Consider the following 57,671-nt stretch of genomic DNA (forward strand, 5'->3'; position numbering starts at 1 on the left):
TTAGCGTAGCATTTAGCCCCGATGGCAAGACCATCGCTTCTGCTAGTTTGGACAATACCGTCAAACTCTGGGATGCGGCTACAGGTAAATCAATCTCCACCCTCAAGGGGCATAGCGATAGGGTCTCTAGCGTAGCATTTAGCCCCGATGGCAAGACCATCGCTTCTGCGAGTTATGACAAAACCGTCAAACTCTGGAAGGTGTACCCAAATAATCTAAATGATTTAATTGTCTACAGTTGCAACAGGCTACGTATTTATTTACAGTCAAATCCCAATGTGAGCGACAAGCACCTCTGCGATGGCATTGGTACTAAGAGCAATTAGAATGTTCCCTGAGCGAAGTCGAAGGGAACGTTTTGTTTAGGGAAATCAATTACTGCTACTGCGATCGCACTTTCGGTATTTCGGGGCGATCGCTTCTAAAACTCAAACAATGCACTGATTAAAATAGGCGATCGCTTCACTGGTATTTGCGGCTGCTCCCTTCGACTTACTTCGACTACGCTCAGTACAAGTCGCTCAGGGAGCGTTCTTGTGGCTCAGGGAGCGTTCTTTATAACGAGAAAGCGATCGCATAAATTAGCTTATGGCTTATATCTACATTACTTGTATTTGCTGACCTAAGATTGGCTACTGTTCAAGTTTTACAAGAAATATAAAAATTCAGCAGGGGAGTGTTCCCTGACTTGTGCCGAGCGGAGCCGAGGTAGCAAAGTGTTCCCTTCGACTTCGCTCAGGGAACACTAAAGCGATCGCGCAAATCAACTTATGGCTTATATCTACATTCTTGAATGTGCTGATGGTAGTTACTACACAGGTAGTACAACGGATCTTGAGCGGCTGCTGTGGCAACATCAACAAGGTGAGGGCGCAAACCACACGGCAAAACGGTTGCCTGTGAAGCTAGTTTTTTGCGAGTATTATGAGTCTGTGGTGGATGCTTTTGAACGTGAGAAACAAGTGCAAGGTTGGAGTCGAAAAAAGAAGCAAGCTCTAATTTCAGGAAATACAAATTTGTTGCATAAGTTAGCCGAATGCCAAAATGAAACTCATTACAGTAGGTTGGCTAGCTTTGACACTTAGACAATTTGACAAGTTCCCTTCAATAAAGGCGTTCCCTGAGCGAAGTCAAAGGCGTTCCCTGAGCGACTTGTACTGAGCGTAGTCGAAGTAAGTCGAAGGCGTTCCCTGAGCGACTTGTACTGAGCGTAGTCGAAGTAAGTCGAAGGCGTTCCCTGAGCGAAGTCGAAGGGAACTTGTCGAAGGACGGTGCAGTGCATTGCTTCGCTCAACCATCACAAGAACCCTCCCTGACACAAAAACGCTCCCTTTGACTTCCTTCAGATCCCTTCGGCTTCTCTACGAGACGCTACGCGAACGCTCAGGACAAGCCGCTCAGGGAGCAGATCGGGTATAAAAGATTTAAATACACAAAAACTCTCACTAAGATAAAACTATTGCTCCCTTCGACTTACTTCGACTACGCTCAGTACAAGTCGCTCAGGGAACAATAGTTTTATGTTGTAGCAGCTTCCGCTTTGCTTGCAGCAACTTCTGCTTTAACGTTTCCGCGTTTCGCGCAAGCTGTAGCAACTTCTGCTTTAACGTTTCCGTGTTTCGCGCAAGCTGTAGCAACTTCTGCTTTAACGTTTCCGCGTTTTGCGCAAGCTGTAGCAACTTCTGCTTTAACGTTTCCGTGTTTTGCGCAAGCTGTAGCAGCTTCCGCTTTGATGTTATACGAATTCGCAATTGGTAATTCAGAATTCGTAATTACAAATTGGTATAAAGCAAACAAATTTTAGGCTTTTTCAGAAAAATCAACAATTCCACGTATGACAACCTCTTCAACAATTGTCCACTATAGAGTTATGAGAAATTGAGAAAATGAGTATTAATTATGGGAAGGCGAAAACGCAATTCACGTACTCTTGGCAAAGCTGAACTACGTCTAGCAAGCGTTAAATCTATTAGTCAAACTCTCGATGTCGGAGAGGGGTTAACAGTCAAAGATTATAATGAGAAAATCGAAAGGGTGCGGCAATCTCTAGAAGCATACAATACCACTCTCTCTACTATCGATGTCTTACTAACCCAGCTCGTCGAAAATGAACAAGAATTAGCAGACTATTCTGAGAAAATTTTGCGTGGTATTGCTTATAAATATGGTAATAATAGCCACGAATATCAGATGGCTGGAGGTACTCGGAAAAGCGAGCGCAAGCGTGCTGTGCGTCAAAGCGTGGTTTTGCCGACGTAAGTAGGCACGATTAAACGCGATCGCATACATCATCAACCAAAATTACTGATTTGGCTTTGTCTGAGGTGCGATCGCCATTGGATTATTTTTGGATCTTTTCTGGGCTAAAAGTTCTTCTCGACTAAACTTTTTGAATACTCGACAATTGTTTCTATCAATTCAAAATTCAATAAGCCTCCCACATAAAAGGTCTTGCGTTGACCTTGCATCGCTTCTAAGCGATCGTAAAATCCCGCTTGCATGGCCTCTGAAGTAACGTGAGGAAAGTAAGGCCACTTATCGTAGGTGTAGTAATCATCATCTACCTGCACTCCCAAATTCTCTAATGTCTTTTGAATCCCTTGGAGAACATCTGTTTTAGTGATTTTTCCCTCACGATCTAAGCGAGTGTAAAAGGCAATCAGGTCATTGTCAGCAAACTGTTGAGCGATAAACCAGGGATTCCCCACTGCATTTAAGGGAATGACATTAGTTACTGGGGTTGGCATTTTCAGTTCGGGAATTAGATAAGTAATCAAACTGTAAGGATTGAGAATTATCTGCTCAAATAGGTCTTTCTCTGCTGGCGACAAATCGAGAAAGGTGTTGAGGACATTCAACGTCAACGGACAAGCTAAAACCAGATAGTCAAATTCTAAAACTTCTTCATGGGTAACAATCTTGTCAAGAATCTGCTCTTGCTCGGTGAACCGCACCCGTGTAATTGCCCCACGCTTGATTTCCTTGATGTCAATATTCAAGCGCACATTTATTCCCCAAGCAACACGCTCCCAAAAGCGTTGGAAACCATCAATAAACCGTTTAGGCCAACCGCAGCGCATATCTGCACCGTAAGTAACTAAAGTCCCAAAGGTTTCTAGGGTCATGTATTTTAAAGCATAGACGGTGGGGATTTCGTTTAAATAGCCATAGCCCATCGCGGTAATCGGAATTTCAAACAAAGTTGCTAGACATGACAAATCTTTCTGTGCTAACCACTGGGAAAAAGGTTGAGTCAGTTCGGGATGTTGACTGATACCGGCAAACCCAGGAACGGAAATAATTGGCTCTAAGCAAAGACGCTCCCAGCAAAAGCGCCCAACGGCTGCTAAAAACGTTACTCGATCGGTTCCCTCGGTAACGGCATTCATAATTGAGGTGTAGGCAGGTTGTCCCGGTTGAGATTTGAAAGGGTTGTAGACTTGCCCTGGGCCTTCACTGTAAAGTTGAGCGCCGACTTCTTCAGCGATTTTTAGGACTTCTTTGTAGGCAGGGGTGAGATAATTTGCTCCCAAATCAAAGGAACGGGAATTGTAGGTAATAGAATAACACAATCCCCCTACCCGTCCAGCTTTTTCTAAGACAAGTACGTTGCGGTAGCCTTGCTTTTTCAAAAAGTAAGCCGTAGATAATCCGGCTGCTCCCGCCCCAACAATACAAATTCGTGCATCTTTAGAAATTTTAGCCATACACTGTTGATTTTTTAGTAGTAATGTGCACTGATGAGAAAACATTGCGATCGCAATGTCTTCTACTGAAAATGCGGATAAACTGCTTCTGTGAATAATTGCCGAATGGCTGGCTGCTTAAGTAACGATTCATAATCCTGTCGCACGGGGATATCGTAACTAGCAGTGCGAGGTGCGATCGCAGATAACCAAGTAGTATGCATTGTGAAGCCAAAATCCAGTTGGGGATGGCTCAATTTGCATATAGGGCCAGCCCCTAATCGATCGGCTTGGAAGATCCAAATTTCGTTGTTATTTCCCCCAAATACCGTACAGACAATATAGCCATCTGTAGAACTGCCATTGCTGTTCAATCTCGGTACAAACTGGGGCGAACTGATGAAATAACCGGGGGGCGCATCATAAAAATCTGCTACCTCCATTTTGATTGTATCTACCCGAAACAAAGAAGAAGGGCGATTGTGGAATGCTTCTTGTCGTTCCAGTAATTCTTTTAGTGGTACAGCCCGGTAGGGATAGTCTTCGTACAAGTTGTAAATAAACTCAGTCAGCAGTTCTGGCCAAAAACCGAGAGATTGCCAATAAATATTATCAATTCGTTGAGGAGGCAATCCAGAGGCCAGCTTTTCTTGACAAGCGTAGAACCCTATACCCCAATGACGGCGGGTATCGTAAATTACTTTGGCATCTCGAATCTGACCTGTCTCGCCATCTATTTGATAACGACCCAAACGACCGACATCCATTTGCCCATTAGATAACATTCCTCCCAACCACAGAGGCGCAGATTTGGGAGCATCGAATTTTGAAATATCATACTTGCGAACCCATTCGGCAATATCTGTAGCGCAGAGATGGGCTGTATGCATTGTGATTTGACCGTCAGGGTTTTCGTAATCGGTCAAAAAATGCACTGTTTCTAAAGGAATTACAGCTGGGCGGACTACTACAGTAGTCACATCTGCTTTCAAGTCAGCCCGACGCACGATGTAAATGGGAGAATTGGGCTGCTGCGATCGCGTCAGTAATCGTCGCAGTAGGCGCTCAGTTTCCAAACTATCGGGAACTGGGTTATTGAGGATTTGTTCTGGGCCAATCTTCAAGGAGGTGTCCATTACCACCACGTAATCTTTGGTAACTGCCAACTGATGGATGCTTTGTTCAATTCGCACCGGGGAACCATCCGGCAGTATCAACTCCCACTGCTGGAGTTTACCGACACCATCCCATCGCATCAAACGAACAAAATCTGGCATAGCAGTTCCCAACAATTTCTCAATCCAGCCAATCAATAGTTGCGAGAAACTTTGAGAAAACTTCGAGAACATTCCCAAGGGAATCTGCAAAGGATTGTTCTCTAAAAGTTTAGCGATCGCACTTAGCAATTGCTGTAGTTCTTGGGGCAGTTGTTCGAGGTCATAAATGAAACGCGCACTTTCAAGAAAATTACTCAGCGATCGCCCATAATTAACTAAGAAAACTTCGTTAGTATAACCATCAAAAGCTGGGTGAGACGTACTCAACACAGGCGGGAAAGGATAAGGCAAAGGTAGAAACGATTTCCACTCAGTGTTGCCTCCCACTGGGGTAACAACTTCTAAGCTATTGGTATCAATTTCGTAGGGACGACCAGCGTCATAAGTAATCATTAATCGCTCTTGGCTGTCTTTAGCCGTATTAAAGGCGAGAAAGGCAATATCCACCTCATCTCGCAAGCCCAAGGAAGGGGAGAAGCGCAACAACCCGCGATCGCGAAATTGATGAGAGCGATAGGCAAGATTGTTAAAAGTTGCCCGATCTGCATAGTAGCAAGGTGTACGTGCCAGTTTCGTTTTGACAGTCACCTGTCCGCCTTGCCAGTCAAAGCGGTAAATCATCCCATCACCGTTAAAAATGTGGGTTGCATTTGGATTGGGTAAGCCCCCAGAGGCAACACTACCTACAGGCGCAATAATAAACGTATGTCCTGATAAATCTGCCGGTACATCTCCATAGATGACATTCATCGGTAAATTCGATATTTCCTGACGGCTGGCAGTCATTGCTGCCTCTGGAAATCGGGGTTCGGGAATTTTAGGACTCATTAATTGATACCCTGGTATTGCACTCTAATTTGGTGTTTTGCCTCAGGTATAACACTAGGTTTTAATTTAAAAGTTGAGTTTTTGCTCTCAAATGTCCAAACATCAGCTTTTTCAGGATTTTTGAATCCAACTATGAAGAGTGCTGAGTTGAAAGACCGCTTACAACGGGCTACCGTGTATACACAAGTTTGAAATAGCTTATAAATCACGGTTTTACCCCACCCTAACCCTCCCCTTGCAAAGGGGAGGGAACTAGATTTCCGGTTTCCCCCCAATGCATCGGGGGGATTAAGGGGGGTAATTCTTAATTTAATCAGCACTCAGTATAGTAAATACCTTAAAATTTAACTGCGTCAGTAAAAATTGATGCTATTTCTTTTCCCGGCTGACAGCGCTCAAGATACATCTGCGCGACTTGATCCCACGGGTTTTGCTGCAAACAATCTTGAAAATACCCGGCTGCTGCGGCAAATTCTTGTTGTTCATAACACGCTAATGCTGACGCAAATAACTCTAAAGTAGCCGTTTTACCTGCACTAACTTTTGCGGGATCGGCTGCAAACACTTCATGAACAGTCACAGCATTCGTTTTACCCTTCACCTTTACCTGACCAACTACACGAATACCATAGCGATCGCGATTTTGTAAGCGCTCAAAAGTTTGGTCGGTAATTAAAAGTGGAGCGTTGAATGTTTTGGTCAATCCTTCGATTCGCGCTGCGAGATTAACCGCATCGCTAATCACTGTGCTATCCATGCGATTTAACCCGCCGACTGTCCCTAAAATGAGCGAACCAGTATTAATCCCAATGCCAATTTGAATTGGTGAGTAGCCCTTGGTTTGGCGTTTTTCGTTGTAGGTTGTTAATGTCTGCAACATGGCAATTCCCGCCTGTACGGCATCATCGGCATCTCCGGCAAACAAGGCCATAATGGCATCACCAATATATTTGTCGATAAAGCCATTGTTTTCGAGAATGATCGGCTCCATGCGGCTGAGATAGGAGTTGATAAATCGGAAATTTTCGGCGGGAGTCATGCTTTCGGAAAGGGTGGTGAAGGCGCGAATGTCGGTAAATAAAACTGACATTTCTCGCTGCACCTGATCGCCTAATTGCACATCTATAATGCTTTGCTTGTTGAGAAATTGCAAAAATTGACGCGGGACAAAGCGCTCATAAGCTTTGTTGAGTGCGGCTAAATCGGTATACAAACGGGCATTTTCAATGGAAATAGCTGCTTGTGCTGAAAGCAGATTCAGCAATTCCAAGCGATCTGGGGTAAATGCTCCGGTTGTCAAGTTATTTTCTAAATAGACAATTCCTGCTAACTTTCCTTGGTTAATTAAAGCAGTACACAGAATCGATCGCGGTTGGTATTGGCGAATGTAGGGGTCTTTAATAAATTCCCCAATTCCCACTGCTTCGTTGATGGCATCGTTTAGGACTACATTAATTTTAGTGCGAATGACATAGTTAACGATCGCAGTCGAAAGAATTTGGTTATCTTCAATACTGAGTGATTCCAACACCTGAATCGTATTCTCACCAACGGTTCCCTGAGCTTCAATTAAAAACTTACCTTTGGTTGACAACAGCAAAAATCCCCGTTGCGCCCCGGCATTTTCTATTAAAATCCGCATTAAGTTAGATAAAAGTTTATCTAGCTGAATTTCTTCGGATAGGGTTTGAGAAGCTTTGATGACTGTCACCAAATCCAATGATTCGGAGCGGCTGGTACTTGTGAAACCTGTCGGGCTAGAAGTAGTGGTTGATAAAGTTGAGTTAACAGCTTTTTCGAGAATGCGCGTTAAGATTTGGGGATACTTGGCTTCTAAATCTTTTACCTTGGCGATCGCTCCCCACTGCAAATAAAGATAGCGGGCTTCTTGCAGATATACTTGGGCGATCTTGGATTTGTTCTGGGCTAGGTAGAATTTGGCAGTTAATTCATTGGCGAGAGCCGCTTCATTCAAATATTGGTTTGATTGGGCTAAGGCAATGGCGCGATCGTAACAAGCGATCGCCTGACTAGATTCTCCATGCACCCGATGCCATTCTGCTTCTACCAGCGCTAATTTATGGCTATAGTTGACAGGAGAAAACTTTGCCCAAACTTGCAATTTTTTCCGGTTTGCAGCTACTCGCTGAAGTAACTTTTGACGTTCTGCTGCACTGACAACAGAAGCTAAAGCTAGTCGCCCTAAAGAGTCATAAAAGTGGAACCATCCTACAATATATAAAGCCACAACTGCATCTAAATAAGGAATTGCTAAATCAGCATTCTTGACGGCTGTAGCATAATCTTCAAACCAATAATTCAGCGTTAATTGATTAGTATAAATATAAAAAATAGCTGTGCGATAGTTACTCTCGATATGCTGGGTTAACATCGCCGTTGCATCATAAAATTCCCCCATCAACTGACAGGGATTAGCATTTTTGCCCTGTAAATTAGCAACTACTTGGCGATAAAGTTGAATGAGAACAAATATCGGTTTTTTCTTAAACAGTTGAATTGCATCTGCGTAGATAGCTAAACATTCATCTAATTCAGCCAGATTTTGACCAGTAAAATAGCAATGCATAGAGGATGTATTGGCACAAAAGGCAGCGTATTCGGTATCACCCGTATCGCGCCCAATTTGAAATCCTGCTTGCAGTGAAGGAATAGTATTTTGGAGTGGTTCTTGCCAGTGGCGAACAAAGGAATTAACTACAAATAAAGTTCTCGCTTGCAGGTGCTTGGCATTGAAGCGGTCTAGTACTTGCAAGGCTAATTCACCAAATTTATATCCCCCTTGCAAATCCCCAACAACGCCACAAAGAATCAAGCCATAAGTAGCGTAGGCAAAAGCTGATTCCGCCGCATTGCCGTATTTGGCGGATATTTCCACCTGTTTAAAGACGGTCAAGGGAAAAACATTCGGGGCTGCTAAATAAGTCGCCGAGGCAATACTTGCCAGGATGCGAATTGCCGCTAATTTCGTGGGATGGGTGAGTTTTGGTAAGTCAACTAAGGTGTGTACCTGCTTACCTGCCAAAGCAAGTTTAGTTTTTAACAATCCCAGCATAATTTGCGGTTGACCGGGGTTGCTAGCTAAGGGAATGCCCAACAGTTGCAGAACTTGCAGACCGAGTTGAGAAGCTGCTAAGAGTCGATCGCGGGCGATCGCAGCTTGAATTTTGATGGCATAAACCTGCACCTGATCGACTGTACTGCGGGTCTTTTCTAGTACTTCATCTGTGAGTGCATCCATGCACTCAAAGTTCCCACCCAGATAAGCAGCTTCGGCGGCGGCGGTGTGCAATGCCAAAGCTAGCTGATACTGCTGCCGCCAACAACTAGCTGCTAGGCTGTTAATCCCCATTGTCAGATAATCTAAGGCTGGCTGATAGGCGGCTGAGGCTTTGGCTTTGTTACCTGCTGTTAAGTTCAACTGAGCTAGTTTTTGTCGCTGTTGAGGGTCTGTAATCAGGTCGATGCCGAAATTCAGTTGGTTAACAATGTCAAAAATTCTTTCTTCTTGCTTTTGGGGAGTAATGCCTTGTAATAACAGTTGCCCAATCTGCAAGTGTACTGCCTGTTTTTGGTCAGTAGAAATCAGTGAATAGGCAGCTTGCTGGACGCGATCGTGCAGGAATTTGTAGACTACATCCAAATTTGTCAACGCTGTTACTTCTAGATCGGCAACTTGCAAGAGTTGGTAGTCATTGCCTTGTGGTAAAATTAGTCCGGTTTGCACGGCTTCCCAGAGTTGGGCGGCGACATCTGCAAGGGATTTGGAGCTAGCGATCGCCAAAGTATGCAAATCAAAAGAATTACCAATACAAGCTGCTAATTTTAAAGCTTCTTGGGTGGCAACTGGCAGCTTTTGAATTTTCAGCGCCATCAACTCAACGACGTTATCGGTAATCTGCGCCGCCTGGATTTTTGCCAATTGCCACTGCCATTGTCGCTGGGTGAAATTAAACTGGAGTAATTCTTCTGCATACAGCGACTTCAAAAATTCATTCATGAAGAAGGGATTGCCATTAGTCTTCTGCTGAAGCAGTTCTGCTAAAGGAGTAATTTCTGCTAAATCGGCATTGTTAAGAGTATCGCTCAGGAGTTGTTCAATTTCAGGCAATGCTAAAGGCGTTAAGGTGAGTTCCTGAATAGCCACTCCTGCTTGTTCTAAGGATGCGATCGTTGTCCGCAGGGGATGGCTTTTATTGACTTCATTATCGCGATAAGCACCAATCAGCAACAGATATCGACTGTCTGCTTGACTAATTAACAACTGAATCAACTGGAGTGATGCACTATCCGCCCATTGCAGGTCATCCAAGAACATCACTAAAGGATGTTCCTTTTGGGTAAAGACCTTAATGAAGTTTTGCAAGACTAAATTAAACCGAGTTTGCGCTTCCTTGGGCGATAGTTCTATAACGGGTGGCTGCTGACCAATAATCAGTTCCACCTCTGCAATCACTTCGATAATTACTTGACCATTGACACCAAGAGCATTTAATAATTTTTTGCGCCAAATAGTAATTTCGGCTTCACTTGTAGTTAATAGTTGACGAATTAAAGCTTGAAAGGCTTGAATTAAAGAACTGTAGGGAATGTTACGTTTAAACTGGTCAAACTTCCCAGAGATAAAATATCCCCGTTGTTGGGTAATCGGTTTATAAATTTCTTGAACCAGCGCTGATTTGCCAATTCCAGAATAACCTGCAATCAGCATCACTTCGCTTTCACCGTGACTAGCTCGCTCAAAAGCTGCCAGCAAATTTGCCACTTCCGCCTCGCGTCCGTAGAGTTTTTGAGGAATTTGAAATCTACCGGAGCAATCTTGCTGTCCTAGTTCAAATAAGGAAATTTGCCCTGTAGCGTGCAACATCTCCAGGCATTGCTCTAAATCTGCCTGCAATCCAAAAGCACTTTGATAACGCGCTTCGGCAGTTTTTTCCAGCAACTTCATCACAATTTGCGAAAGCGCTGGCGGAATTTGGGGATTGACGCGATCGGGCGGAATCGGTTGTTTAGCAATGTGGCTGTGAACTAGTTCCACAGGATCGTCGCTAATAAAAGGTAAATGCTGTGTTAACAGTTCGTAGAAAGTAACTCCCAAAGAGTAAAAATCGGTGCGATAATCAATCGAGCGATTCATTCGTCCTGTTTGTTCGGGAGAAATATAAGCGAGAGTCCCTTCTAAAACATTGAGATTTCGCAACGTGGGATTTTCTCGCGACAGCAAAGTAGCAATGCCAAAGTCAATTATTTTCGTTTGTTGAGTCGTGGGATTGAGAAGAATATTGGCAGGATTAATGTCTTTATGAATAATTTGTTGCTGATGAATTTCTTCTAAAGCTGCCGCTACTTGCATAGCCAATTGCAAAAAATTCTCTAGCGGTAGAGGTGATTGATTGAGTAACTCACGCAGAGGTTGTCCCCCAAAATCCTCTAAAACTAAGACTAAGGTGTTTTGATACTTTTTCAAGTCATAAGCTTGGATAATTCCCGGCGCTTGAGCGCGGCGCGTGAGATCGTATTCAAGTTTAAACCGAGCGATCGCTTCTGGGGATGGGTATTCTTGCCACAGAACTTTCAGTACTACTGGTTGTCGATCTAACTCTCGATATCCCTGATAAACCTGAGAATTAGGGCTTGCGTGCAGTTCTGTCAGGACTTTATACCCTTCCAGTGCGATCATAGATTACTTAAGCGTTTGCTGTATTGTTAGAGCCTATTCAGTATAAATTACTCACCTTGCAAGTGAACAGAGATTAGCCGAATGCTACAGTTTATAGACTGTGAGTGGATTGGAGGAAAGCGATCGCACACATCACCAATCAAAATTACTTATTTGATTTGAGATGGGATGGTAATTCGTCCAACTAGTGCTACTGCAATTAAATTACCCTCCGATGCATTGGCTAAGGTGTACACATAAGTCAAATTACCCCCCTTAGTCCCCCCTTGCAAAGGGGGGAAAAAAGAAATCTAGTTCCCTCCCCTTTGCAAGGGGAGGGTTAGGGTGGGGTATTTTTCCGCAATTGACAAACCGTTTGTGCAATCATTGCGATCGCACCTTCCAACTCTTGATAAACCTGTTGATTTGTAAACCTCAAAAAACAAGTGCCTTTAGATTCAAGAAAACATTGTCGTTCATAATCATAAACCTGCGCTCCTTCTTGAAAATGGCTATCACCATCAATTTCTATAGCAAGTTTTAATTCAGGACACTAAAAATCTACAACAAATACATCAATACTGTACTGTCTACGAAATTTGCAACCATCAATTTGCCGATTTTTCAACCTTTCCCACACAATCTTTTCAGCAGATGGCATATTATTACAGAGCGATCGTCTTTTTTCTTTCTCCGAGGTTTTGTTATAAAGCTCTGTCATAACATCTTGATTTTTGGTAATTCCAAATTACCTCCCTTAATCTCTCATTGCAAAGGGGAGAAACTAAGAATACAATTCCCTCCTCATAGCAAAGTTACGGTGTAGACACAAGTGAAATTACCCCCCTCAATCCCCCCTTGCAAAGGGGGGAAGCCGAAAATTTAGTTCCCTCCCCTTTGCAAGGGGAGGGCTAGGGTGGGGTATTTTTAATACTCTGTTAAATAACCACATATTACCGAGCAAAGATAAAAATATTCTTCCCTGTAGCGACTACCGCCTTCCCTGTAGTGACTACCGCCTTCCCTGTAGCGACTACCGTCTTCCCTGTAGCGACTACCGTCTTCCCTGTAGCGACTACCGTCTTCCCTGTAGCGACTTCCGCCTTCCCTGTAGTGACTTCCGCCTTCCCTGTAGCGACTTCCGTCTTCCCTGTAGCGACTTCCGCCTTCCCTGTAGTGACTACCGTCTTCCCTGTAGCGACTTCCGGCTCGATCGCCTATGCAATATCTTGAGGTGTAGCGTCTGTTACTAACATCGTTATTTTTTGATCGGGTTGGGGAACTCTATAAATACGTTTCAGTAATTGCCCAACGCTAAATGTGGGCTGCTCTGAACCGTATTGTAACGATATCTGGAGTTTTGAGGATCGGCTGATGGATAAATCAATTATTCAGTTGGTTGACGAGTTACCGACTGACAATATTACTGTCAAAGTTTTAAAGGCTCTTGATTATGTAGCTCCAGGTGAATGGAGCAATTTGACGGGGTTTGACAATAATATCCGCGCTATTACTGGAGAAACCGATGCTAAGGTAATTCAAAAAATCCGCGATCGCGCTGCTAGTTTATACATAGATCCTCAACAAGGCTACCAGTTTGCCATCAAACTTTATCAAACAATTGATAAGGCAGACACAGCGATGGCAGCAGCAGCTTTAGCGAATAAAGTTAGTGAAAAAATCGGCTTTCTCTCTTTTTTAGGCAAAGTTACTCCCAAAGCCGATGTCACTCAATCCATTGATTTGGTATTGAAAATCGCCGTCGAAATCATTGCCTTTTGCAAACTAAACGGCATTCCTCAACCAAATCCCCAAGAGTTTGCTAATTCCCTAACTAACAACTATCAAAATGCATCCCTAATGCGGATGGTAGCTTTAGTTTGTCTAGATGGAATTCTGCCCTTGGGCCCTGACTTTCTCAGCAAAATTCACGGAGTTATTAGTGGTACTGATGCTGGTGCAATAACTCAAAATCCGGTTTTCTTAGCCGTTAATAACTTTCTTCCAGGTAATAATCCTTCTGATAAAGTTGGTTTTATCAGTCAGGGTTTTAACTCTGTACAAGGTTGGATGAATAATTTAGTATCCAAGACGGGCATAACCCCGCAATCAATTTCTAGTAATTTGGGTAATTTTATTCAGATTGCTGATGATAATTTAGATTTAGTTGCAGCATTCCTAGATCAAACTACCAATTACTACGAGCATACAGGAATTCAAACGGTCGCTCGCAGTTTGATTTTGCAAGCATACACTCTAGTAAAAGAGGAAATCAAACAAGAAGAACAAAAGCCGATTCAAGATGTTTCATCTGCCGTTAAATCAGATAAATCAGATCGGAATCAGTATGAAGTCAGCAAAACTGTAGAAGTCTGGGATGATGATGAGGAAGATTGGTATCAGGGAACAATTGAGAAAATCCAAGATGACCAGTTCTTTATTCATTACCTTGGTTACGGTTCATCTTATGACGAGTGGGTAGGCGAAGATGACATTCGGACTCGCGATCTTCGCTCCACTGATGAAAATGGATATGCAGTAGGTCAAAAGGTAAAATGTTGGGATGATGACCAAGAGGCTTGGTATTCCGCAACGATTCAGCAAATCCAAGGCCAGCAATACTATCTTCACTACGTTGGTTATGACTCATCTTATGATGAGTGGGTTGATAGCGATGAGATTTCCTAACTCCCCGATGCATTGGGGGGAAAAAGAAATCTTGTTCCCTCCCCAATATTATATCGGCTACCGTGTATACACAAGTCAAATTACCCCCCTTAATCCCCCCTTATAAAGGGGGGAAATAAGAAAAATCCGGTTCCCTCCCCTTTGCAAGGGGAGGGTTAGGGTGGGGTAAAACCCTGGTTAACCAGCCGAGCTATTCAGACTTGTGTGTACACCGTCGTCTTGTTCCCAGCCTAGAGGCTGGGAATGTATTTAAAGTGGGCTTCTGCCTCTTGTCAACAAGATCGGAGGCGAAGCCTCCCAGAATGGGTTCCCAGCCTCCAGGCTGGGAACCAGTCACGAATTACGAATTACGAATTACAAATTATCTTGATACTTGCGCTACGATATCCCCTATTGCTTTCGTGCAATGTACGTGAGGAGTAGTAGAGATGAAACAGATGATAGAACAATTCAATACACAGGATACCCGAAATCTAGAGGCGATCGCTAACCAATTCGCCCAACTGGGGAAGGTTACAGGCGTTAAAGCATTTGGCAGTGGTAATATAAATGACACCTTTTTAGCAACTCTCGATTCCTCAAAGGAACAACATTTTGTCCTGCAACGCATTAACACACAGGTGTTTCGTCAGCCACAACTGATTATGCAGAATATGCGTACCTTAACTGAACACGTTCAAAAAAGGTTGCAGGATACACCCCTGAATCGTCGCTGGGAAGTGCCACGCGTACTGTTGACCAAAAACGCTCAAGACCACTGGAGGGATGCAGATGGCTCATTTTGGCGGGCAATCAGCTTTATTCCAGGCTCCCAGTCCTTTGATAGTATGGGCGATCGCTCCCACGCCAAAGAAATCGGTTATGCCTTGGGGATGTTCCACAATCTAATCAGCGATTTGCCAGCAGAAAAACTTGCTGACACCCTCGAAGGGTTTCATATTACACCGTTTTATCTCCAGCATTACGAGGAAGTTTTGCCGAAAACTAGTGCGCCTAAATCTTCGGAAGTTAATTATTGCTTACAGTTTGTTAGCGATCGCCAAACCTTTGCACATATTCTAGAAAATGCTAAAGCTGAAGGCAAGCTACCCCTGCGTCTGATGCACGGCGATCCCAAAATTAATAACGTGATGTTTGACGTTGTTACCCAGCAAGCCGTTAGCGTCATCGACCTAGACACCGTGAAACCCGGTTTAGTACATTACGATATTGGCGATTGCCTGCGATCGGGTTGCAATCCGGCTGGCGAAGAAACCGAGAATTGGGAAAGTATTTATTTCGATACCGATTTGTGTCAAGAAATCCTCCAAGGTTATCTCGCTGTGGCTAAGGCATTTCTGACCGAGAATGATTATGCATACATCTATGATGCCATTCGTCTAATTACTTTTGAACTAGGACTGAGATTTTTTGCTGATTATTTAGCCGGGAATGTCTACTTCAAAGTTAAGCACCCAGAACATAACTTAGCAAGAGCGATCGTTCAGTTTAAGCTTACCGAAAGTATTGAATCTCAAGAAACGCAGATTCACAAAATTATCAAAGATATGAAATGAACGAGCAGACATTTTCCTTGCAATCCTTCCCTTGTACCGAGTCTTTTCCTCATTTGAAAATTACAGGCAATATCTCCCGAAATGTTAATCAACTTACCATCAGCTACAACCTTGGAGGTGACTTAAAAGAAATTGCAATTGCTCCAACATCAAATGCACCATCACGCAAGCATAAACTTTGGGAAGATACCTGCTTCGAGTTTTTTCTTGGCATCAAAGATTCTGCACGGTATTGGGAATTCAACCTCTCCCCCGCCGGACACTGGAATGTCTATCGCTTTGATGGATATCGTCAAGGAATGCAAGAGGAAACTGCTTTTGAAAAGCTACCGTTTAGCGTTCAGAATCAAGTTGACAGTTTAGCACTTGCGTTAGATATCGATTTGGATAAAATCGTCTCGGCAAACCAAGCCATCGAAATTAGCATTACTACAGTTATCAAACACAGAGATGGTGAGGTGACTTACTGGGCGTTAACTCATAGAGGTGCAGAGGCAGACTTTCATCTGCGGGATAGTTTTATTGTTAAGTTGTGAGATACATTTTCATATAGCTTGCAAACTTGGGAATATTAGCTATAGAAACTTAACTTAATAACTAGAGAACGTAAATATGAATGCGACTGAATTTATATTACAATTACCTCATCTCAGTATAAAAAATAGAGAGTTACTTCCTGGAAATTCAGGGATATACTATGTACTAGATGAACAACTTATAGTTTGGTATGTAGGGCAGGCAAAAAATTTACGTAGTCGTTGGGCAGGTGATAGCCATCACAGATTGTATCAGTTACAAAAACAGCGAAAGAAGCAGTTTGTCATCTACTACGAATTGGTAGCTGAATCACATCTCAATGCTATGGAACGACAGCGCATTGAAGAGTACAACCCGCAACTGAATGGAACTAAAATTAGAACAAAGAAACTACATCCAACAGAAACACTATTACGGGAAACATTAACTATACTTGCACCATACAGTTTTGTACTAGGTGTAGAACCTCCACGAAAACAAGATCCTAAGCTGATTAATGATTCTATACATTGGCGAGATGATTGGAGAGTTCAGAAAGCTGTATTGCCCCTGAATGTAATACACATTTGTATAAATTTAAAAGAGTTAGAAGAATTTGCAAAGGATTGGCGGTCTGTTAATCGATTTTTAAAACAGGTGTTCAAGCAGCGCACTAACTATTCAGATAACTGGGCGTGTAAAGGTCAAATAAAAGATGAAAAATATGGTTTATTCTTCTTAAAGAGACTATTAGTTAATGGTTTTGCTATCGAAATTTACAGAGCTGCGAAAGAAGCTTTAGAACATATTCAAGGTTATGAATTGACTCAATTGGCTGGAGTTGATATAAGGGTTGTCAATGAAGACTCTCTAATTGCGCTCAAAAATAAATGCCTGTTAAGTGTTACTGGAATTTATATGTCTTCTGAGAAGCAATATCATGCATATGAGCAAAATCGTCAGAAGGCAATAGAACGATTATCTCCATATAAGAAGGATTTGATTAAATTACTATTTAACGAATACATAGACACTAGCAAACTTAAAGTTTTCCTGAGAGAACACAAGACGGAAGAAGAAAGCAATACCAACTCTCCCAATAGACTAACAAACCTTATTGCCAAAAAAGAGTATTTTAAGAAATTATTAATAGAACGTGGTATTGACTTGGAACAGTATCAGGTTAATAAGTATTTGGAGTCTATACCAATAAATGATGACTACGTAGACAGCATGAAAGATAAAAGGATGACTATCTTCGTCAAAACATTTTTGGGTAATCTTGAAGAACCAATAAGCTACATCGTTATTAAGCTAGAAAACGGTAAAACAACGACAGTTGGTAGAGGTAATTTCATACATGGAGCAAAAGGTAGTACATTACAAGGTTCTCTTTACAAAGAAGTTTATTTAGCATCGACAGTAGATCGAGTTTTTTGGTTGGTGTTAGAACCATACTTATCAGATTTTGCCCAAGTAAAGCTTAACGAAGAAGAAGGGTACATAAGCAAAGCATATATATCCCCTAGAAAATTCCTAGTACCTGCTATGGTTTCTGTCAGTTTAAACGGAAAATGGAGAGCAGATATACCATTTGGCCCTAAAGATGATATGTCATACAGCGAAGTTGTAGACATTATCAAAAATCGCTTACAGGAAAGTGGAATACCTAAACTTAGATTTTCATTCAAATCTGAGTCTTCACGCACTTAGCTACTAGCATCTTACCTGAAAATTTTTGACGAGCAAATGGATCGTATTTGCTCCTCTGTAATTTAGCGTTTTGAAATTAGGTTGCGTTCGCATTTATTTAGAGTATGAACTAGTTGCTACAATTAGATTCAATATGGAAGGTACGTTGGATTCAATTTTAGTCACCTTAAAACCAGAACTAGATCGCAAAGACTTAATCGTTCTGTCGGCTTTAGAGAAGGTCAAATACGGAAAAATCTACACCGAAATTTATGCGATCGTGACTGGAGAAACTATCCAGGAAATGCAGCATATCGAGCAGAAATTACAGAACAAGGGATTACAATGGCTCCCTTAAACAGATTTAATCAGATAAAGTTGCAGCATTGCCACACACTGTAGCATTGATTTGGGTGCAACCCATCGCCCAGAAACTCAAGGAAGCGGGAGGTTTAATTAACTCTGCTTTCGCATCTGTCTTGAGGAGTAAAGTAGACTAAAAAACTATTTGTGAAAAAAGTAAATAGCATCAAGAGATTGTGTCATTTGAAAGTTGAGTCTGAGAGGTTGTTTTAAAAGTGTTTGGCTGTGTTTAATCGCATTTTCACCCCCCTTAATCCCCCCGATGCATTGGCTACGGTGTACACACAAGTCACATTACCCCCCTTAATCCCCCCGATGTATTGGGGGGAAACCGGAAAATCTAGTTCCCTCCCCAATACATACGGGGAGGGTTAGGGTGGGGTAAACAAATATTCGATACACTACTACAGACTTTTCAAACATCCTCTGAAGTAAGTAAAAGGCGACAGCTGAGATTTGGTGAGATTTGTTGACCAAGTTCTTGATGTTTATTAGTCGAAAGTCTTAAAAGTCTATAAAATGCTTACATCTACTACCTGCGGCGCTTTCAGATTCCCCAATAGACAGAGAAATGCAACCGTAATAATAATTAACATATATATGTACTATAAGAGTTATTAAGAAATATTTTTAATAACAACTGATACTAACAAAGCGACTGAATTACCTATTGAAGCTAAAGTCTTTAACATTCTCGAAGCCAATTCCCAATCCCTAATTTATTTTAAAACGTAACACTCATGCAATTAAAGCCAATCAATCAGCAAGTCGTTTCTGTCGTCGGAGCCTCCAGCGGGATCGGACGTATCACAGCTCTTGAGTTTGCTAGAGGCGGCGCAAAAGTCGTAGTCTCGGCTCGGAGTGAGTCGAAGCTAAAGTCTTTAGTGGAGGAGATTCGCGGCTTTGGCGGTGAGGCAACTTTTTACGTAGCTGATGTGGAAGTATTTGACCAAGTTAAAGCGATCGCAGATAAAGCTGTAGAAGTGTACGGGCGACTCGATACATGGGTACATGTCTCTGCGATCGGCATCTTTGCCACTTTCGACAACATAACACCAGAAGAGTTTAAGCATGTCATTGATGTCGATCTCATGGGACAAGTGTATGGTGCAATGGCAGCCCTACCCCATTTGAAGCGTGAGGGACGGGGGGCACTAATTCATGTCTCTTCAATGGAAGGTAAGCGATCGCTCCCCTACCAAAGTGCTTACTCAGCAGCCAAGCACGGAGTCGAGGGCTTTATCGAAGCCATGCGCCTTGAGTTGCAACATGAAAAATGGCCCATCAGCGTCACGAGTGTCAAACCTGCGGTGATCGACACTCCCTTTTGGAATAATGGTCTGACGAAATTAGGCGTAAAGCCTTCGGGGATACCACCTTACTACAACCCTAAACTTGTAGCTGATGCTATCCTCTACGTAGCCGAACATCCAACTCGTGACTACTTAGTTGGGGATGTAGCTAAAATATTAGATGTGGTACAGCGCATCTCACCATCATTAGTAGATTCACTGTTACTGCTCGTCGGCTTCGATTTACTACGTTCTTCTGAGCCAAAATCTGAAGATGCACCAAATAATTTTTACCAACCTGTTGCTGAAGACGACAGAGTTAACGGAGATTATGGTCACTTAGTTATACCTAGCATTTCCGACTGGCTAGAAAAAAATCCGCTTCTTCAGTGGGGTGCGATCGCTGGTACAGCAGCATTAGCGTTCCTAGCAGCTCAAGTATTCAAAGATTAAGGATAAATAAACTTTTCGGAAAATTTGCAATCCAGTTTTTACAAGGGTTTGAGAGAAATCATTGCAAACTTTTTAGCAACATAGTGATGAGATTTCGAGATAATTACTAATAATGCTATTTAGTAGTTATAAAAATCTTTTTAACTATTCATACTTTGCACAACCATAAGTTTCTTGTAATTAGAGTAAATCTCAGCAGTCAAATTTTCCGATCCAGGAGCATTCCAGCCAATGACAGACTATCAACGCACCTTACCGCCTCTGTGGATAGGTTCGGCGATCGCTTTCTATGCCTTTATTGCCATTGGCATTGCTGAAGCAGGATTAGGAGTTCTTCTGCCCTCGATTCTGTCTACTTATAACCTGACTCCCGCAACCGTCACCCTGCTGTTTCTCAGTCAAATTAGCGGCTACATTCTGGCAGCATTCACCAGCAGTCTGGTGAGTAGTCGGCTGGGGTTAGCGCGAATGCTGTTGATTGCTGCGGGTGCGCTGACAATGGCACTGATAATTTATGCCATCTCACCCTCCTGGTTTCTCATGGTTGGCGCGGGATCGGCGTTGGGATTGGGCATTGGGTTGATTGATGCAGGCATTAACACCTACATTGTGCAAGATTCCCGCAGTGCTAGTTTGATTGGTTTGCTCCATGCTTTCTATGGTATTGGCGCTCTTTCAGGCCCCGCGATCGCTACTACTTTGTTAGCAGTTGGCATGAACTGGCGACAGGTTTATGGGGTATTAGCCGGGATTGTCAGCCTATTAATTGTGAGCGTGCTGGGCGTTATCATCTTCAACTACACACCAATGACAGTACGGATATTGCCATCAAAGACAACTGCTTTAGAAAATCTAGGCAGAGCGCTGCAAACTCCGATAGTACTACTAACTGGGCTGCTTTTGCTGGTTTATGTTGGCACTGAAGCCTGCATTGGTAACTGGGCATACACTGTGCAGTCTGTCGCTCGTCACACTCCCACGCTGATTGCTGGTTACAGCGTTAGTGCTTACTGGGTGGGATTAACACTGGGACGTTTCATCTTAGGTTATTTCTTGCGATCGCTTGGGGCGGTGCGCACAATCAGTATGTCGCTCAGTCTTGTAATCATTGGATTGCTTGCTTGGTGGCAACTGCCAGATCAATGGATTAGCTTACCGTTGATTGGCTTTGGGTTGGCAGCCATCTTTCCTGCAACCATTTGGTTAATCCCTCAACGATTACCAGACCCCCATGTTCCTGCGGCTGTTAGCATTGCCACTAGTGCTGCCAGTTTGGGGGCAGCGATCGTACCCACTGGAGCAGGCTGGGTTGCAAGTTGGACAACTTTAGAAATCATCCCAATGTTGATGCTGCCATTGGCGCTGTTAATGGTGGGCTTACATTGCTGGCTGGTACAACATTCGGTAACTGACTTTTCTCGTTAAGTCTCAAAAAGCTTACCCATATTTGTTACCCAAAGTATCTAATACCCCCCCTAACCCCCCCTTGGAAAGCTACGGTGTACACACAAGTTGTAGTGGCAAGGGTTTCAGGCTTTATGAACCCTTTAAATGGTCATTACGAGCGCAGCGAAGTAATCGCATTATCCAGTAGTTTTTGTGATTGCGTCGTCGTTCCTCCTCGCTGCGGACAAGGTTTGGGAGCGATCGTACAACAAGATAGCTAGGCGACGAAACCAAGTGTTAGGTAGGATTTCAAGACTTGTGTGTACACCGTAGCCTTGGAAAGGGGGGGAAATAGTCTCTTAAAGCCTCTCTTTATAAGGGGGAAATAGTCTCTTAAAGCCCCCCTTTATAAGGGGGGTTGGGGGGGTAATGTCAAAATTTAATATGCTATACGATACTTTTCAAACATCCTCTAAGCAATAACTAATGCCTTTAACTCCTCAGTTTTTAATCTTGGCCCATAGGATGTAACAATCTTAGAAGCTGCGGCCGATGCTAATTTTCCGGCTTCTTCATAGCTCATACCTTGGGTAATTCCATAGAGGAAAGCTCCTGCATACATATCTCCTGCTCCTACTGTATCTACAGCTTTTACTTGAGGTGCAGCGATTTCGATTAATTTCTGACCGTCAAATACTACTGAACCTTTGGAACCGCGAGTAATGGCAAATTTCTTACTCAGGGTTTTTAGTTTGTCTACAGCTACTTGAAAATCTTCTGTATCTGCTAGTTCTAATGCTTCACTTTCATTAGCAAAAATCAAGTCTAAACCAGGCCCAACGATTTCTAATAAACCATCTTTAAAAAATTTCACCATGTTGTAATCAGATAGGGACATGGTAGTTTTTACTCCCGCTTTTTCAGCTATTTCTCTAGCTTTTATAGCTGCTTCTTTTCCTGTGGGAGAAGCCACTAAATATCCTTCTATATATAGATATTCTGAATCAGCGATCGCTGATGATACTAATTCTTGTGTAGAAAATTCTCCAGTAATTCCCAAAAATGTATTCATGGTGCGATCTGCATCGGGAGTTACTAACACCAAACATTTACCTGTAATTCCTGATTGGCGATCGCCATTTTTTAAGTTGGTATCTACCTGAGAGTTGACTAAATCTTCGATGTAAAAGTCTCCAAATTCATCATTAGCTACTTTGCAGGAATAAAAAGTTTTTCCTCCTAGTTGACTAATTGCCACTATTGTGTTTGCTGCTGACCCTCCACAACTCTTATGGCAATGAAGATTTTTGAGATTTTCCAAAATATGATTTTGACTGTCTTCATCTAGAAGTGTCATTACACCTTTATCAATTTTTAGCTTTTGTAGTAACTCTGGAGATACTTCGTATTCTATATCTACTAAAGCATTACCTACACCATAAACATCATATTTCTTGCCCATTGTTTATCTCCGAGAATAATTTCTATCTGACTTGAACAGAACTGATAATAACAGATAGGCAACTCCTGGTATAGTTGCTTTATACTGGAGTTTAAACTAAAAGCAGGCGATCGCTACATCTAAAACGTGACGATTTTACACAAAGTTATACTTAGTGAGACAATTCAGCTTTCAGATGGTCAGCCAATCGAATTGCCAAGGCAACAATAGTGAGCGTCGGATTAGCATAGCCTCCTGTAGGGAAAACAGAGCTACCTGCCATAAATAAATTAGAGATGCCGTGTACTTGACAATTTGCATCGACTACTCCTTGTTTTGGGTCGTGATGCATACGCGTTGTTCCCATATTATGATGGGTACTAAGAGAAGCAACTGGACGAGCTCCATCTAATTCAATCTGCAACTCACCCAGTCCGGCGCTAGCAAACTCTTGTGCAAATACTAACTGCGATCGCTTCACACTGCAAATATCTATTTCGCTCCAATAATTAATTAATTTTGCTTGCGGACAACCCAGTTTGTCTAGTTGATTACTGAGTGTTACCCGATTATTTGGATTTGGGGTTTGTTCAGTTTGGCTGAGAACTTCAAATTTTGTATATTTCTGTTCATTACCTTCATAGTCAGACCATCCTCCATGACTTAAATCAGGAAATAAATATTCTTTTTTTAAATTATATTTATACCAATCACTTACTAAATCATTAATATTCGTTATGACATTTTGCAAATGCTGAAAAATATTTTTAGGTAACTGTCTTTGTCGAACTGAAGAGAACAAAATTTTTGCAGAAGCCTTTGCCGCCGATCTATACCTTTCATCTCTGGGATATAACAACGCGGTCATATTTAGTAATTTATCGCGGCGCATTACTTGTTCCGTTAGAGCAAACTTTCCCATGACTGTGACATGATTCACGCGGCGTAAATCATACAAAGCCATCGAATTAAAGATTTTGCGATTTTGGGGAACAAGCAGACCACAACGGATAAAAGGATGATCCATGAAGAATCTACCCACTAAATCATGTTGATTGCCTAATCCATTCTTTTGAATTTTGTTTGATAGTAATAACAAACGCGCGTTTTCAATCCCACCTGCGGCTAAAATAAATACTTTTGCAACAACCCAAAATTTCTTACCCGATAAACAAGCAACTTGCACGCGTTTCACTGTTTGGGCTGTGTCATCTGCCTCAATTTCTACCACATTGGCGTTGAGGAATGTAGTTATATTAGGAGATTGATTGATTTGATGGCGATATTCATTGGTGAAAATATCGCGCGGGCCAAACTGAAACATACTGGTAGTAACTCGGTCGCTTGTGAAATGTATCCGAGGAGATTGAGCATTTTCCCAAGCTTCAGCTTCATAAGCAAAAGAACCGAGTTTACAAACTGCTTGAGCGCGCTGATAAAATGGATTGAGGTGAGATTTACTAAAAGGCCAGCCACTGTATGGAACCCAATCTCGTTTTTCAAAATCTATTGCGTCTAACGGCACGTGCCTCAGACCAAGTTGATTTTTATTAATTTCAATATTCCAGACATTAGCCATTCCACCAAATTGACGATGACGCATATCTTGTAAGGGTGGAAAAGGATCTCCAACCGTTTCACCTTCACCAAGAGATGCAGTTTCTTGATTAAATTCCAAATCACCACTTTCTAGTAAGCACACTCGAAAGTCTTGCCCAATTAATTCTCGTGCGAGTGTAATTCCTGCTGGGCCAGCACCAACTATACAAACTTCCGTATTGATAATTTCATCTATTGGTAATTTACGACTATCAATCAACATTTATTTAATTCCTTTTGCATAAATCTTTTTTATATTGTGCAGATGTATAGAGGGTATTAATTATGAGGCGTAAATGTGTTTGTAGTAAGCACTTTAGTCCTGAATTTTTAAGCACTAAAATGCTTACTAAGCTAATCAGCATTCAAGTTGCATAATCAGGGCGGGCAAGATGCCCACCCCACAAGATATTGAGAAAATTTTCATCCGCAAATTAGATGTGTTTTAGCTTACAAACCTATCAAAATTATTGTGATAAAGGGCTAGGCATTACAGAACGAATTGCATTAATAAAATTTTGGGCATAATTCTGTGTTGAGAAATCGAGGGCGCGTTGTCTAGCAGCAACTCCCGCACTTTGGGCAAATTCTTGCTCGTCAAGATAGCGGAGAATTGCGATCGCTAATTTATCCGCATCGCCGTAAGGTGTTAATAGTCCATTCATGCCATCGGTAATAATCTCTGTCGGCCCACCTGCACTACCAGCAATTACAGGTTTACCCAGCGCCATTGCCTCAATAATCACAATTCCAAAGGGTTCTTTATCCGATGCATGAACAAATACATCCATTGCCTGCACCCATTCCGGGATATTGCGCTGTAGTCCAGCCATAATTACTTGGTCTTTCAAGCCCAAAGCGGTGATTTCGGCTTTTAAGAAGTCCTCATAATCTGGTTCTAAATCGTGCTTACCGCCAACCACTAAACAATGGGCATCGGGATACTTCTGTAAAATTTTGGGCATTGCTTGCACCAATACGTGCATTCCCTTCCATCGTTGCAATCGTCCCACAATTCCAATCAAAGGCCCGTGTAAGGGTAAGCCTAATTTTCGCCGTGCTTCTTCTGGAGTTGGTAAAGCATTAGGCTCAAATCGGTCTAATGCGACACCAGGATAAACCAAAGGTGTTGGTCTGTGGGGCCAAATCTCTGCCTGTGCTTGCTTGCCATCTTGCGAAAGAGTGATAATTGCCCGCGCTGGGATTAAAGTAGCGATTCGTACCAACCAAGTTTTATCGCTAGGTACTTCTAGTTGATACCACACAGCAGGCAAGCCCGCCAACATTGCCGCCAAACCTCCCGATATATGCACGATCCACATCCAATTGACAATTATATCTGCACGTTCGCGGCGGGCGATCGCAGCTATCCGCAAAACAGCGCCAATAAAACGGTGGATTTGGCGTAAACGTCCACTTTCCACAACTCGCGCATCAATACCAAGAGACTTTACTTGTTCCACCATCGGGCCGTTTTCTAAAAATATCACCAGCCACTCAACACCAGCATTACGTCCCTGTTGCACCAAATCCCAAAGCATCATTTCACCACCGCCTCGTTGCTCGGCCAGTGGCATAACAATAATTACTTTCATAATCTATAAAAGTCCTATTTAAGTGATAAGATTTATGAGATTCTCGATTTCTTAGAGAAGTTAGGAATATTGGAGAACATCTGAGGATTGCTATAGTACTTATGTCCTGCCATAGCCATAGCTAAAAATCCCCAAAGAATCATCCCTGATACGCTCAACATCCCGCTACCGATAACTAACTGTGAAGCAGAACTGATCCCAATGGCGCGGGCAGCACTGACAAAACTATCAAAACGACCTTCACCATAACTGCTAACAGTAATAATCAAAAAGATTAATCCACCCATATAAAATATGCCTCCAAACCAACCAAGGGTGAAAAACATATCTAAAATGCCACTATCAATTACTACTACTTCAATTTGACCAGTTTTTTCGTTGACTTTCCAAATATTTCCTAAGCCGTTACCTAGACCATTAGAAAGGGCTAAACCAAGATTTCTGTCGTAAGTTCCCGATCTATCTTTAAAGCTGCCATCTTCTTGAATATTAGAAAAAGTTTCAAAACGTGCTGCTACTACTCCAGCAATTGGTTCGATAGTTGTCAATGGCACAACACAAATAGCCATGACCACAATTATGGTAATTAAGCGCATTTGAATTTTGGCTTTGACTGAACCCATAATCATAATTATTCCAAATAACCAGCCTCCCCAATTAGTACGTGCTTGTGTTAATAGAAAAGATAAATAACCAACAGCCGAAGCCGGAAAAATTAAGCTTCCTGAACCGGTGAATAATAACAGTAACCCAGCCTGCATAACAGAACCAAAGGGGCCGACTGAGTGTAATGTACTCCAGACGCGCATCCCGAAAGGTACAGGGTTTCCAGAACTCATGAATAATTTTGATTGGATGAGCCAGTACCTATCCCACTCAGGAGCTACCACAAATTGATATACGCCATAAGTTCCTAAAATCAACACAGACCAGAGAAATGTTCGTTGAATGTTCTGACGATAGCTGGGATAATCTCGCCAGTTAATAAATAAGTGAAAAGCGAAAATAACCGGACTGAGCCAATCCATCAATCCGCGTGCTACAGGAATAGGTGGGTTGTAAATTAGACCGATGAGAAAGCCATAGAAAACTCCGATAAAAGCCAAAACAAACGGCAAACCCCCTTGGCGAGAAGCGCGGGGAAAGTGTCGCAAAAATGTTGCTATAGTAATAAACACCACTAAGTAGGGTGCTATGAGCATTTGACGGCTAGCATCCCATCCTACCCGATAGTCAACTAAGCGAGTCGCTAAGGGTGTGAGAAACCAAATCCACCAGGTAAAGCCAATGTAGAGAATGGGATGCCGCAAGTATAAAAATAAGGCTACTACTAAAGCTGTCGCTGGAAAAATTAGGCGCAATCCGGCAGTAACACCACCAAAATAGCAAACTACAGTTAGTAATATAAAGCCTGCGATCGCCATCCAACCCTGTAGCGATCGCTCTTCAGGAGAATAGTTTTTTTGTAAAAAACTATTGAAAAGTATCTGCTTAGAATTCATTCAATTTTAGATTTTGGATTTTAGATTTACGCATAAGTAAACCCAATGGCTTCAAAAGAATTCAAAATGAAATAATCAATCTACAATGACAAATGACAAATGACAAATTACGAATTACGAATTACGAATTACGAATTGTTTATATCCCTGCCAACGTCCACGCCAAGATGCTAATAACTTTTTCCCTGCCAACTGCCCTTGGGTAGGTAAAAATCTCAGCCATTGTACTAAGCCCAAACTATCGCACGTACCCACAAATACTGCCCAGAACAAAAATGCAATCCGGCGGAAAAATGACAAATGCTCTAGTAAAACTAAGGTTTCATTATGGACTAAATTAATAAAGGCAATTTCATTAAAATTATTTCGCTGATCTTCATCAAAACGTTGTGCCGGAAAATGATCTACAGCAACGCGAGGATCGTAAATGATCTTCCAACCAGCCCGTTTTAATGCCAGGGTGAATGCCATTTCAAAGTGTACCTGCGCTCCAGTACCGCGCATCCGCTCGTCAAAGCGTAGTTGTCCGATCGCTTGGGTACGAAAACTCATGTTCACGCCCTTGAGAATATCGACTTCGCGGGGTTCTCCCACTCCCAGATGATGGTTGCCAATGACTCGCCCAAACCATTGCAACTGTCCCACTACTGGGCGGGATTCGTCTTCTAATTTGCTGCCGTGGTATATCCAATCACGCCCTCCCAGTCCGCCGAGGCGACTATCAGAGGTAAAGTAAGCCGCAATCCGCTCTAACCAATCGGGGTGAGGTGCGGCATCATCATCAGTAATGGAAACAATATCGCCCTCCACTGCTGCTAATCCGGCGTTGAGAGCTGCTACTACCCCCGGTTGTGTCACTTTCACGGTATGCAGCGGTAAGTTGTGCGCTGTGTATTGCGCCAGAAATTGCCAAGTTTCTGCATCCGTATCGCGGACAACCACGATCGCTTGATCGACTGGTTTAGTTTGCTCCTGTAGCGCCAAAAGGCAGCGTGAGAGGTCTTGTGGACGGCGATAAGTCGGTATCAGAACGGTGTTCCGCATTCTTGCTTAACTCCTCGAATAAATCCACATAAGTTTGTGCCATAGTAGTCCAGCTGTGTTGTTCTGCCACAGAACGAGCAGCTTGACTCATTTGCTGCATATCTACATTTACTAAGGACATCATCGCCACAGCCAAAGCATCAATATCATTTGAATCGGTTAAAACGATGCCACATTCTGGTGTCACCAACTCTGCACCCCCGGTAGCTGTGGCAGTAATTACTGGTAGTCCTGAAGAAAGTGCTTCTAACAATACGAGGCTACAAGCTTCATATCGGGAAGGAAAAATAAATAAATCTACTGATCGCATAATTTCGGGGATATCACGGCGAAATCCGACAAAATGCACGCGATCGCTTAACCCCAAAGATGCCGCTAGTTGTGGGAAGGGACTACCTTCGATATGACCTACCACCGCCAGATGTAAATCGGGTACTTTTACCAAGGCGTGTAGTACTGTATCTAAATTTTTTCTGGGTGTGCGAATGTCTCCAGCAAACAAGGCTAAGGTGACATTCTCCGGTAAACCTAATTTTTGGCGATTGCTTTGGCCAGGGGTAAACTCTTCTAAGTCAACGCCATTAACAATTACCCGAATTCGAGAACGCGGTACACCAATATTGACTAATTCTTGGGCTACCTTTTCAGATACAGCCACCACAACCTGCGCTTTTTGGAAAGCTTGTTTTTCCCAACGGGCATTAAAAGCCGTAAATAGCCATTGGTAGAAACCATATAAATCGCGGCGGTTGCGAGAAATATGAACAGGCGATCGCAACCATGAACTATGGACAAAATGTACAGCATTCACATCAGCCGCAGCCAGATTAATTGCTCCATTAACTTTAACTAAATCAATGTCAGAGCGATGTTTATGTAACCAATCTGCACTTTTTTGGGCAAAGATGAAATTACGTAAAAATTCTGTAGGATAGCCTTTGACTGGAATTTTAATCCAATTGACTTGGCTATTTTCTTCTAGTTCTGGTGCAACTTCACTAGCTAATAATGTCAATTGATGACCGCGACGAATTGCTTCCTTAGCAACCTCATAGTTTACTCGTCCCTGACCATCACCTTTTTTGATTTTATGAGTAACAATACAAAGTTTCATACGCTATTTCCTTAAGGATAAAATCCTTGAATTACCCCTCCCCAACCCTCCCCGTATGTATTGGGGAGGGGGCAAGATTTCAAGTTTCCCCCCTTTATAAGGGGGGATTAAGGGGGGTCTATTCGACTTATGCAAGAGGTCTTTTTAACAAATAAATTCCTCAACTCAGAGATATTGAGATATTATTTCGATACCCCGATTAACTTACTTGTTAAAAATCGCGGCGTAAAACTAAGACTAAGTGCTGCCATAGTTCGCACATTAAATTTTTGTTGATTCAGCGCTTGCCAAAAATAAGGGCGTGCTGCGGCTATCTGTTCGCTTCGTAGCAAACCTATTCCCAAAGTAGTATTAGCTTCTAACCATTTCTGCTGAAAATGAGTTCTAAATTCCTGTAAACGAGGGTCTTCCATAAATACTTGATAGCAAAACATTTCGCTTTTTGCTTTGCGAATTTTTGCTTGTACATCTCGGCTACCACTGAGCATAGTATCAGTTTGCTCATGGGCGCGATATCGCGTCAATTTTTCAGGACAATAGTAAGCACCATAACCAGATATACAAAATAGATAGGTTAAATATAAATCCCACATTCCACCAACTTCTGAAGGAATATTATACCAATCCACCAAATTATTGCGAATTACACAAGATGCAGCAGTAGGTATACTTTTATCTACCAATCCAATTTTGAAAAAAGGTTTATAAATTCCTTTTGCTAGTTTATCTCGCTTGTAAGCGCGTGTGTTTTCTTCAGTACCAGTATGATTAATTATACCATTAGCATCTATAATGTATTGGTCAGAAAAAGCGAGAATCAAATCAGAATTGGCTTCTAGTGGTGGTACAAGCTTTGCTAAAAAGTCTTCATGCCAAATATCATCGTCATGTAGACTAGCAACATATTTACCTTGCGCCATTTTAAAGCCATACTGCTGATTAGCTAACATTCCCATATTTTGCGGATGCTGCCAAAATTTGATACGTGAATCACCAAAAGATGCGACAATTGCTTGGGGATTTTCGGAACTACAATTATCAGAAATAATAATTTCAATATTTTGATAAGTTTGTTTTATTGCACTTGCGATCGCTTGCTTGAGATAGTCTGGTCGATTATAGGTGGGGATAACAACGCTGACTAAAGGTTGTTGACATTCTTGATGTAATGACATATTTTTCTCCCTTGATATTTTCTAAGTAAAAGATGCACTATTTGATATTTTTAACAAATTCAGCTTCTTGAACTGAAGAGATACTATATAGTTTGTTCGCTTGGGAAGGAAATTCAGCTATTGTTTTTGCATAAATTGTTTGGAGATTATTTACATGAGCAGCCATTGTAAATTCCTTCATCAATAAAATATGACCTTGCTCACCCATATATCGGCTTTTTTGATAATCTCTAGACAATTCATTAATAGCATCAGCCAGTTTTTGGATATTATTGCTTGGAACAAGAATACCCGTTTCTCCATCTTGTAAATGTTCTGGAATTCCTCCGACTGCACTACCAATTACAGGACGACAACGAGAGTATGCTTCTAGAGTTACAAGACCAGCAGGTTCAGGCCAAACACTAGGAAAGATGACTGCAAAACACTGTTGATAAAGTTTATCTAATTTATCTGAATCGCACCAACCATGCCAAGTGATTCGTTGATTCAATCCGAGTGTGCTTGCTAACTTTTCTAACCGTGGTCGTTCCCAACCTTCACCTGCAATATCAAGTTGAATTTTTGGATCTGTATGTATTAAGGTTTTGAGTAACCATTCCAGACCTTTATCAGAAACAATTCGTCCAGCAAACAAAATTCGATGATTTTGATGTACTTCCAAGCTTAGGGGTGAACTTGCTGTTTCTGGTATAGAGATTCCACAATGTAGTGTTATAACTTGTTCGGGAGATACACCGTTTTTAATTAACTCTTGGCGCACATATTCGCTATTCGCAATGAAAGTAATTTTTAGCCTTTTCAAGACATCTAAAAACTGATGAGTAGTTTGAAGTTCTCTAAGAGTTCTTAAAGGTCTACGGCTACCACATTTATCTGCTAATTTACCCCAGGTACATCCTAAGTAAGAGAAGTTGCGATCGCAGATTGTCCGTTGTTCTGCTAAATACTTTGTGCCGCTAGGGCAGTAAAATGAGTGATTATGAACGCTGAAGATAGCAGGACATTCGCCTGTAAGCTGTAATAGCAAATCTGCACTGTGGATGTGTAGCAGTTTGAACTGACTTTGATCGATATTTTTAAGCGATTTTAACACGCGATCGCTAACATCAGGTGGCCGATGTTCAAACAGAGAAGCTAAATAAGTTTCAACACCTCCACTCCCACCGACACCGAAACTTGAGCATTGATAGATTAGGTCTTGATCAAAGATTTCCTGGGACATATTTTCTATGATTTTTAAGTATATAGGACTAACTTTAATAACTTATCTATAAAAATAATAAGTGTTTGAAATCTTATTATTTGACTATTAGTTTGGCAAAATTATTGATACATATTAGTGATTTACGGCTGTAAAAATATACAGCCGATGAATATGTTGTAATGACTTTGGTAATTAGATGTTGTTTCTAATCTGGCTGCCTTAGTTCATATTGCATTTGATGATATTTCCAAAGCTTACCTTTTAGTTCCAATAGTTCTTGATACTTACCTTGCTCTACTATCCGTCCCTGTTCTAAAACTACAACTTTATCTGCTTTAGAAATAGTAGAAAGACGGTGAGCGATCGCAATTACTGTTTTACCAACAGATAGCTTTTCTAATGAATCTTGAATTAAGCGCTCAGATAGCGAATCTAAGGCGCTAGTTGCTTCATCCAAAATTAAAATTTCTGGGTTCCGTAGTAAAGCTCGTGCAATCGCAATTCTCTGTCTTTGTCCTCCAGATAACCTAACACCCCGATCTCCTAATTGGGTATCAAAACCTTCAGGCATTTCCAAAATAAATTCTAATGCATTTGCTAGTTTAGCTGCTTCTTGAATTTCCTCATTTGTCGCCTCTGGAGTCCCGTAAGCAATATTTTGCCAAACATTAGTATTGAAGATAAAAGTATCTTGACTGACAACAGCTATTTTGCGACGCAGAGAGTTAATTTCAAACTGCCGTATATCCATTTCATCAATGTAAATATACCCATCTGTAGCATTATAAAAGCGGGGAATTAAATCAGCAAGAGTTGTTTTACCAGCACCAGATGCTCCGACTAACGCTGTCATTTTTCCCTTTTCAATCGTCAGGGTAATATTATGCAGCACTAAATTTTCATCATCATAGCCAAAATCCACAGATACTAAATCTATTGACCTCTTTAATCCCTGAAACTTAACTCTGCCATTTTGAAAGTAATATTTTTCATCACTTGTCAACAGATTTTTAATATTGTCTGCTGAACCATGTAAAGTGCTAAGATATGCTCTTGTGCCATTAATATCTTGAACAAATGGGATAAAGCGAAAGAGTACAAAGAAAAAGGTTAGCAAAGAAGCAACTTGTAGCGTTCCATTAGTGACAAGACTAGTGAATGCCAAAATAATCATGCCGATCAATACTGTAGTAGCTACTCCTTCGGCAATTGGCTTCACAAGTGTCCAGGTAAATACAACCTTTGTTGTACTACTTATTACCTTATCGCTAGCTTTGTAGTAACGCTGACGCTCAAATTCTTGAGTACCACAGGAATGAACAGTGCGAATGCCATTAATAAATTCTATAGCTGTTGATGTAAAATTAGCATTAGCAGTTGTCATGCCAAAACTTGATTCTCTGACTCTAGCATTTAGATTTGACAACCCTACACCTAAAAGGGTAAATAACAATGCTGATATTATCGTCAATTGCCATGAAATCAAAAACATTGATATTAAGTAAACAAAGGTTGTGAGTCCTCTAGTTACTAAAAAAGCTCCGCCACTAAAACCTTGTCTGATCCTTTCAATCTCTGTAGTAATTGTGTTAATTAGTTCGCCAGAACGAGTTTTACTAAAGTAACTTAGCGATAATGATTGTAACTGTTCAAAAATTTGCTTGCGTAAGCGATCGGCAAGATGTAGTTGAGATAATTCAGTATAAACTTGAGAAAAATAATTGAAGGTGGCACGTAACCAAGTACTCAATAAAATCAGCAAAGATACGCGATACAAACGATTAATTGCTGATGTCTTGGCTCCCAAAATCCAAAGATCGAACCATTCTATTCCTGTTTGAACAGGTTGAGCGTTGGGACTAGTTAAACTTTGCAAAAATGAAAGTAAAAAACCAATACTTACACCTTCAAAAGTTGCCGCCAAAATTGAGAATATCAGAGCTAAAATTGCAATTTTGCGAAAGTGTTTAAATTCTCGCAATATCAAATAGTTGTCCTGCCAAAAGCTGCTAGCTTTGAGCAGATTACTGAGTGGTTGAGGAAGCTGTAAATTCATGACTTTTCTCATAATAGTTTGGCAAGTTAGATAGATATCTATAAATCGATACAGAGTTCAGAATGAGTAACAAAACCCTGATGTAGAGATGCAATTTATCGCGTTTGGAAAACTAATTATCTAGAATTGGATGCTACATAAATAATTTTTTTTGAGCCTCAGTGCGATAAATGAAATCATCAATTACCGCACTGATAAATTACAGAGTTTGGCTATCCAGATGTAACAGATGAGACTGTGCCTCTACTTCCCAGGAAGTTGTAATTTCTGGTAATTTATTTAGCTGTACTGCATCTTCCAAAGTCCAACAACGAGATCCGGTTAAACTCATGTCACCCCGTAGCACGTTAAATAACTGTGGCAGATTGTCGAGATTGTATTTACCTATCCAACGTCCTAGCGGTGTGGTATTGTGGGTGCAAAAGCCGATCGTTTGAAAGAATTTACCTCGTTCCCCAACACGCCATTCACGACAAAAAATTGACCCTGGCGAGTAAACCTGCATTAATACAATCAATCCCAACATGACTGGACTTACTAATAGCAGCAATACGAAAGCAGCAATCCAATCAATTATTCGCTGCAATTGTCTCAAAGGTTGGTTAGGAAGTTTTTTGTCAGCGGGTATGCTTAGGAATATTGGTTTTTGAGCTGCTTCACATGCATCTGCCCAAAATTTGAGTAAAGTCTCACCCAATTTTGGATCTATGCTGACCAAACTTACTGGAGAATGTTGTAAGCATTCTACTAGCGATCGCTTATTATCTAATGAAGCCAGGTATGGTTGTTTCACTCCTCCAAGCGGCTTCACCAACAGCTTACCCCGCCGCCACAGGAGTGTGCAGTACCCACGATTATCTTGGTGTGACTGGGTTACATCATATAAATTCTCTAAAGTTGGAATTATTGAAGTTGTCATAATGTCTTTGGGTTTATACAAAAGTGAATTACTGAGGCGTTATCAAAGGCTATCAATGCCAAAGACCCAAATCCGAATCTTGTTGTAAGTCCAAAAAGTTGGAGAGAATTGACGGCAAAAATATGCTATAGTATTTGCCATTCAGCCAAGCACATATTGCGTAGAATTCTGCTGGTGTAGAGATTTACAAATTAGACAGATACTAATTACATAGGTAGCAATCCTAAATGAAATTGTGAAAATTTTTGTTATGGTCGTCCTTGGTCATTTGTCCTACCCTGCGGGAAGCCGCTGGCGCGTCTACGTAATTGCAAATAAGAAAGGACAAAGGACTAATGACTAATGACTAATGACTAATGACTAATGACAGCCAACTCCAAAAATATTTCACAAATGATTTAGGACTGCTACTATTAACATTCATGGGCAAATCTTGATTTTCCGGAAACTACTGACAGTAGAGAAGTGTAGAGGGAAATTACCCATGAATCTATATCTACGTTTAATTACGCTGAGGTGTTCATTGTCTCGATAGATTTAAAAACCAGTCTGCTCTTGTCTTCTAGCCTTTATGAAGGTGCTTTAATCTCTAGAATATAAGACTCTGTAGAAATAGCGATCGTTCAAATAACTTCTTTATTTATTCTTTAAAGAGTCAGTGATTTCTCTGAAAATTCATAAAGATAGCATAAATATACTGAATTCTTCCCGATAGCGACAAAATTCAATTTGGTTCATCAAAACGTAGAGGCAATTCACGAATCATTGCTATCAATTTAAGGTAAAAGCCAGTCTAAAACCAGCTTTTAGCAGATTGTCTCGTTCCCAGTCTCAGACTGGGAATACTCATCCTTGAGGCTCCGCCTCTTTTCCTCGCGGCAGCAGCCCAATGAACAGCATTTCTAACCAGAGGCTAAAAACGAGAAAAAATCCAAAACGCAAAATCCCCGACTTCTCTAAGAAGTCGGGGATTTATCATCTAGCAGTACTAGCTACTTTTCTACAGCTTGACGCAGAGCCAATTGCTGTTGTTTGATATTGGGTACGTAATTACTACTATTTGATACCCCGTTAGCTACAACCCCAATTAGATTTAACTTACTCAGCATAGCTGTCGCTTGATTAAGCTGACTTCGCGTCACAATACCAATGCTTGCCACCATAATCACGCTACGACAAGATGATGCGGTAAGCATGGCATCCACCAAACCGAGAACTGGGGGAGCATCTATCAGAACCAAATCATAGTTTTCCTCAAATGCTGTCATTAATTGGATCATCCGAGGGGAACTCAACAGATTAGCTGGGTCGTTAGGTTTGGGGCCAGCAGTCAAAATATCGATGTAGGCGGAACCTGAGTATTGAAGACTAATTTGGTTGGGTAGAGTTGTATCACTCGCCAATAAAGTTGAAAGTCCCTGCTCATTAGGAAGATTCAGTTGATGGTGCAAACTGGGATCGCGTAAGTTGGCATCAATCAGCAGTACCCTTTTGTGTAAACGAGCAGCACTCATTGCCAAACCCAACGCCAAAGCTGATTTACCCTCATCGGCTAAAGCCGAGGTAATCATCAAAGATTTTAAATTAGTAACAGTATTTAAAAGTTCAATGTTTTTGTAAATCAGATCCAGCGATTCCCAACGCGGTGGAGATTGCAATACCTGAATCGTCCAGGGGGCGAGAACTTCTGGCTTGCCAAAAGGCAACTTGATCATTGATTCTCTGGGTTTGGCCGGCGGTAACTTGGGAGTTGTTCCCAACAACGGCATGGCCATTTGCTTCTCTAATTCAGCAGTGGTGTGAACTGCATCATCAGCCGATTCGCGAAGAAAGGCAGCAATGCCTCCTAACATTAAGCCAACCACAGCACCTAACAGCAAATTCTGTTGGAGATTGGGGCCTAATTGTGCGCCTTTTTGGGGATCTTCCACCACTTCCCAATTAAACCCACCCTTGGAAAGTTCTTGTCGCAATTGTTGTTCTGCTCTTAAAAGCTGCTCTAACCTTTCACGGCTAAATTGCAGCTGCGGTAGCATCCGATTGTAATAAGCCAACAGAGGCGGGAAGCGTTTGATTTCCAAACGTAGCTCGTTTTCTTTCTGAGCCAAAGTTTGGTCGCGAGCAGTTAAAGCAACTATAGTTGTCTGCGTTTCTACTAACTGACCAGCAAGGCTGAGATCGATTTGGCCCAGCTGTCCTTTTTCGAGAAGAGAGTCTCCAGAAGTGAATGCACCAGCAGATTTTCCGCCTAAAGTTCTTCCTACCTCTTGTTGCAATAATTCCTTCTGGCCCTGAAGCTGTTCTTTGAGTTTTTGCACGCTCGGAGTTTGATCTGTAAAGCGTAAGCGTTCTTGTGCTAGTGCCAATTCGCTTTTTTGGATTTCGTTTAGTAAGCCTTGATAACGAGTAGACTGACTCAAACGAGAAGCAACTAAAGCATTTTGGGGAGAACGATTAAGTTGTTCTTCTAAAGATTTTTGGCGTGCTAAAGCTTCTCCATACTGAGCGCGAGTTGTCTGTCTTTCTTGGGAAAGATTATTCAAAGCTGTTTCAATTGCTTTGGCCTGTGACTCTGGATCGATTAAGTTCTGATTTCTACGAAATCTTTGTAAATTTGTCTCAGATGCGTTTACTTCTTCACTAGCTTTACTTAACTGTTCCCTGATGATTTGTAGACCTTTTTGTAAACGCGAAGTCTGTTGTTGTTTGTTATATTCCAGATAAACTTGTCGAATTGCATCCAAAACTTTTTGGGTTTTTTCAGGATCTCCAGCAGTATATTCAACTTGAAAGATTTTAGTAGCGACATTATCTTCTTTGCTCCTGATTTGAGTTAAGACCAAAGAAGCTTTAATTTCCGCTGAAGTTATATCTGGATAATTAGACTGAAGTTTATCAACTGCTTTCTGGATGAGTCCTGAACCTTGCATCAAGTTAAGCTGAGTGGCAGTATCTATGACCACGTTAGAGTCAGTAAACTGATTGTCTACCCCCGCACCACCTTCCGTTTTACCTTGATAGTTAGGTTCTACTAGCAGTTGCATAGAACTTTTATAAGTAGGCTTTGTTTTTACAGTTACTATGCTGGCAATAGCAATAGAACTAATTAATACTGCTAAGAACCAAGGAAATCGCCGCACAAATACGGCAAACATTTGCCCATAACTTGGTTCATTTTCAGAAGCTGGAGCTAGATGAGGATTTAGACTAGTTTGAACCACTTTTATATCCTTGTCTTCAAGACTTACGCTAAGAGATTCTCCGAAAAATACCTATTTTTTTACGAACCGCCAATGAGGAGAGAGCAAATAAATAGGTAATCTGATAGTGGAAAATTCAGAAATCAAATGAATAATTGCTGCACGCCACAAGCTTGATTGATAATTTGCTCAACCTTGCCAAAGAATGCATTTTCTGAAAAATTTGCTACTGCATGATTACGGATGCGATCGTAATCCCAAGAAATGCCGTTGGCTTCTAGTAATGCAATTTGTAGAGATTCGGGTGTTTGTCTTTTGAAAAAGACTCCTGTTTCACCTGGTATTTGAGTATCTAATACTCCACCCGCTCCATAAGCAATAACTGGTGTACCGCTAGCGTTAGCCTCAACTGGAACTAATCCGTAATCTTCTAAGGCTGCGACAATAATAGACTTGGCTTTGGAAAACAAGTCTTTGCGGGTTCTATCACTTACGTGTCCCAAGAACACAATATTTTGTAATGCTTTGGATTTTAACCGTGCTAGTTCTGGCCCGTCACCAGATATTAATAGCCGCCACCCCAACCAATTAAAAGCTTCGACTATTATATCAAGTCGCTTATAACCGATCATCCGGGCGGAGGCCAGATAATATTCATCTTTTATATCTGAAAAAACAAATTTACTAGTATCAATTGGATAGTTCACCATCATTGCCTTTTTGCCATAAATCTTTTCAATTCGGCGGGCAACAACACTAGAATTAGCAATGTAAAGGTCAGGCTCCTGTGCATATTTCAAGTCTACCTTTCTCATGACTTGAAATACTTGTTCGATTAAAGGAGCAAAATATCTATAGTCCCCGTACTCTCTTAAATAAGTTGCTGTATCCCATAAGAAACGGGTGACGTTATGACAAAAACAAATATGGTGGGCATTAGGATTTTTTCGTACTGCTTTGGCGAAGCTGGTGCTACTACTAATAATTAAATCGTAGTTTTGCAAATCCAAGGCACGAAAGGCAGGAAAATATAGAGGAGCCATCGACCTAAAATATTTTGCTGCACCAGGAATCTTTTGTAAGAAGGTTGTATTAACTATGCGATCGCCTAGATCGATAGTTTTTTGGGGATCGTACAAAGATGTGAAAATATCTGCTTCGGGATAGCGTTTACAAAGCAGTTCAAACACACGCTCTGCCCCACCTCGCTGGGTTAAATAATCATGGACGAGAGCAATTTTCATGAAATTTGACCTAAAGTTTCGATCGGGTTTGTTGAAACGCTCCCCAGCAAATTACTATCCTGTCCGCTTAGTTACTCATTAAACCTCAAGAACCCCACCCCGCCAAAGCTATGCTTTGTCTCCCCTCCCCGCCTGCGGGGAGGGGTTGGGGGTGGGGTGCAATGACTGTGGAAATCATAACTAATTACCCGGACTTGATATTACTATCAACAACTTTAGTGTTCAGCAGTATAACTTCCTATCCTCTTGATGAAATTCTGGCGACAAACATATAGGGGCGTACAGCTGTACGCCCCTACAGCTAATTCATTTGTTGTGAATATTTTTAGAACCGATATTATCCAACTGCTACTAAGATTTTTTCTGGAGCGAAATAGGTGTTTTGCTCAGTTCGTAGTTGGTCGCAGAGTCTGCCTTCAGGTAATTTTACATCCTCATAAGTGAGGACTCGATCTTTAGAAATATCTCGTTTGAGGCGGCACCCTTCAGCTAAACCCATTGGTAGAAGATTTTGCTGTTGGACGATATCGGAATTTTCACATTGTCCGTAGGTCATGTAGTAGCCAATGCCATCTAAGGTTTCTCCTGCTTTCAGGTCAATTTTGGCGGTGGTGACAACATCTACTAACGGGCCTGCTAGTGGAGACATAACGGCATCACCAAATAAAACAGCACGCGCTACGGACAAGGGAACTTCAAAATGACAGAGGTGATAAGGAGTATAGAAGCTGTAAAGTGGGCCTTCGCCTAATTTATATAAGTTGAGATAGTGGCGTTGCTTGGGGTCGTCGTGAGTGGCAAATACATATACGCCTGGGCCTGGTTTTGCTCCAACTACATAATCGACAATACCGCCTAGTTCTTTGAGTTGTTCAACATCATATAACTGGGTCATTTCATCGACATGACCGTTGAAGTCATATCCCAACATTCCCCGTTTGGCGACTTTCATGCCTGTGGCATTGGCAACGATCGCTTGCTCGAAGGAAATTTTGCTTCCGTCGGCGAAGCTAGTCACCATGTGGGGCTTTTGACCCCAACGTTTAGCAAATCCTTCTTGGGTAGTGGGATTGCGATAGGGGTCTTGGAGTCCTTTAATGTTACCGCACAATAAGGGAGTTAAACCAATGCTTTTTACAAAGCGATAAAGGTTCATTTGTACCCCTGGCTGATCGCCATCACAAGCGCTGAGAATCACACCTGCTTTGTCGGCATACACTTTCAGGATGGGGCCAATGGTACCATCGAGTTCGGCATTCATCATAATCACATGTTTGCAATGGGCGATCGCTTCCATAACAATCTGAGCGCCAAATTCCACTGCACCCGTGACTTCGATTAATGCATCGATGCCTTCAGCCCGACACAGTAACTTAGCGTCTTCTGTGACTGCATATTTACCGTTAGCGATCGCATCTTCTAATTCGCTGATAGTTGCAACAACTTGAATATCTTCAATTCCTGCTTCCGAATAAGCTTGTTTAGCTGCATCAATCTGACGATTAGAGATAGCAACTAACTCCATTCCTGGCACTGAATTGACAATTTGGTTGGCAATTCCTCGACCCATAAAACCAGCACCAATCATTCCCACCTTGATAGGATTTCCTGCTGCTGCACGGGCTTGTAAGGCGCGATCGATAATAATCATGAACTAAACTCCTTTTTGGAACTGTTTGTTGTGTTACAAATTCTCGATAATTTTGCACTTAATAATTCGTTACGGCTAAACATTAAGTACATTTTCATTAATGACAGCTACTAACTGGTTTTTTGCTAGATGTTATAGTTGGCAGTCATTAGTCATTAGTCATTTGTTCTTTGTAATCACAAATGACAAAGGACGACCATAACAAAAATTTTCACAATCTCATTTAGGATTGCTATATATAGCAACAGTCAAGGTGGTTAGGACATCAACAGACGATAAAACTTAGACACAAAAAGGCTTTTCACCCAGTCCCCAGTCCCCAGTCCCCAGTCCCCAGTCCCTTGCTATAGTTATCTGGAAGCTGTACCGCCAACAGTCATCATTCTCAACAAAGGCCAATTTAAATCTTTCTCGGAGATTTCAGTCACATCTAGAGGCCAATCAATGTTAAAAAATGGGTCGTCATAGCGTAAACCTCTTTCATATCCTGGGGTGTAAAATTCACCCACTTGATATACAACTTCAGTCTCATCAGTTAGCGCTTGATAGCCATGAGCAAACATTTCTGGAACATACAAAGCGCGGCGATTTTCTGGGGTTAGCTCTACACCAATGTGTGATAAAAAGCTAGGAGATTCAGGACGCATATCAATAATTACGTCGTAGATTGCGCCTTTAGTACAGCGAATTAATTTTGTTTCTGCTGCTGGTAGAATTTGATAGTGCATTCCCCGGATAGTGCCTTTTTTGTAATTAAAAGACAGGTTACATTGGGCAACTGTTGGCTTTAATCCATGTGCTGCAAATTCTTGAGCGCAGAAAGACCGAGCGAAAAAACCACGGCGATCTGGCTTTTCTTCTAAATCAATGATGAATGCGTCTTGGAGTGCAGTTTGAGTGAAGAGCATGAATGAATAACCTTGAGAAGAATATTGAGGACAACAAAACTTGTTACAAACCTCATCAAAAATAGTTTTGAGTGGGTTTTTAGATTAACAATTAGCTTGCTTGGACTGAACTATATGGTGCTAACTTTGGTTGGGGAAAAGTATTGTCTCGATATTGAGTACAAACTTCTGGACGATCGGGCGAAGTAGATGTGTAGCACGAGAATAAAGTTAGCCTATCTTCAGTGCGTGATGTACCGTGATGTATGGCTTTTTTGGGATCGACAATAATGACTGTTCCTGCCGATCCTATACAAGATTTCCAAGCCTCTTTCGGGATAATTTCATTTAGTTCTTCATCGGTGATACCTAAATGACCAGATTGCCAAAGCTTGTAGTAAGTACGGTAATAGTTTAATTTAAATAAAGAGGTTAAAGAGGCTGGGATATATTCAAATGGCCCGTGCTTTTCTTCAACATCATTTAAGTAAATAATGATTTTGATCATGCGGCGGTCTTCTGCATCTTTATGCCATAGTTGTGTACCAAACTGATTTTTATTAGGGAAATCTTTGCGGAGATGTACACCATGAAAAATGATTGGCAGACCAATGTAGTTTTCAATGATGTTTAAGAGCCTTTTTTCGCTTCCCCAAGTAGCAAATTCAGGTAAATATGTAACTGTGTAAACTTGGGGAAATGTTTCCTTTGAATCGTCATGATTGCCAGATTCCATTTGGGACGAATAACCATAAGCTGCCTTGAGCAATTCTGCTGTTGAATCGAATCCCAATTCAGCAAGTGTGGTAATATGAATACCATCACATTTAAGGTCATCAAGAATTTTGCGATCGCCTGCTTCTAGTGAAGGCAAATTAGCAGCGTGTTTTAAAAGTGCTAATCTGTAAACTAATTCAGATCCCAATGAAGATATTTTGCGTTTAATCTTGAGCAGCATGACATGACTACCTTTAATAGACTATCGGCTATTTTCTACTTGCTGCCTTAACTCTGCTCTGGGATAAGTATCATCCCAGTATTGGGTGCAGAGTTCTGGTCTTTCAGGAGGGTTAGCGGTGTAACAAAAGAATAGTGTTGAGCGTTCTTCTGTGCGGACTGTGCCGTGATGCAAAGCATTTTTCGTATCTACAATAATGACAGTACCTGCTGGCCCTGGGCAAGATTTCCAAGCTGATTTGGGGATGACTGGTTTTACTTTTTCATCATCGATGCCCATATAACCTGATTTCCAAAGTTTGTAGTAAAGCTGAATATAATTCCAACTAAACAAGGAAGTTAAAGAGCGCGGAATGTATTCAAAAGGCCCAGTTTTTTCTTCGACATCATTCAAGTAAATAAAGATTTTGATAATCCGGCGGTCTTCAGCATCGCTGTGCCATAGCAGTGTGCCAAACTGATGTTTGCTAGGGAAATCTTTACGTAAATGTACACCATGAAAAGCAATAGGCAGACCAATATAATTTTCGATCAGATTGAGAAGTCTTTTCTCCATTGCCCAGGCATAAAATTCTGGTAAACCTGTAACCGTGTAAATTTGTGGTAACTTTTCATCTAGATGGTCGTTGTTGGGATTTTCCATCTGAGACAATTGCTGATAAGCAGCTTTGAGCAGTTCGGAGCTAGAGTCGAAGCCTAAATCTGCCAGTGTTGTGACATAAACGCCGTCTTTTTTGAGAGCCTTGAGAATATTGCGATCGCGCCCTTCCAATGCTGGCAGATTTCTGCTATGCTTCCAACGAGCTACATAATATTCAAAGTCAGCAGATAGTGTAGATAATTTGCGTTTAATTAGATTAAACATATGGGAAACTCTTTCTAATTTCAATGTCGATTTATCAGTAATTTAGTAGCTTATGGCTTATAGCTCCGTATTTCTTGAGCAGGTATTTCACTTGATTCGGCTAAACTAAAATCTTTAGAAATCATCACGTCAAAAGCACATAAACCGACTAAAGCCAAAAATGGGACTACTGTTTGAATAGCAGACATAGGCCATCTTCTTAAAGCACCTAAGAAAACTTTTAAGTTGACTTCTTTACCGTTTTGCAAAAGCATCCGCCGACAAAACTGCTTAGAATATCCACTCTGCTCCAATTTCAAAATTACTTCGGGTATGTGTTTGTATTGCATTAAAAGTGCAGATTTTGGTTCTTTCTGCCAATAACTCACACCCACAACACATTCCAAATAAGTCTCTTTCGTGACAATTACACGACCATTAGCAGCACAATACCCGGCTAAATATGCTAAAGATATCCAGTTATTCTCAGCATCTTGCCAATTTTGTAGAGCGCGTTTCACTAAATCAGTGCGGTAGATTGTCGCAGTCAGAAAAATAACTGCACCGACACTTTTTGAAAAACAATGCTCAAATATAGCTTTACCGTCACCATCACCATCTTCGCTATCTATATCAAACCAGCGATTACCAACAATTGTTGGTGGATGAACTGGTTCACCAGTAATTTGGTTCCGACCGGAAAAGTTGAGAAACAATAATGATAAATCTTCATATTGCTTAAGTTTGCTAATCACATAAGCAATAGTTCTATCTTGAATTGGGTCATCATCACCAATCGTCCAAACATATTTTGTTGTCGTAGAATTTAGGCAGTACATAATATTTTTGACAACGCCTAAATTTTGAGGATTTTTATTTGATTTAAATGGGATACTGCTAAGTATTATTTGCCATTTGTTAATCACATCCTGAGTATTGTCTGTTGAACAATTATCAGAAACTAAAATTTCACAATCATCTTCAAAACCTTTGATAGCTTGAGCTAACCATGCTAACTGTTTATCTAGTAATTCAGCACGATTATAAGTCGGTATAGCAATGGTCAGTAATTTCTGCATGGTAAAAATAGTAGTTAATAAATTGATATATGAATGGTTACAGGTTAGTTTCTAGCTGTTTGGGTGGAAAAAGAATTGTCCAAGCTGATATGCTTAACAAACGTAGGTAAGGAATAAGTATCTTGATTGTCAATAAAGGCCAACGTTTTAAAGCACCTAATAGGATTTTCAAGTCAGTTTTTTGATGGAAATTCTGCCAAATCATTTCCTGACAAAATTTATGAGGATATCCTACTTTTAGTAGTTTTATATAAACTTCAGGTATGTACGCATATCGCATTTTAAAGTTCCATGTCGGGTCGAGATCCAAAAGACTAGCACCCATAGTACATTCTAAATAAGTGTCTTTAGTGACGATGACACTCCCATAAGCAGCACAAAATGCAGTCCAATATGCTTGAGATGCCCAATTATTAGTAGCAGACGGCCATTTTTGTAAAGCGCGTTGCACTAGATTTGTGCGATAAATTGCTGCTGATATAAAAAGTACACCACCAAAATTTTCATTCAGGTAACTTTGAAATACAGTTTTACCATCAACTTTTAGTTCGTCGTTATCACTATTCAACCAGCGTTCGACAACAAGTTGACCTGTTTGTTTTTGACGACCAGAGAAGTTTAAAAACATTAGTGCTAAATCTGAATGTTTTTTTAGTGTTGTTAACACATAATCTAGGGTTCTATCTTGAATTGGATCGTCATCACCAATTGTCCAAATATATTTACTAGTTGGAGCTTTTAAGCAACAAGCAATATTACTCATTACACCAATATTTTCACTATTTTTATTTGATGTAAATGTAACATTACTAAGAATTGTCTGCCACTTCTTAATAATTTGTTGAGTATTGTCTGTAGAACAATTATCAGAAATAAAGATTTCACAGTCAGACTCAAACCCTTTAATAGATTTGGCTAACCAAGCAAGTTGTTTATCTAAAATCTGGGCACGATTGAATGTAGGAATTGCAATAGTCAGCAATTTATTCATCTTCTGCTTTGTTTATTTAGCTTTTTCTCAAAATGTAGCGATGCAGTCTAGCGGCAATTTATTTAGCTTTCAGATGGCTAACTCGATTACTAATGCTAAGGTGAGCGCCATAAAATTTAACTTGTTGATTGCAAATAATTTGATGGATGGAATAAGCCCGAATCAAATAGTATTGATTCGGAAGCTTAGATTGTTTTTCCGTTGCGGCTAGGCAACTTGAGCTATTTTTTATTCCAGAAGAAATCTTTGTCAATTTGCTCTGTCCGAATTAGATACTCTAGCTGTTTTAAACGAGTAAATCCTCTAAACAAGAAAGTATCTTCAGCCATGTGTATCTGACTGAATAAATCAAATAACTGCTGGGCACCAAGTCGGGCATTCCAATCACATTTAAATCCGGGTAGGATTGTGTTGATTTTCTCGAAGGATACGCGATAGCTGCGGTTATCTGCGCCGTTGTCACCAAAGGACAATTTGCAATCTGGGAAAACATCAGCAATAATTTCCGCGATTTCTTTAACGCGATAGTTGTTTGCTGTATCTCCCACGTTGAAGATTTGGTTATGTACAATGTCTCGTGGTGCTTCTAAGGTGCAGACTATTGCTTTGCAAATATCCAATGCGTGGACTAATGGCCGCCAAGGTGTGCCATCACTAATCATTTTGATTTCTTTGCTAGTCCATGCCAACCCTGCTAAGTTGTTTAAAACAATATCGAAGCGCATTCTGGGAGAAGCACCAAAGGCTGTTGCATTCCGCATAAAGGTGGGAGAGAAGTCATCGTCAGCGAGTGGTCTGACATCTCTTTCCACAAGAGTTTTACATTCTGCGTAGGCTGTTTGGGGATTAACTGCGGATTCTTCTGTGACATCACCTGCGGTAGCAACACCGTAGACACTGCACGAAGACATATATACGAAGCGACGCACACCCATAGCCTTAGCTAGACTAGCCAGACGAACTGAACCTACGTGATTAATTTCGTAAGTAATATTGGGTGCTAATTGTCCGGCTGGGTCGTTGGAAAGTTCCGCCATGTGAACTATGGCTTCAATACCTTCCAAATCATCAGGGGTGATGTTGCGGATATCTTTGTTAAGGGTCTTGGGTGTGACTCCACTACGGTTGTACAGCCAACCAACTTTATAAAAGCCGGTATCTAGACCAATAACTTCATGTCCTCGTTCGATTAACAGAGGTGGTAATAGTGAACCTAGATAGCCTTCTGTTCCAGTTACTAATATTTTCATTGTGGTTAATTCCTTTGTATTGATGAGTTAAATTTTTCGTTTAGTAGGGACGCACAGATATTGCCCTATAGGGTGTTGCATCTAAGAGGGAACCGCTATATTTTTCGTTGGTATGCAATAACTTGACCTCTCTCCAAACCTCTCTCCTCTTAGGAGAGAGGCTTTGAATCTTATTCCCATTCCCTTGTAGGGAAGGGGTTGGGGGTTAGGTCATTGGACTAAAACCAGAAGCGCTATGTATACGGCTAACAGTTATTACATAGTTGCCGACTAGCCCATTGGGTAGCAGGACTCTATAGCGGTTCTTAATTGATGCACTATACTTTTTTCTTGGGAGATGGGTATCTTACCCGTCTCTTGTATTTCCAGGCTGGAAAAGATGCCGACTATACAAGATTCATCCTTTTATTCAGCAGTCCCGGAAATAACAACTATGATATCTATGCAGTGACTACACTCTCTAGATGCGAAAGTTGGGGAATTTCTGCCACAAGTGCTTTGCCGATTTCTAGAGAAGATGTGGCAGCAGGAGAAGGAGCATTGCAAACATGAATGGAGTTTTGACCGGAAACAATCAAAAAGTCGTCTACAAGCTTGCCATCGTTCATTAAGGCTTGAGCGCGAACTCCTGCATGGGTGGGAACTAAGTCTTCTGCTTGCACTTCGGGAATTAGTTTTTGTAAACTTCTGGTGAAGGCTGCTTTGCTAAAAGAACGAATGATTTCTTGAATGCCTTCATCAGCGTGTTTAACTGCTAACTTCCAGAAACCGGGATAGGTGATGACTTCCATAAAATCCCGTAAGTCAAAGTCGGTTTTTTTGTAACCTTCGCGTTTAAGGGATAAAACCGCGTTTGGCCCTGCATGGACGCTACCATCAATCATCCGGGTAAAGTGGACACCCAGGAAGGGGAAATCTGGATTGGGAACTGGGTAGATTAGTGTCTTGACTAGATAGCGTTTTTCTGGGGTGAGTTCGTAGTATTCTCCCCGAAATGGCACAATTTTGGCTTGGGGTTCAACTTGACCTAGTTTGGCGGTGCGATCGCTATGCAATCCAGTACAATTAATTACAAAGCGGGTTTCAAAGCTACCCTTGTTTGTTTCCAGTACCTGATTTTTACCACTTGGAGAGATTTTCAGGACTTTTGTATTCAGGTGCAAATCTCCACCCTGCTGTTGAATTAGCTGGGCATATTTCAAACAAACTTGCTTGTAATTAACAATACCAGTTGAGAATACCCGAATTCCACCTACACATCTTACGTGAGGTTCAATTTCTTTGACTTCTTCGGGGCTAATTCTCTTAACTTCTATGCCATTGTCTAAGCCGCGTTGGTAGAGATTTTCTAAGCGTGGTAGTTCTTGTTCTTCAGTTGCAACAATTACCTTACCACAAACTTCATGGTCAATTCCATGCTCTTGGCAGAATTCTACCATTGAACGAGAACCATCACGACAAAATTTAGCTTTGAAACTCCCTGGCTTATAGTAAATACCAGAATGAATTACCCCGCTATTATTGCCAGTTTGGTGAAATGCCCATTGACTCTCTTTTTCTAGTACTAAAATGCGGGCATTAGGATAGCGTTTTCCTAAAGCCAACGCTGTCGAGAGTCCAACTATTCCCCCACCTATAATCGCAAAATCATACATTAGTATTATCGCACTTCAAATTACAGTAAATCTATAAAGTCATTTGTCATTTGTCATTTGTTATTTAACTCCTGACTCCTAACTCCTAACTCCTAACTCTTAACTCTTCTCTTACCACACCTTCCAAGGAGCTTGGTTGTTTTTCCACAGCCCTTCGAGATAGTTTTTATCACGTAAAGTATCCATTGGTTGCCAAAACCCATCATGTCTGAAAGCTGATAGCTGTTCCATATCAGCTAGCTTTTCTAATGGCTCTTGCTCCCACACTGTAGAGTCATCAGCAATTAAGTTGATTACTTCTGGTTCTAACACAAAATAACCGCCATTAATCCAAGCTCCATCACCTTCAGGTTTTTCCCGAAAGCTGGTGATTTTGGTTTGCTCATATCCTAAAGAAATGGCACCAAAACGTCCAGCTGGTTGAACGGCTGTGAGTGTTCCTAAGCTATTTTGTTCTTTATGAAATTTAACTAGCTCGGTGATATTAATATTACTGACACCATCGCCATAAGTAAAGCAAAAAGTCTCATTACCAAGATGTTCGCTGATTCGCTTTAAGCGTCCGCCTGTCATTGTATTATCACCCGTATTTACTAAGGTGACGCGCCAGGGTTCTGCATAACCAGAATGCACGTTCATCTGGTTAAAGCGCATGTCGAAGGTAACATCTGACATGTGTAAGAAGTAGTTAGCAAAATACTCTTTAATGATGTAACCTTTGTAACCACAACAAATAATAAAGTCATTAATGCCGTGGGCAGAATATGTTTTCATTATGTGCCAGAGAATTGGCTTACCACCAATCTCAACCATCGGCTTGGGTCTAACACTGGTTTCTTCACTGAGGCGTGTACCAAGACCTCCAGCCAAAATCACCGCTTTCATGCAATTACCTCGGAGATTTGTAGGGATATGATTATTCGACTTTTTCGAGATGAAGAGGATGCACTTCAAGGGAGAGAAATGTATTTCTGATTTCTGTTTCTCCGTCAATAATCTAACTGTAATTTCCGATGAAATTATAAAGGTAAGATAAATTAAAATCTTTTCTATATAAAAGCTCTATGAATATAGCAAGGGACTGGGGACTGGTGACTGGGGATTGGGTGAAAAGTCTTGTTGTGTCTAAGTTTTATCATCTGTTAATGTCCTAACCACGAAGGCTTGTGCTATATCTATAAATACAGAAATAAATTACTCAATGCAATAAAAATATTACCTATAAAATAACTAGGATTAGCTGGCGCTAACCCTAGTCATGCTTGATTTTTTAAATCAAAACCAACAATATGTTAGTAACAAAACTTACTTGTTTCTAGTTAGTTTTTTCGATGTTACTTGAGCCTTGGAATAAAGGGTCACATTTGTTTTCGATGACTACACACATATTACTGAGTGCTTGTTGATAATTATCCATGTCATCTTGCTCAAGAAATATTTTGGCAGATGCCTGTATATCTTCGACAGCTTTCGCTTGGTTTTTGTTAGCTTCACTACCGCCATATTGTGCCAGTTCATAGCGAACCATACCTCGTTTGAGATATGCTTTTGCTAATTTAGGGCTGAGAGTTAATGCTTGGTTAAAGTCAGCGATCGCTTGATTATATTCTTGCTGATAATTACTGCTATATTGAGCAATTTGATAATAGACAACACCCCGCTGGAAGTAAGCTTCGGCTTTGGAGACATTAAGTTGTATGGCTTGAGTAAAATCTGCGATCGCTTTTTTGTAAGCTTGTTGAGATTCACCGCTGTATTTAGCCATTTGGGCGCGGACAATCCCTCGTCTGACATAAGCTTCAATTTCATTATTATCCAGACCAATGGCTCGATTATAGTCTGCGATCGCTAGATTATATTCTCGATCGGGATCGTTGCTATATTCGGCGAGCATATAGCGGGCATTGCCCCGATTTACCAGAGCTTTGGTTTGATTGGGATTGATTTTCAGAGCTTGGCTATAATCTGTAACTGCTCCTTCGTAGTCTTTCAGGTTATAGCGGGCATTACCACGATTTACAATTGCTCTAGCATGTGTCGGTTCTTGTTCAATTGCTTGGCTAAAATTGACAATTGCTTTGTCATAGTCTCGCTCTTTATAAGCAATATAACCTTGCTGATAGGAATCAGCGAAGCTGAGTTTATTATTTGGCTGGGTAGACTTGATTGTTTGTTGGGTGTAAGCATTTTGGGAAACTAACGGCTGAGTAAATTTAATCATTACGTCTGCATATCCCAATAAACCAAAACCCAGCAAACAACAAATAATCGGGTACAACTTTGACTTTTTGGAAGGTTTATATGAACCGCTGGGAGTCATTACTGGCTGCCAGTAATTAGCTAGCTGCGGTGACATGGCTCGCTGGGGAAAATGCGGTGTCTGATTGTAGCGTTTTCTCGCTTTGACTCGCGGTTGGAGATGTTCTCTAGCTTCTATAGCCCGATGTGATGGAAAGGGGTCGCGTCCACCTAATCGCACGGTACGTTCGCACCACGGACAGCTACGCATGTGGTTGTTGTAGCGATGCTGGGGATTTGTCGTGCAGGTAATCAGGGAATCTTCGGCTTCAGCGATGGCTGAGAGCCAAGTCTGGGCACTGGGGCGTAGTTGTGGGTTGTTATGACCCTCTTCAAAACAACGGACAAATAATTCTTGTAAGCTGGGATGGAGAATTTCCCAAGGGGGGGCAATGGGTGTCGGCAGGTAGGGTACGTAACGCTTTTGGCTGTAAGTGAAATGACCAGACGCAATGCGTGCTTCGTAAGGTGGTGGCTCAATCGCACCTTGAAAAATCCCCGAAAATGGGTGAGTGCCTTCCATTAAGAGTTGGAATACTAGCACCCCTAATCCAAATAAATCGTGAGAAATTTCGCGATCGTGCTGGGCAAAAGTTTTATTCTGTAGTTCTGGTGGAGTAAACTCTGGTTTACCCACTGGGCAGCGATAAACAACATCGCTGTTTGGGTCGGTTACTTGGAAAGAGTCTGTGTCTATCAAAGTCACCAGTGCTGTATCACTGACGAGGATATTAGACTCGTTCACATCACCAATGCAATATCCACTAGCGTGCAAAGCGGCAAAAGCTGCCGCCAAGTTTCGAGCCGTGCGGAGCAGGTACTGATAGTTGAATAGAGGGCAATGTTGCCGACGAGTTCTGGGGTTGTAAAAGTCGATGATTGGACGCATCCCCTGAATACGTGGCATCAAAAACCCCAGGATGCTATTTTTGCCATCTGCTGCCCGCAATAAATCCTCTGGCCAAGCGATAGAGATATGCCCTAAACTCGCCGTAGGGTTTTCTGGCGGGTTGGCAAGCATCGCCTGGAGTTTCTCAGCATGGGCAACGGTTGGCTTGTGGTAAATCTTCGCCACCAAGTCGTTATCGGCTGGCACTGCATAAACGCAAGCTTCACCGCCACGTCCCAAACTGACATTGAGACTGAGGATTTCTTTTCTGGGGGAACAACGTAGTACCTGCATAATGAAATTACCGCTAACGGAAGTTATTGTAAGATGTGAAACCTGTAGATTTGTTGCTCATGAGTCGTTGAATGCGGCTATAATGAGTGTTAAGTCATCATCAGTGCGTTGCGTAATCCGCTCTGAGCGTAAAAATTTTACCAATTGCTCCTTCGCTTCTGTCTTATCCTCGGTATTGGCGACAAATTCAAACAGCGGAAAAAAGAATGGTTTGTGAGGTTCGCCAACAACCATATTCAAAGCCAGCATTTGTAATCCGTCGGTGATGATACCAACGTTTACTATGTCTGTGCGCCATAATCTCATTTGTGCTGTATCTAAGGCATTGGGTGAAGTTAAAAAAGTAGTTTCGTTGATGTATTCACCACTGTCAGGCATCGTCAGTGCCAATAGGTTGCCCAGACTATCTTTAGCCACTGCCAAACCATCGCCTATCTGAACTACAGCTACAACTTCTGGTGTGGCAACCAGCATAATTAAGGTAGTTGCTAAATCTTGAGGCTGTTTGTCACAAGTAGCTGCCTCATCTTCCACAGCTTTTTTGGCGGCGAATATGGCATCATTTAAGAGCGATCGCACCAATGTATCATCAGTCAAACTTCTTCGGGTCAGCCCAATGGTTGAAATGTGTTCTATTGCTGTCTCTACAGCAACCATCGCTCCCACTTTCCCAAGGCTAGCAGAACCCGCGCCATCTGCTGCGGCCGCCACTAAAACATTATCTGACAATATCTGCCAGTGATGAGCATCCTGACATAATTGATTGTTTTTTAAGTGACTTGTACCACATACAGACGCAGCCACAATCCGCCATTGAGCAATCTGTTTTGATATGTTCATAAATTTTTTTTCAAGCAGCTAGCTGTGTAAACATCAAGCTGCAATTTTTCATTAAACAGTCCCCCAACCAATCGGCGGTAGTGCTACCTGTTCGTCTACTTGAGAATGAGAAACAGCCGACATACTAGTTGACAGCCAGACAAACATCTCGATAAAATTTAATCCTTTAAGTTTTAAGGGAGTACGTACAGTTATTTGATTTAAACGCGTCATATTCGCATTTTCTACTCCAACTGTAAAGAATGCTACCCGCTTGTTCGCCTCGTCTCCCTGTAGACGCTGGGATGCTTGCTCTACCACTTGCTCTAATTCACCTTGGGGTTCTCCATCGGTAATCATAAATACCCAAGGACGATAGTAAGCAATCCCGTTGGCACGATACTGAGATTTCCGCTCTTGAATTATGTCCAAAGCTTTATGAATTCCCGCACCCATTGTAGTCAAGCCTTGGGCTGTCAAAATCGGTGGATTGAATTGATCGGCAGTCACAAAGTCTTGTACTACATTGATATTACTATCAAAAGTGACGATCGCCACTTCCACGCGTCTCGCGGCTAAGGAATTTTTGACTAGTTCATCCTTTAAGCTTAGTAAACCTTGATTTAAAGCCTCAATCGGCTCTCCTTGCATCGACCCAGATGTGTCTAATAAAAGTACACAAGGACAACGGGGTTCTGGGTTCTCAGCAAATTCTACTACTTCATCAAGTCTTAATGTATCATGCATAACTTTTTGTGTTATGTTAAAGTCCAAAGCTTTATTTCCCTTTGCTCAGAGTATATAGTTCCAATCGCCGAGGCGACTACAGAATATAGTATCTATTGGTAGATGCTCTAATCTTTATTAAACAAATTATTTTCATGAAGTTCTCTATATATTTTAGATGAACTTGAGTACAGCTTAGTTTAGCAAAAAAGAGTTTATCAAAACCCAGCATTACCTGTTGTAATGTATCTACCAAAAATTTATATCCATTAAACCTACAGTACAATAAATACGTAAACTTTTTTAGATAAGTTTTTAAAGATTTTATGTAGAAGAATCGTTTCTTTAAGGAAAAGTAATTAACCATAATTAAACTTGTTAACTCTATAAGTATATCAGTGTAACTACGCAAGTTTGGAATTAAATTTGCTTTTTGAAGTGAGTGCGCATAAATAAACGTCATTATTAAGGTCTTCACTCAAGAGTTGTCAGTAGCTAGTAAAATCCAGAATTAACCAACATCTACTGATAATCTCGCTATGATAGATGCTTACCCTTATTCATACCTACTTGTTTTTTGAGATAAATTAAGTAAAAGGTGCTAAATGTAACAAAAAATTTATAAGTATTACAATTTTTAATGTATGTACATATTTTCAAATAAATAATTTGTGGTTAGAAAAATATTACAAAAAAGAGAATACTTTATAGCTCATATTTTCAATCTACAAATGTTCGCTTGTTGATTCCGCAAAAAACTTGAAAAATATGAATAACTCAGGTACATTCACCAAACTACGTCCTCTAAGTTTGTTAAGACAATTATCTAATTGTTCAGACAGTACTTGTTTACAAGTATTGAGTAACTCAGTTTATTGGTCGATTTACTTAGAACAGGGCAAAATAACTTACGCTACCCATTCCGTGGAACCCTTCGATCGATTAGAACGCCATTTGCGACGCCTCAGCCAGCAAATTCCACTCCTGACTAATGAGGTTCGCTCTCAAGTACGGCTGATGTTTGAACCTGACTCACACAGTCAGTTAATCAAAGATGACACTAATTCGAGAAGCCACCCTCCTGAGTATCAGGCTATATCCTGGCTTGTTAGTCAACAACATCTACATTCTACACAAGCAGCAGTACTGGTTCAAGAATTAGTTAAAGAGATAATTGAATCATTTTTGCTCATCAAAGAAGGTACTTATGAATTAACAGAACCAATTGAGAGAATGCCAAAAATTTGTCGGCTAGGTGTCGAAAAAATTCTAGAGTATTGCCAAGTAAGATTACAGAATTGGCAGGCTTTTATACCTAAAATTTCTTCTGCATATCAACGTCCATATCTATTGATTAATAGCAAGTTTGATGACCAAGATTTACCAAACCTACAGCCAGATTTAATTAACTGGATGAAGGGTTTTAGCCTGTGTCATCTGGCTGTAATTTTGAATCAAGATGAAATTCAACTAGCTCGCAAGTTATACCCTTACATCCTTAAGGGTGCGATTATCCTTCATGAACCCGATCCACCTTATGATAAGTTACCAAAGATTTTTGAGGAGCAATCGCTTTTCTCAAAATTGATTTCAGGGTTAGTTGACACGAAACAAGAACTAAGTAACACTGTCAATTCTTACCAAAATATTCCTGAAGAGAAAATAGTGCCTGTTCAGCGATTACCACAGATTTCTACTCCTTCCAAAGAAAACTTTCAGGAACCAACAATATCAAATAACATAAATTCTGCTTCTCCAAGAGTAACGGCTGCTACTGTGACAGTAAAAAAAGTCCACAAAATAGTTTCTGTAGATGATAGCCCTACAATTCTTAAAGAAATCAGTTATTTCTTAGAAAATGAAAATTTTTCTGTAGTGACTATTAACGATCCAGTGAAAGCACTTTTGTCAATTATAAGGCACAAACCGGATTTAATTTTGTTGGATTTAAACATGCTAGGAATTGATGGCTATGAGTTGTGCCGGATTATACGAAATAATTCCTTATTTCAAAATACTCCGATTATCTTTGTCACTGGGAATAAAGGAATCGTAGACAAAGTAAAAGCGAAATTAGTTGGGGCATCTGGATATCTGACTAAACCGTTTACTCGCGCCGAATTACTGAAAATAGTCTTTATGCATTTGACTTAAATTAACTACCTTACCCATTACATTTCAAAGAGTAATACTTCTGGGTTAATTACAGATTAGACTTACGCAAAAAGTGTTAAAAAGCTTAATTTATCGAACTGCCAAGAACGCCAATAACGTCAAGAATCGTAGAGTTTGCGTAAGTCCTAACAGATTGAAATTCTTGAAGTACTATAGCAATCCGAATTGAAACGTGAGAAAACACTGAGATTAAAAGTGGGTGTTTTAAAGCCTTTCACCGATTTTCTCTCTCACGAATGATTTAGGATTGCTATAGAAGGTTGATTCTTGCGCCGCTCAATGAGAGCAATGTCAACTGCAAAGCTTAACCCAGAAGTATTGTATTCAAAATGTAATCAACTCAAGTTGGTAAAAAGGGCCATTGCCACAATAGATAGGCTTACCGATGCAAAACTGGCTCCTGTCTGCTACAAACTTTTAGGCTATGGTAGAGAAATCATAATTTGGGTTGTTGTAGCCTGGATTTGATATGGCGGATGTTACAAGGTCAGAACTGCTGAGTAAGCTGCTGACATCAGTTCCTATATTTTGGCTAGGTTTAGTACTACCTAGCGATATCAGGTCGCCACTAACAGAGAAATTCCAGCCTTCATTACCAACGAGTGTTTTGTCATCACCACTAGCTTCAATCCGGTTTCCCAGGAGATTGCTGTTAGTTACATTGGCAGTGTTGCCACTACCAAGGATATCGTTTTTACTACCAGGTAGTGTATTGGCATTACCAAGGATGTCGTTGTTATTGCCTAAGTTCCAGTTACCGTTACCGTTGGTTGTGTTCTCGTTACCAAAGCCCCAGTTGCCATTACCTTCGCTTTTGCCGCCATCACCGTAGTTCCAGTTACCGTTACCGTTGGTTGTGTTCTCGTTACCAAAATTCCAGTTACCATTACCGTCGGTTGTGTTGTTACTACCATATAGCCAGTTACCGTTACCTTGACCACTGTTGTCGGTAGCATTTGCACCATCTAATTTTTGAATATCAGCTATCCAGTTGTCGCTCTTATAAGGTACAGGTTGACCGTTGCCAGTTTCAGGTAGGTTGCTACCACTTTCCTTGGAGGGCGGAGTGCTGCCAAATGGTAAGTTACCAGGAAGGTTGCCGCTACCACCAGATGCGTTACCACTAGATGCGCCACCAGTAAAGGGGTTGCCGCTACCACCAGATGCATTACCACCAGATGCGCCACCAGCAAAGGGGTTGCCGCTACCACCAGATGCATTACCACCAGATGCGCCACCAGCAGATGCATTACCACCAGATGCGTTACCACCAGATGCGCCACCAGCAAAGGGGTTGTCGCTACCACCACCTAATGCACTAATATCACCGCCAAGGACTCCGATGAGTTGATTGAACGGATTATTGGTATCAGTTAAAGCCCGCTCGTCAAGTGGTCGCTCGTAATTATATTTGTACTTTCCATCTTCACTGGTTGTGGATGAGTTACCACCACCGATGAAGGAAGTGAAAGGATTACTACCGCTAGCAGCACCACCAAAGCCATCGCTACCAGAGCCACTGCCACCAAAGCCACCGCTACCGGGGCCACCGCCACCAGAGACACCGCCACCAGAGACACTGCTACCGGAGGCACTGCTACCAAAGCCACTGCTACCATCTAAACTGCTGCCATCGCTAGACTGCC

The 57,671-nt window shown here is 41.3% G+C and carries 42 protein-coding genes and 1 pseudogene (1 of these 43 running past the window's edge); 13 read left to right on the plus strand and 30 right to left on the minus strand.

Annotated features, from left to right (window positions below):
* Both RM049_RS25635 and RM049_RS25640 read left to right on the plus strand, forming a co-directional pair.
* Positions 1 to 326 (plus strand): WD40 repeat domain-containing protein (locus RM049_RS25635; protein WP_416212664.1); only part of this gene is annotated, 326 nt, incomplete at its 5' end.
* 444 nt (positions 327 to 770) lie between these two features.
* Positions 771 to 1,085 carry a GIY-YIG nuclease family protein gene (locus RM049_RS25640; RefSeq protein WP_322706147.1) on the plus strand — a complete coding sequence of 105 codons (315 nt, stop codon included), beginning with the start codon at positions 771 to 773 and terminating at the stop codon, positions 1,083 to 1,085.
* Between the two features lie 433 nt (positions 1,086 to 1,518).
* Here the strand turns inward: RM049_RS25640 and RM049_RS25645 are convergent, their stop codons facing one another.
* Positions 1,519 to 1,797: a hypothetical protein gene (locus tag RM049_RS25645; protein WP_322706148.1), complete on the minus strand. Its 279-nt coding sequence runs from the start codon at positions 1,795 to 1,797 to the stop codon at positions 1,519 to 1,521.
* Positions 1,798 to 1,899: 102 nt separating this feature from the next.
* On the opposite strand from RM049_RS25645, the gene RM049_RS25650 reads away from it, so the two are divergent.
* Positions 1,900 to 2,259 (plus strand): hypothetical protein, encoded by a 360-nt coding sequence (locus tag RM049_RS25650; RefSeq protein ID WP_322683758.1) that lies wholly within the window; start codon positions 1,900 to 1,902, stop codon positions 2,257 to 2,259.
* Between the two features lie 104 nt (positions 2,260 to 2,363).
* Here the strand turns inward: RM049_RS25650 and RM049_RS25655 are convergent, their stop codons facing one another.
* The 4 genes and pseudogenes from RM049_RS25655 to RM049_RS25670 form a co-directional block, all read right to left on the minus strand.
* Positions 2,364 to 3,707 (minus strand): FAD-dependent oxidoreductase, encoded by a 1,344-nt coding sequence (locus RM049_RS25655; protein WP_322706149.1) that lies wholly within the window; start codon positions 3,705 to 3,707, stop codon positions 2,364 to 2,366.
* 62 nt (positions 3,708 to 3,769) lie between these two features.
* The gene (locus RM049_RS25660; protein WP_322706150.1) at positions 3,770 to 5,791 is read right to left on the minus strand and encodes a carotenoid oxygenase family protein; all 2,022 of its coding nucleotides are present in this window, start codon (positions 5,789 to 5,791) and stop codon (positions 3,770 to 3,772) included.
* 337 nt (positions 5,792 to 6,128) lie between these two features.
* Positions 6,129 to 11,489, minus strand: a complete 5,361-nt coding sequence (locus tag RM049_RS25665) for an AAA family ATPase (RefSeq protein ID WP_322706151.1) — start codon at positions 11,487 to 11,489, stop codon at positions 6,129 to 6,131.
* A 319-nt stretch (positions 11,490 to 11,808) separates the two neighbouring features.
* Positions 11,809 to 12,189: pseudogene (locus RM049_RS25670) on the minus strand (endonuclease domain-containing protein).
* 287 nt (positions 12,190 to 12,476) lie between these two features.
* On the opposite strand from RM049_RS25670, the gene RM049_RS25675 reads away from it, so the two are divergent.
* The 9 genes from RM049_RS25675 to RM049_RS25715 all read left to right on the plus strand — a co-directional run bounded on the left by RM049_RS25675 (position 12,477) and on the right by RM049_RS25715 (position 21,695).
* Entirely contained in the window at positions 12,477 to 12,701 is a 225-nt protein-coding gene (locus RM049_RS25675; protein ID WP_322706152.1) for a hypothetical protein, read from the plus strand.
* A 141-nt stretch (positions 12,702 to 12,842) separates the two neighbouring features.
* Entirely contained in the window at positions 12,843 to 14,156 is a 1,314-nt protein-coding gene (locus RM049_RS25680; RefSeq protein ID WP_322706153.1) for a Tudor-knot domain-containing protein, read from the plus strand.
* Between the two features lie 437 nt (positions 14,157 to 14,593).
* Positions 14,594 to 15,712, plus strand: coding sequence for an aminoglycoside phosphotransferase family protein (locus RM049_RS25685; protein WP_322706189.1), 1,119 nt, complete (start codon positions 14,594 to 14,596; stop codon positions 15,710 to 15,712).
* Positions 15,709 to 16,248: a DOMON-like domain-containing protein gene (locus tag RM049_RS25690; RefSeq protein WP_322706154.1), complete on the plus strand. Its 540-nt coding sequence runs from the start codon at positions 15,709 to 15,711 to the stop codon at positions 16,246 to 16,248. The genes RM049_RS25685 and RM049_RS25690 overlap by 4 nt, the downstream gene beginning before the upstream one ends.
* A 76-nt stretch (positions 16,249 to 16,324) precedes the next feature.
* Complete coding sequence (locus RM049_RS25695; protein ID WP_322706155.1) at positions 16,325 to 17,941, plus strand: hypothetical protein; 1,617 nt, start codon at positions 16,325 to 16,327, stop codon at positions 17,939 to 17,941.
* Positions 17,942 to 18,086: 145 nt separating this feature from the next.
* Positions 18,087 to 18,278 (plus strand): hypothetical protein, encoded by a 192-nt coding sequence (locus RM049_RS25700; RefSeq protein ID WP_322706156.1) that lies wholly within the window; start codon positions 18,087 to 18,089, stop codon positions 18,276 to 18,278.
* 745 nt (positions 18,279 to 19,023) lie between these two features.
* Positions 19,024 to 20,028 (plus strand): SDR family oxidoreductase, encoded by a 1,005-nt coding sequence (locus RM049_RS25705; protein WP_322706157.1) that lies wholly within the window; start codon positions 19,024 to 19,026, stop codon positions 20,026 to 20,028.
* 231 nt (positions 20,029 to 20,259) lie between these two features.
* The gene (locus RM049_RS25710; protein ID WP_322706158.1) at positions 20,260 to 21,453 is read left to right on the plus strand and encodes an MFS transporter; all 1,194 of its coding nucleotides are present in this window, start codon (positions 20,260 to 20,262) and stop codon (positions 21,451 to 21,453) included.
* Between the two features lie 113 nt (positions 21,454 to 21,566).
* A complete protein-coding gene (locus tag RM049_RS25715; protein ID WP_322706159.1) occupies positions 21,567 to 21,695 on the plus strand; it encodes a hypothetical protein in 129 nt (42 codons plus the stop codon).
* A gap of 191 nt (positions 21,696 to 21,886) precedes the next feature.
* Here the strand turns inward: RM049_RS25715 and RM049_RS25720 are convergent, their stop codons facing one another.
* The 24 genes from RM049_RS25720 to RM049_RS25835 all read right to left on the minus strand — a co-directional run bounded on the left by RM049_RS25720 (position 21,887) and on the right by RM049_RS25835 (position 53,871).
* Positions 21,887 to 22,876 carry an adenosine kinase gene (locus RM049_RS25720; protein ID WP_322706160.1) on the minus strand — a complete coding sequence of 330 codons (990 nt, stop codon included), beginning with the start codon at positions 22,874 to 22,876 and terminating at the stop codon, positions 21,887 to 21,889.
* A gap of 151 nt (positions 22,877 to 23,027) precedes the next feature.
* Positions 23,028 to 24,677: a GMC family oxidoreductase gene (locus RM049_RS25725; protein WP_322706161.1), complete on the minus strand. Its 1,650-nt coding sequence runs from the start codon at positions 24,675 to 24,677 to the stop codon at positions 23,028 to 23,030.
* A 244-nt stretch (positions 24,678 to 24,921) separates the two neighbouring features.
* Positions 24,922 to 26,049 (minus strand): glycosyltransferase family 4 protein, encoded by a 1,128-nt coding sequence (locus tag RM049_RS25730; protein WP_322706162.1) that lies wholly within the window; start codon positions 26,047 to 26,049, stop codon positions 24,922 to 24,924.
* Positions 26,050 to 26,081: 32 nt separating this feature from the next.
* The gene (locus RM049_RS25735) at positions 26,082 to 27,551 is read right to left on the minus strand and encodes an O-antigen ligase domain-containing protein (protein WP_322706163.1); all 1,470 of its coding nucleotides are present in this window, start codon (positions 27,549 to 27,551) and stop codon (positions 26,082 to 26,084) included.
* 114 nt (positions 27,552 to 27,665) lie between these two features.
* The gene (locus tag RM049_RS25740; RefSeq protein WP_322706164.1) at positions 27,666 to 28,595 is read right to left on the minus strand and encodes a glycosyltransferase family 2 protein; all 930 of its coding nucleotides are present in this window, start codon (positions 28,593 to 28,595) and stop codon (positions 27,666 to 27,668) included.
* A complete protein-coding gene (locus RM049_RS25745) occupies positions 28,513 to 29,709 on the minus strand; it encodes a glycosyltransferase family 4 protein (protein ID WP_322706165.1) in 1,197 nt (398 codons plus the stop codon). The genes RM049_RS25740 and RM049_RS25745 overlap by 83 nt, the downstream gene beginning before the upstream one ends.
* A 182-nt stretch (positions 29,710 to 29,891) precedes the next feature.
* Positions 29,892 to 30,884 carry a glycosyltransferase family 2 protein gene (locus RM049_RS25750; RefSeq protein ID WP_322673814.1) on the minus strand — a complete coding sequence of 331 codons (993 nt, stop codon included), beginning with the start codon at positions 30,882 to 30,884 and terminating at the stop codon, positions 29,892 to 29,894.
* Positions 30,885 to 30,921: 37 nt separating this feature from the next.
* The gene (locus RM049_RS25755; protein WP_322706166.1) at positions 30,922 to 32,109 is read right to left on the minus strand and encodes a glycosyltransferase family 4 protein; all 1,188 of its coding nucleotides are present in this window, start codon (positions 32,107 to 32,109) and stop codon (positions 30,922 to 30,924) included.
* A gap of 187 nt (positions 32,110 to 32,296) precedes the next feature.
* Positions 32,297 to 34,147, minus strand: coding sequence for a heterocyst formation ABC transporter subunit HepA (gene hepA / locus RM049_RS25760; protein WP_322706167.1), 1,851 nt, complete (start codon positions 34,145 to 34,147; stop codon positions 32,297 to 32,299).
* A 199-nt stretch (positions 34,148 to 34,346) separates the two neighbouring features.
* Positions 34,347 to 35,066 carry a heterocyst development glycosyltransferase HepC gene (gene hepC, locus RM049_RS25765; protein ID WP_322706168.1) on the minus strand — a complete coding sequence of 240 codons (720 nt, stop codon included), beginning with the start codon at positions 35,064 to 35,066 and terminating at the stop codon, positions 34,347 to 34,349.
* Between the two features lie 992 nt (positions 35,067 to 36,058).
* Complete coding sequence (locus RM049_RS25770; RefSeq protein WP_322706169.1) at positions 36,059 to 38,287, minus strand: polysaccharide biosynthesis tyrosine autokinase; 2,229 nt, start codon at positions 38,285 to 38,287, stop codon at positions 36,059 to 36,061.
* Positions 38,288 to 38,409: 122 nt separating this feature from the next.
* Positions 38,410 to 39,510 carry a glycosyltransferase gene (locus RM049_RS25775; protein WP_322688860.1) on the minus strand — a complete coding sequence of 367 codons (1,101 nt, stop codon included), beginning with the start codon at positions 39,508 to 39,510 and terminating at the stop codon, positions 38,410 to 38,412.
* A gap of 337 nt (positions 39,511 to 39,847) precedes the next feature.
* Complete coding sequence (locus RM049_RS25780; RefSeq protein WP_322706170.1) at positions 39,848 to 41,161, minus strand: NAD(P)H-dependent oxidoreductase; 1,314 nt, start codon at positions 41,159 to 41,161, stop codon at positions 39,848 to 39,850.
* A 350-nt stretch (positions 41,162 to 41,511) separates the two neighbouring features.
* Positions 41,512 to 42,069 (minus strand): dTDP-4-dehydrorhamnose 3,5-epimerase, encoded by a 558-nt coding sequence (rfbC, locus tag RM049_RS25785; RefSeq protein ID WP_322706171.1) that lies wholly within the window; start codon positions 42,067 to 42,069, stop codon positions 41,512 to 41,514.
* A gap of 91 nt (positions 42,070 to 42,160) precedes the next feature.
* A complete protein-coding gene (locus tag RM049_RS25790) occupies positions 42,161 to 43,006 on the minus strand; it encodes a phytanoyl-CoA dioxygenase family protein (RefSeq protein ID WP_322706172.1) in 846 nt (281 codons plus the stop codon).
* Positions 43,007 to 43,027: 21 nt separating this feature from the next.
* On the minus strand, positions 43,028 to 43,870 hold the full coding sequence (locus tag RM049_RS25795; RefSeq protein ID WP_322706173.1) for a phytanoyl-CoA dioxygenase: 843 nt from the start codon (positions 43,868 to 43,870) through the stop codon (positions 43,028 to 43,030).
* 50 nt (positions 43,871 to 43,920) lie between these two features.
* A complete protein-coding gene (locus tag RM049_RS25800) occupies positions 43,921 to 44,928 on the minus strand; it encodes a glycosyltransferase (protein ID WP_322706174.1) in 1,008 nt (335 codons plus the stop codon).
* A 37-nt stretch (positions 44,929 to 44,965) separates the two neighbouring features.
* Positions 44,966 to 45,919 carry a glycosyltransferase family 2 protein gene (locus RM049_RS25805; RefSeq protein ID WP_322706175.1) on the minus strand — a complete coding sequence of 318 codons (954 nt, stop codon included), beginning with the start codon at positions 45,917 to 45,919 and terminating at the stop codon, positions 44,966 to 44,968.
* A gap of 221 nt (positions 45,920 to 46,140) precedes the next feature.
* Positions 46,141 to 47,169 (minus strand): SDR family oxidoreductase, encoded by a 1,029-nt coding sequence (locus RM049_RS25810; protein ID WP_322706176.1) that lies wholly within the window; start codon positions 47,167 to 47,169, stop codon positions 46,141 to 46,143.
* A gap of 440 nt (positions 47,170 to 47,609) precedes the next feature.
* On the minus strand, positions 47,610 to 48,824 hold the full coding sequence (gene lhgO / locus RM049_RS25815; RefSeq protein ID WP_322706177.1) for an L-2-hydroxyglutarate oxidase: 1,215 nt from the start codon (positions 48,822 to 48,824) through the stop codon (positions 47,610 to 47,612).
* A gap of 111 nt (positions 48,825 to 48,935) precedes the next feature.
* Complete coding sequence (rfbF, locus tag RM049_RS25820; RefSeq protein WP_094351583.1) at positions 48,936 to 49,709, minus strand: glucose-1-phosphate cytidylyltransferase; 774 nt, start codon at positions 49,707 to 49,709, stop codon at positions 48,936 to 48,938.
* A gap of 430 nt (positions 49,710 to 50,139) precedes the next feature.
* Complete coding sequence (locus RM049_RS25825) at positions 50,140 to 52,305, minus strand: tetratricopeptide repeat protein (RefSeq protein WP_322673800.1); 2,166 nt, start codon at positions 52,303 to 52,305, stop codon at positions 50,140 to 50,142.
* A gap of 57 nt (positions 52,306 to 52,362) precedes the next feature.
* On the minus strand, positions 52,363 to 53,145 hold the full coding sequence (locus tag RM049_RS25830) for a PP2C family serine/threonine-protein phosphatase (RefSeq protein WP_322706178.1): 783 nt from the start codon (positions 53,143 to 53,145) through the stop codon (positions 52,363 to 52,365).
* A gap of 51 nt (positions 53,146 to 53,196) precedes the next feature.
* Positions 53,197 to 53,871 carry a vWA domain-containing protein gene (locus tag RM049_RS25835; protein ID WP_322660910.1) on the minus strand — a complete coding sequence of 225 codons (675 nt, stop codon included), beginning with the start codon at positions 53,869 to 53,871 and terminating at the stop codon, positions 53,197 to 53,199.
* Positions 53,872 to 54,618: 747 nt separating this feature from the next.
* Between RM049_RS25835 and RM049_RS25840 the strand changes: the two genes are divergently transcribed.
* The gene (locus tag RM049_RS25840; protein WP_322706179.1) at positions 54,619 to 56,004 is read left to right on the plus strand and encodes a response regulator; all 1,386 of its coding nucleotides are present in this window, start codon (positions 54,619 to 54,621) and stop codon (positions 56,002 to 56,004) included.
* A 438-nt stretch (positions 56,005 to 56,442) separates the two neighbouring features.
* On the opposite strand, the gene RM049_RS25845 is transcribed toward RM049_RS25840, so the two are convergent.
* Positions 56,443 to 57,671: the 3' portion of a hypothetical protein gene (locus tag RM049_RS25845; RefSeq protein ID WP_322706180.1), read on the minus strand. Its footprint extends 97 nt past the window's final position; the window shows 1,229 of its 1,326 coding nt (coding positions 98-1,326); the start codon falls outside the window, past its right edge; its stop codon occupies positions 56,443 to 56,445.

It is taken from the genome of Nostoc sp. DedQUE04, assembly GCF_034530995.1.
In the GTDB taxonomy this organism is placed as follows: Bacteria; Cyanobacteriota; Cyanobacteriia; order Cyanobacteriales; family Nostocaceae; genus Nostoc.

Bases quoted from the DNA above. Each gene is read 5' to 3' on its own strand.
- RM049_RS25640 (WP_322706147.1), top strand. From the start codon at position 771: ATGGCTTATATCTACATTCTTGAATGTGCTGATGGTAGTTACTACACA.
- RM049_RS25650 (WP_322683758.1), top strand. From the start codon at position 1,900: ATGGGAAGGCGAAAACGCAATTCACGTACTCTTGGCAAAGCTGAACTA.
- RM049_RS25655 (WP_322706149.1), bottom strand. From the start codon at position 3,707: ATGGCTAAAATTTCTAAAGATGCACGAATTTGTATTGTTGGGGCGGGA.
- RM049_RS25660 (WP_322706150.1), bottom strand. From the start codon at position 5,791: ATGAGTCCTAAAATTCCCGAACCCCGATTTCCAGAGGCAGCAATGACT.
- RM049_RS25665 (WP_322706151.1), bottom strand. From the start codon at position 11,489: ATGATCGCACTGGAAGGGTATAAAGTCCTGACAGAACTGCACGCAAGC.
- RM049_RS25680 (WP_322706153.1), top strand. From the start codon at position 12,843: ATGGATAAATCAATTATTCAGTTGGTTGACGAGTTACCGACTGACAAT.
- RM049_RS25685 (WP_322706189.1), top strand. From the start codon at position 14,594: ATGATAGAACAATTCAATACACAGGATACCCGAAATCTAGAGGCGATC.
- RM049_RS25690 (WP_322706154.1), top strand. From the start codon at position 15,709: ATGAACGAGCAGACATTTTCCTTGCAATCCTTCCCTTGTACCGAGTCT.
- RM049_RS25695 (WP_322706155.1), top strand. From the start codon at position 16,325: ATGAATGCGACTGAATTTATATTACAATTACCTCATCTCAGTATAAAA.
- RM049_RS25705 (WP_322706157.1), top strand. From the start codon at position 19,024: ATGCAATTAAAGCCAATCAATCAGCAAGTCGTTTCTGTCGTCGGAGCC.
- RM049_RS25710 (WP_322706158.1), top strand. From the start codon at position 20,260: ATGACAGACTATCAACGCACCTTACCGCCTCTGTGGATAGGTTCGGCG.
- RM049_RS25715 (WP_322706159.1), top strand. From the start codon at position 21,567: ATGAACCCTTTAAATGGTCATTACGAGCGCAGCGAAGTAATCGCATTA.
- RM049_RS25720 (WP_322706160.1), bottom strand. From the start codon at position 22,876: ATGGGCAAGAAATATGATGTTTATGGTGTAGGTAATGCTTTAGTAGAT.
- RM049_RS25725 (WP_322706161.1), bottom strand. From the start codon at position 24,677: ATGTTGATTGATAGTCGTAAATTACCAATAGATGAAATTATCAATACG.
- RM049_RS25730 (WP_322706162.1), bottom strand. From the start codon at position 26,049: ATGAAAGTAATTATTGTTATGCCACTGGCCGAGCAACGAGGCGGTGGT.
- RM049_RS25735 (WP_322706163.1), bottom strand. From the start codon at position 27,551: ATGAATTCTAAGCAGATACTTTTCAATAGTTTTTTACAAAAAAACTAT.
- RM049_RS25740 (WP_322706164.1), bottom strand. From the start codon at position 28,595: ATGCGGAACACCGTTCTGATACCGACTTATCGCCGTCCACAAGACCTC.
- RM049_RS25745 (WP_322706165.1), bottom strand. From the start codon at position 29,709: ATGAAACTTTGTATTGTTACTCATAAAATCAAAAAAGGTGATGGTCAG.
- RM049_RS25750 (WP_322673814.1), bottom strand. From the start codon at position 30,884: ATGTCATTACATCAAGAATGTCAACAACCTTTAGTCAGCGTTGTTATC.
- RM049_RS25755 (WP_322706166.1), bottom strand. From the start codon at position 32,109: ATGTCCCAGGAAATCTTTGATCAAGACCTAATCTATCAATGCTCAAGT.
- hepA (WP_322706167.1), bottom strand. From the start codon at position 34,147: ATGAATTTACAGCTTCCTCAACCACTCAGTAATCTGCTCAAAGCTAGC.
- hepC (WP_322706168.1), bottom strand. From the start codon at position 35,066: ATGACAACTTCAATAATTCCAACTTTAGAGAATTTATATGATGTAACC.
- RM049_RS25775 (WP_322688860.1), bottom strand. From the start codon at position 39,510: ATGAAAATTGCTCTCGTCCATGATTATTTAACCCAGCGAGGTGGGGCA.
- RM049_RS25780 (WP_322706170.1), bottom strand. From the start codon at position 41,161: ATGATTATTATCGATCGCGCCTTACAAGCCCGTGCAGCAGCAGGAAAT.
- rfbC (WP_322706171.1), bottom strand. From the start codon at position 42,069: ATGCTCTTCACTCAAACTGCACTCCAAGACGCATTCATCATTGATTTA.
- RM049_RS25790 (WP_322706172.1), bottom strand. From the start codon at position 43,006: ATGCTGCTCAAGATTAAACGCAAAATATCTTCATTGGGATCTGAATTA.
- RM049_RS25795 (WP_322706173.1), bottom strand. From the start codon at position 43,870: ATGTTTAATCTAATTAAACGCAAATTATCTACACTATCTGCTGACTTT.
- RM049_RS25800 (WP_322706174.1), bottom strand. From the start codon at position 44,928: ATGCAGAAATTACTGACCATTGCTATACCGACTTATAATCGTGCTGAA.
- RM049_RS25805 (WP_322706175.1), bottom strand. From the start codon at position 45,919: ATGAATAAATTGCTGACTATTGCAATTCCTACATTCAATCGTGCCCAG.
- RM049_RS25810 (WP_322706176.1), bottom strand. From the start codon at position 47,169: ATGAAAATATTAGTAACTGGAACAGAAGGCTATCTAGGTTCACTATTA.
- lhgO (WP_322706177.1), bottom strand. From the start codon at position 48,824: ATGTATGATTTTGCGATTATAGGTGGGGGAATAGTTGGACTCTCGACA.
- rfbF (WP_094351583.1), bottom strand. From the start codon at position 49,709: ATGAAAGCGGTGATTTTGGCTGGAGGTCTTGGTACACGCCTCAGTGAA.
- RM049_RS25825 (WP_322673800.1), bottom strand. From the start codon at position 52,305: ATGCAGGTACTACGTTGTTCCCCCAGAAAAGAAATCCTCAGTCTCAAT.
- RM049_RS25830 (WP_322706178.1), bottom strand. From the start codon at position 53,145: ATGAACATATCAAAACAGATTGCTCAATGGCGGATTGTGGCTGCGTCT.
- RM049_RS25835 (WP_322660910.1), bottom strand. From the start codon at position 53,871: ATGCATGATACATTAAGACTTGATGAAGTAGTAGAATTTGCTGAGAAC.
- RM049_RS25840 (WP_322706179.1), top strand. From the start codon at position 54,619: ATGAATAACTCAGGTACATTCACCAAACTACGTCCTCTAAGTTTGTTA.